The following is a 57,671-nucleotide window of genomic DNA, read 5'->3' as shown; positions in this document are numbered from 1 at the left end:
GTCGCCGGTGGCATCCCGGTCATCAAGGCAATCCGTGAAGGCCTGTCGGCCAACCGTATCAACTGGGTAGCCGGCATCATCAACGGCACCGGCAATTTCATCCTCACCGAAATGCGCGAAAAAGGCCGCACCTTCCCGGACGTGTTGGCCGAAGCCCAGGCGCTGGGCTATGCCGAAGCCGATCCGACGTTCGACGTCGAAGGCATCGATGCCGCACACAAGCTGACCATTCTGGCGTCCATCGCATTCGGTATCCCGCTGCAATTCGACAAGGCCTACACCGAAGGCATTACTAAACTCACAACGGCCGACGTGAACTACGCCGAAGCGCTGGGCTATCGCATCAAGCATCTGGGCGTTGCGCGCAGCACCGCTCAGGGCATCGAGTTGCGGGTTCATCCGACCCTGATCCCCGCCGATCGTCTGATCGCCAACGTCAACGGCGTGATGAACGCAGTCATGGTCAATGGCGACGCATCAGGTTCGACCCTGTTCTACGGTGCCGGTGCAGGCATGGAGCCAACCGCTTCCTCGGTCGTGGCCGATCTGGTGGACGTAGTGCGTGCCATGACCTCCGATCCGGAGAACCGCGTACCGCATCTGGCCTTCCAGCCCGATTCGCTGTCGGCTCATCCGATCCTGCCCATCGAAGCCTGCGAAAGCGCCTACTATCTGCGCATCCAGGCCAAGGATCACCCGGGCGTGCTGGCACAGGTGGCGAGTATCCTGTCAGAACGTGGCATCAACATCGAATCGATCATGCAGAAGGAAGTCGAAGAGCATGACGGTCTGGTGCCGATGATCCTGCTGACGCATCGCGTGATCGAGCAGCGTATCAATGACGCCATCGAAGCGCTTGAAGCCTTGCAGGACGTGGTCGGTCCCGTGGTTCGTATCCGTGTTGAACACCTGAATTAACTCAAGCTGCGAGGCCGCGACGACAGGTTGCGGGTTCGACGCTCAAACCAAAGGTTTGATTCCATGCGCTATATCAGTACTCGCGGCCAAGCGCCTGCGCTGAATTTCGAAGATGTGCTGCTGGCTGGTCTGGCCACCGATGGCGGCCTGTATGTGCCGGAAAATCTGCCGCGCTTCACTCAGGAAGAGATCGCTTCCTGGGCCGGCCTGCCGTACCACGAACTGGCTTTCCGGGTAATGCGCCCGTTCGTGACCGGCAGCATTCCGGATGCCGACTTCAAGCAGATTCTGGAAGAAACCTACGGCGTCTTCGCTCACAGTGCCATTGCGCCGCTGCGCCAATTGAACGGCAACGAATGGGTGCTTGAGCTGTTCCATGGCCCGACACTGGCGTTCAAGGATTTTGCGCTGCAACTGCTGGGACGTCTGCTGGACTATGTGTTGGCCAAACGTGGCGAACGAGTGGTCATCATCGGCGCTACGTCGGGCGATACCGGCTCGGCGGCCATTGAGGGCTGCCGCCGTTGTGACAATGTCGATATCTTCATCCTGCACCCGAACAATCGTGTGTCGGACGTACAGCGTCGTCAGATGACCACCATTTTTGGCGACAACATCCATAACATCGCCGTGGAAGGCAACTTCGACGACTGCCAGGAAATGGTCAAGGCCAGCTTCGCCGATCAGAGTTTCCTGAAAGGCACGCGTCTGGTTGCGGTCAACTCGATCAACTGGGCGCGGATCATGGCCCAGATCGTCTATTACTTCCATGCCTCGCTGCAGCTTGGCGGACCGGCGCGTTCGGTGTCGTTCTCGGTGCCGACCGGCAACTTCGGCGACATTTTCGCCGGTTACCTGGCGCGCAACATGGGCTTGCCGATCAATCAGTTGATCGTGGCCACCAACCGCAACGACATCCTGCACCGCTTCATGAGCGGCAATCAGTACGTCAAGGAAACCCTGCACGCTACGCTGTCGCCATCGATGGACATTATGGTGTCGTCGAATTTCGAGCGCCTGCTGTTCGACATGCACGGTCGCAATGGGTCGGCGATTGCCGAGCTGATGAGCAACTTCCGGCACGGTGGCGGCGTCAGCGTCGATGAAGAGCGCTGGACCGAAGTACGCAAACTGTTCGACTCGCTGGCGGTCAGTGACGAGCAGACCTGCGAAACCATTGCCGACGTGTTCGCCAAAACCGGTGAATTGCTTGATCCGCACACCGCCATCGGTGTCAGGGCCGCACGCGAATGCCGTCGCAGCCTGGACACACCAATGGTGATTCTCGGCACGGCCCATCCGGTCAAGTTCCCGGAAGCCGTTGAAAAGGCTGGTGTAGGAAAAGCGCTAGAGCTCCCTGCACATATGTCTGATCTTTTCGAGCGTGACGAGCGTTGCACCGTTCTGCCAAATGACCTGAAAGCCATACAGGCGTTCGTCAGTCAGCATGGCAATCGCGGAAAACCGCTCTGACCGAATCGTTGTGTAACAACTTTAGGCCCGCTCTTCAGCGGGCCTTCTCGTTTCTACATGCCAAACTTCGGAGGTCTTCAGTCCATACAGATGAGTCAGTCGTTGTGAAGCAAGCAAGTACGCAAGGTTATGTCAGGGTGACAGGCAACAGGGTGGAGGATCGCGTGCTACGCGCGGTGATATTCCTGCTGATTCTTGTCTGTGCCCGGGGGGCAGGCGCTGCACAGAGTCTGCCGTTCACGCTGACGGCCCCTTTTTTGAATTCCCCGGATCTGCCGCTGAACACGGCAGATCGCCAGTGGCTCGACCAGCGCAAGGTCATTCGGGTCGGTATCGCCATCGCCGATTACGAGCCCATCGATATCACCAGCGACCGCAATCGTTACCAGGGCATCAGCGCCGACTACCTTGGCCTGGTTGGTGATCAACTGAACGTATCGATGCAGGTCACCGGCTTTGCCCAGCGTGAGGAAGCCATTGAGGCGCTGCGCAAAGGCACTATCGATGTGCTTACCAGCGCCAACGGCTTCGAGCGTGGCGTCGCAGGCCTGGCATTTTCCACCGAGTACATGCCGGATCGTTCGGTGGTGGTCGGCCGGGGCAACGATGCCAGCCCTTCGTTGAGCCTGGCTGACCGAAAAGTCGTACTGCTGGACGGTTACGCCGACTCCGCTGTCGTGCACCGCACGTATCCGGACAGCGAGATTATCATTGCCCCCAATCTGTACAGTGCGCTTGAGGCCTTGAGTCAGGGAGAAGCGGACGTCTTCATCGGTAATGAGGTCATTGCCCGTTCCTACATCGCCTTGCGACCGTACCTGGGTTTGCAGATCAAATTTGAAAGCGCGTTACCACCGGTGGGGTTCGCGTTCGCGGTGCGTGAACAGGAGCAACGCCTGCTGGGCCTCATTGATCGTGCGCTGGCCGGTATCGACCCGGCTGTGCGCCGCGAAGTCACCGGGCGCTGGACCGTAGGGCTGGGAGCCGATCTGGCGGGCCAGAGAATCAGCCTCACCGGTGCCGAGCGCCGCTGGATAATGAAACACCCCAGCGTGACAGTATCCACCACGCAGCATCCGCCCTATATCTACAAGGACCGGAACGGTCACTGGGTGGGACTCAATGCCGATGTGCTGGCGCGCATATCGCGCATGACCGGTCTGCAGTTCATCCACCGTGAAGTGCCTTCCACGCAACAGAGTATCGAATCGCTTCGTGCGGGGCTGGCGGACATGAACACCACGCTTGCAGAAAATCCCGAGCGTCGTCGGTTTCTGGACTTCACCTATTCGTTCGGCGGCAATAGCTGGGTATTTGTCGTGCGTTCCGACAGTTCTTCCAACGTGTCGCTTTCCAGTCTGGAAGGGCATGTTCTTGCCTTGCCCGCCCGTCATGCGCTCGAAGACCAGATCAGGCGCGAGTACCCTTCGATCCAGTTGAAGCTCACCAGTACCTATGATCAGGCCCGGGCGATGGTCGAGAGCGGGGTGGCCGATGCGACCATTCAGAACGAGGCGGGGGCCTATCTTTTTCCGTCAGGGCACTTGAAAGTCGCCCGCAGTGTTGACGGCAAATGGTCGCCGGACCGCTTCTCGGTGGTCAAGTCACAACCCGAGTTGCTCGGCATCCTGAACAAGGCGCTTGAAGAATTTCCCGTCGCTGAGTTGCGTTCCATCCGGGTGAAATGGCTCGGCTCCACACTGCCTCAGCCCTCGCTCTGGAGCCGCATACCGCACTGGGTGTTCTGGGTGGTGATTCTGGCGCTGTTGACCGGTCTGGTGTCACTGGTGTGGAGCAGCAGGTTGCAGGTGCAGATTCGCCAGCGGTTGAAAGTAGAGCGCCAGCTGAGTGATCAGTTGGCGTTCAAGCGCGCATTGCTCGATGGCATTCCCAATCCTATCTATGTGCGTGACCTGAAAGGACGGCTGATTTCCTGCAATCGCAGTTACGAGGACAGCTTCGGCATCAGCTTCGAGCAGATGAATGGCCGCAGGCTGACGGACGTCGACCTGATTCCCCGCACGGTGGCCGAGCAGATGCACGCCGATTACGTACGGCTGCTGGAGGATCACCAGCCGATCTTCGCGGACCGCACGATGGAGCTTCACGGCAAGCGTATGCACGCCTGGCAATGGACCGTACCGTTCTTTGGTGCCGATGGTCAGTTACAAGGCCTGCTTGGCGGCTGGATCGACATCACCGAGCGCAAGCGTCTGGAACAGCAGCTAGAGGATGCGTTGCGTCAGGCCGATCAGGCGAGCGAGGCGAAGAGTGCCTTTCTGGCCGCCATGAGCCATGAGATCCGTACGCCGATGGGGGCAATCATCGGTCTGCTGGAGCTTGAGTGTGAGCAGGCGTTGCGTCTCGGGCAGGCGCCGTCTGAGGCGTTGAAAGTGGCGCACCGCTCGGCGCAGGAGTTGGTGGTGCTGGTCAGCGACAGCCTGGATCTGGCCCGCATCGAGGCAGGCAGCCTGCAACTGTCGCTGGCGGTAACGTCGTTGCAGACACTGCTCGAAGGCGTCGTCCAGCTGTTTTCCGCGCAGGCGGGGAGTAAAGGTCTGGAGCTGCGTCTGGAGCTTGCCGAGGATGTCAAAGGCGATTACTGGCTGGATCCGTTGAGGCTGCGGCAGGTCCTGCACAACGTGGTGGGCAACGCATTGAAGTTCACCCGACAAGGCTCGGTAGTGCTCACCGTGCAGGCGCTCGACGATCAGTCTATCGATGAAGCCGATTCTGCGGTGCCAGTGCGAATCTGCGTTCAGGACACCGGAGTCGGCATAGAACCTGAGCGTCAGCAGCAGGTCTTCCAGCCCTTCACGCAGGCCAGCGACGACACGGCCGCAAGATACGGCGGCACGGGACTGGGGCTGAGTATTTCCCGGCAACTGGTCGAGCTGATGAAAGGCGAAATCAGCCTGCACAGTGAACCGCGGAGCGGCACGCGGATCACCATTGACGTGCCGCTGGCCCGTGTCGAACATGTCATTACACCGGAGCACGATGGCGCCGAACCGCCAGTCGATCAGCGCAGCCTGCACGTGCTGGTGGTCGATGATCTGTCCGCCAACCGAATGGTGCTCACCCGGCAACTGGAATTCCTCGGTCATCAGGTCGTACCTGTCGATGGCGGCGAAAGCGCCTTGCAGGTATGGCGTGACGGCGCATTCGATGCCGTGATTACCGACTGCAACATGCCTGGCATCAGCGGCTATGCGCTGACAGAGGCCATCCGGCGCATTGAGGCCCAGGAGTTGCGTCAGCGGTGTCCGGTGATCGGTTGCACGGCCAGCGTCCTCAGTGATGAAGGGCCACGTTGTGAGCAGTCGGGGATGGACGGTCTGTTGATCAAGCCTTTGTCGCTGGAGCGCCTGTCCCACGAACTGTCGAGACTGGTGCGCGAGCCGACGTTCGATATCCGCACGCTGCAGCGCATGACCCAGGCCAACGAACCGCAGATGCAGCGGTTGCTGGCCGAACTGTGGAAGAACCTTTTACACGAGCGCTCTGCTCTGGCCATGGCGGTTCGGTCGCAGGACTGGCCGACCCTGACTGCGTCGCTGCACCGTCTCAAGGGCGCTGCCAGTCTGATTGATGCCTTGCCACTGGCCCGGGCCTGTATGGCGCTGGAAGACAGCGCCCGCCGTGAAGCCGAATCGGATGCGCGTGAGCGCTGGCCAGCACTGGAAATGGCCATTGGCAGTCTGCGCATGGACATCGAAGTGCACCTGGTGGAACTGCCTGAACTGTCGCCCCAGCCTGGTTGACCGGATTGTGCAAGCAGCCGGATCCCGTCACGCGTTTTAGGACTTGTCCTATGGGGCGTGTCTCGATAAGGCTCTACAGTCATCGCTCTCTGGCCCGATGGCCTTCACCCGGTAGACATGACTGTGCGTTCACTCAAGGTTCTGGTTCTCGAAGATCATCCCTTTCAACTGATGGCGCTGCACCAGATGCTCAACGCCAATCAGGTTTTCGATGTGCGAACGGCCGAAAGCGTCGAGGCGGCCCGGGAGTCGCTGGACAGTCGTGGCGCGGTCGATATCGCCATCTGTGACCTGCAAATGGAAGGGCCTGACGGATTGGAACTGATCCGTTACCTTGCATCGAAGAAGATGGCGAATGCGTTGATCATTCTCAGCAGTTCGACAACATGCGTCCTGGAAGGTGTGGCGCGTCTGGCCGCTGCTCAAGGTCTGGAAGTGCTGGGCTGTCTGCCCAAGCCGGCCTCGGCTGCGGCGTTGTGCGAGCTGTTCGACGCCTATGAACCGCGGGCCGTACAGATCGAGGAAACGTCCTTCGAGCGGCGGATTCCAGATGCGCTGAGCGCCGACGATTTGCTGGGCGACGCGTCGGACCCTGTCGGTTGCGCCGCGCAGTGGATCGCTCATTTCCAGCCCAAAGTCAGCCTTGACGGTACGGTGCTGGGTGCCGAAGCGCTGGTGCGCTGGGAGCACCCGAAGTACGGTCTGCTGGCGCCAGGCCGTTTCATGGACATCATCGAAGCTGAAGGATTGATCGAGCCGCTGACCTGGCGGGTGCTGGATCAGGCGCTGGCGTTCTCGGCGCAGACCGCGCATCGACGAGGACAGGCACTGCCCGTGTCGGTGAATATTGCGCCGCAGATTCTTCAGCAGGCAGATTTTGCCGAGCGGATTGCCCAGGCCCTCGCGCGTCATGAATTGCCCGCCAGCGTGCTGACCCTGGAGATTCTCGAGCAGGATGCGGATCGGCCTCAGCATTGGCAACTGGAAGGCCTGCTGCGTCTGTGCATGCAGGGCTGCAAATTGTCGATCGACGATTTCGGTATGGGCGCTTCGAACATCGATCGGCTATTGGAGCTGCCCTTCAGCGAACTGAAGATCCCTGCCGAATTCGTGCGCGGGATGGGGGAAGACCCTCGCAAATCTGCCGTGGTCGCCGGTGCGATGGTCATGGCGCAACGATTGGCGATGTCTGTGGTGGTGGAAGGCGTCGAGACGCTGGACGATTTTCACAGCCTGCTGATGCTGGGCGCTCCTTCGATTCAGGGCTACTTCATTGCCCGTCCGATGGCCGCAGTGGATCTTCACCAATGGCTGGCCGAACGCAGCGCGAACCCGTCAACGTCCCCGACGACGTCCAGCGACCAGCCGCTTACGACAACCCATGCTCCTGCAGATAGATAAACAGCGCGGCATCGTTCGCCAGGCCCAGCTTGCGCATGGCGCTGACTTTCTGCGCACTGACCGTCTGCTTGCTGCGGTTGAGTTGCGTGGCGATCCGGCCCACGGCATGGCCTGCCGAAATCAATCGCAACACCTCCAGTTCTCTGGGCGATAACTGCTCCAGCGGCAGCGGCGTTTGCGGTCCCTGTTGCTGAGCGTCCTGCAGAACCCGGCGCACCGAATCGGCAAGGAAGATTCGCTTGCGACGCACACTGTCGATTGCAGCGGGCAGCTCACCGGCCACGCTGGCTTTGCTCAACAGGCCCTGAATATTGAGATCCAGCATGGACTGAAACAACCCGGCGTTGTTCAAGGTGGTCACCACCACCACCGGCAGCGTCGCAAAGTCCTGTCGGATGCGGCGCAGCAGGCGCAATCCGTCATTCTGCCGCTCGGCGGGCATCATGAAATCCGTGACCAGCACATCACAGTCGTGGCTGTGCAGCGCCATCAAAAGCTCGTCGGGAGTGCTGGCCTGCGCCACCACCTGCGCGGCATTGTCTTGTTCCAGCACCACGCGCAGGCCGATCAGAAAGATGGGGTGATCATCAGCCACGATGATGCGCAAGGGTTGATCGGTGGACGCGCTCAAGGCATGGCTCCGTCGAAAGATGGCTAATGGTATTTCATCTGAGGCGGCTGTTTACCAAAGGTGCAGGTGGGGCAGGGGATTTGTAGGATTTTGAGCTTATTTCTGCTGAAAATTCCTACAAGGTTGCTGATGATTCATGCAGCGTTGCCGCGAATACTCGTAATCGGTGGAGCCAGCCGATCGCTTGCGCCGGGTTTTTTCCTTGTCACATTCCACAGGCATGCTCGAATTCAGAGAGCGTCGCAACAACTCGATGGCAGGAAAGAACTTTCTGCCGTCACCGACGGTCATTGATTAGCACCTTTGCATTCAAACTGTTGAGTGGTGATCTATATGGAAAATATCAGCTTACTGCTAAGCGAAGCGCTGGCTCCTTACAAGGCCTGCATTGGCCCGGCTGGCGCGCGCGGCGAACGTCTGGTGACGTTGAACGATGCAACCGGTGCCTGCGTCATCGAACGCGTATTCACAGCCGATCAGTTGAGCGACAAGCGTCAGCTCAGAGATGTGGTCGATGGGCTCCACCGGGATCTGATGGTCGCTGAAGGCAGGATCGAGCCTTGCGTCATTGCTGCAATGCGCAACGCTGCCATGGGCCGCACGTTGGCGGGCGCTCCAGCCTTCGCCTGATGACCTTGTTTGTTTGATCGTCATGTCTACCCCGGGCAGTCCGCGCTGTTCGGGGGTTGTTGCACAGTCACTCAGTCCTTTTCGAAAATGGCCTTCACGTCGCTCAAGTAGCCAGCGCGCTGCTCCGGGTCCAGCCACTGCGCATAAAGCGCCATCAGATTGCTTTCCCGTAACGTGCGCATCTCTCTGTTGATCAATTGCATGGCTTGCCTGCCCTGAGGCGTATTGCTGCAGCCGATGTGGGCCAGCTGATACGTCGGGTTGTCGAGAATGGGGATAAACCTCAGTTCTTGTGGATCGATGCCTTGCTGCAGCGCCTGATAACGCGCCTCGAACCAGAATCCCAGCAACCCTTGCAGGCGACCTGCGCGGGCCATCTGTAACAGGCTGCCGACCGCATCGCTGCCGTAATGCAGGGTGAGTGTCTGTTGCTGGCTTTCCTGCAGGGTCCTGTCGATCACTCCACCGTAGCTGCGCTCCGCCACGACGCCGAGTTTGACGGTCTTGCTGTCCACCAACGCATCGAGATCGATCTTCCCGCCCGAGACGAAGGGCTCGAATTTCGCCATGTCCTCCCTGCGTACCACCAGACCACTGCTGAACAGCACGAAAGCCGGAATCGAGAACACAATGGTTCTGGCTCGTTCCGGTGTCCATAGCATGGTCGGATCGCAGCTCAGCGCGGCGCCCTCGTTGAGCATCTGCATGGCTCTGGCCCGGTTGACGCGCATCAATACATGATCGTATTCGGGCATCCTGGCCGTCAGGAGCGGCATGAGTTGATCGATAGCGCCCTGACCCTGCATCGTCCCGGAGAAGATCGTCGAGGGCGGCAAGTCGCGCATCAGCCAGGTGAGGGTTTCCCGGGCCTGACTCAGGCACGGCATGGCAAAGCACAGCAACGCCAGTAACAGGCGATTCATTGCGCGATACGAGGCACGAAAAGTCATTCGTCTGTCCTATCCTCGAAAAATGTCGTAGGCCACATGTGGCGAAAGGCAGACTTTTGAGTCGCGCCACGATGTTGGCGTCACATCGTGCGGTGGTACAGCGTCTAAGAGGCTATCGGATTTTCCGCATCCGGCAAGCTTGTGCGCGCCGTCACAAGCGGCCGCGATGACTCATCCGCGAGTCGATTCGTTCGCGACCCCTCGCATCGGTTAGACTTGCCGTCTTTCCTCCAGACTCTAGAAGCCCGTTCATGGCCCAGCCGTCCACGACTTACAAATTCGAACTGAACCTGACCGATCTTGATCGGGGCGTTTACGAAAGCGTCAAGCAGACCATTGCCCGTCACCCCTCCGAAACCGAAGAGCGCATGACCGTGCGCCTGCTGGCCTATGCCTTCTGGTACAACGAACAGCTCTCCTTCGGTCGTGGCCTGTCTGATGTGGACGAGCCCGCGCTGTGGGAAAAAAGCCTGGATGACCGGGTGCTGCACTGGATCGAAGTGGGCCAGCCCGACGCCGACCGTCTGACCTGGTGTTCGCGTCGTACCGAGCGTACCAGTCTGCTGGCCTACGGCAGTCTGCGCGTCTGGGAAGGCAAAGTGGTGCCCGCGATCAAGAACCTGAAGAACGTCAACATCGCTGCTGTCCCGCAGGAGGTTCTGGAAGTGCTGGCCAAGGATATGCCACGGGTCATCAAGTGGGACGTGATGATCAGCGAAGGCACCATATTCGTCACCGATGACCGTGGCCAGCATGAAGTCCAGTTGCAATGGCTGGCCGGCGAGCGCGGCTGACGGCCGTTTCTGTCCGGACCGCATCATCATTACCGATACCTCACAGAGAATCAGCTGACCCGCATGCGCATTGAACCTCGTCCGTTGCCCGACACCCTGCCTTTTCTGGGCGATCTCCCGCCACTGCTGACCCGCCTTTACGCAGCGAGGGGCGTGGCGAATGAAATCGAACTGGACAAGAAACTGGCGCGGCTGATCCCGTTTCAGCAGCTCAAGGGCATCGACGCGGCCGTGGATCTGCTGGAGACAGCCCTGCGCCAGCGCCAGCGCATGCTGATTGTCGGAGACTTCGATGCTGACGGCGCAACCGCAACCACCGTTGGCGTGCTGGGACTGCGCCTGCTGGGTGCCGAACACGTCGATTATCTGGTGCCGAACCGTTTCGAGTATGGCTATGGCTTGACGCCGGAAATCGTTGAGGTGGCGTTACAGCGTCAACCGCACTTGCTGATCACTGTGGACAATGGCATTTCCAGCGTCGAAGGGGTACAGACGGCCAAGGCGGCAGGGTTGCAGGTGCTGGTCACCGATCACCACTTGCCGGGCCATGAATTGCCCGCGGCAGACGCGATCGTCAACCCGAACCAGCCCGGTTGCACCTTTCCCAGCAAGTCGCTGGCGGGCGTCGGGGTGATTTTCTATGTGCTGATGGCGTTGTGTGTCCGCTTGCGTAATACCGGCTGGTTCGAGAGCAAGGGTTTCGCCGAGCCCAAGCTGGCCGAGCTGCTGGACCTGGTTGCCTTGGGCAGCGTGGCGGACGTGGTGCCGCTGGATGCCAACAATCGCATTCTGGTGCATCAGGGTCTGATGCGGATTCGTGCCGGTCGTGCGCGTCCGGGATTGCGCGCGATTCTGGAAGTGGCCCGCCGCGAGCCATCGCGCATTACCTCCACTGACCTGGGCTTCATTATCGGCCCGCGCCTGAACGCGGCTGGCCGTCTGGATGACATGAGCCTGGGCATCGAATGCCTGCTCTGCGATGACCCGACCCAGGCGCGGGAAAAGGCCGTGCAGCTGGACGAACTGAACCAGGACCGTAAGTCCATCGAGCAGGGCATGCAGCGCGAAGCACTGGCTCAGCTCAAGGATTTGCCGGTGGAGTCCATGCCGTTCGGTCTGTGCCTGTTCGATCCGGACTGGCACCAGGGCGTGATCGGCATCCTGGCGTCACGCATGAAAGAGCGCTACCACCGCCCGACCATCGCCTTCGCCAGCGCCGGAGAGGGCGTGCTCAAGGGCTCGGCCCGCTCGGTGCCGGGGTTCCACATTCGAGATGCGCTGGACGCGGTGGCGGCGGCTCATCCGCAACTGATCAGCAAATTTGGCGGCCATGCCATGGCGGCGGGGCTGTCGTTGCCTGAAGAAAACTTCCCGGCTTTCGCCGAGGCGTTCGATGGGGAAGTACGCCGCCAGCTCGATGAGCAGGACCTGACCGGCCGCCTGTTGTCGGACGGCTCGCTGGCGGTCGAGGAGTTTCATCTGGAACTGGCGCGCGCATTGCGCAATGCAGGCCCCTGGGGGCAGCATTTCCCGGAGCCGTTGTTTCACGGCGTGTTTCAACTGGTGGAGCAGCGCGTCGTGGGCGAGCGACATCTGAAGATGGTGCTCAAGACCGAATGCGGTAGCGTCAAGCTCGACGGTATTGCGTTCGGCGTGGACCGTGATATCTGGCCCAACCCTAATATCCGTTGGGTCGAGCTGGCCTACAAACTCGATCTCAACGAATTTCGGGGCAATGAAACCGTCCAGTTGATGGTCGTGCACATCGCGCCTCGCTGAGAATCAGCAGGAACCCCTCAAGCGTTCGGGTTGTCGACTAGGCTCTGTCCAGTAAAACCGCTCACCAAAACGAGCCTGGATACCCGAATTTTCTTTATGAGAGGTCGCCATGAGCCTGCTGCTTGAGCCCTATACCCTGCGCCAGTTGACCCTGCGCAATCGCATCGCTGTATCGCCCATGTGCCAGTATTCCAGTGTCGATGGTCTGGCCAATGACTGGCATCTGGTTCACCTGGGAAGTCGCGCAGTGGGCGGCGCGGGTCTGGTGATCACCGAAGCCATGGCGGTGACCGCGGACGGCCGAATCACTCCCGAAGACCTCGGGCTGTGGAATGACGAGCAGATCGAGCCTTTGCAGCGTATTACCCGGTTTATCACCGCGCAGGGTGCCGTCGCAGGTGTTCAGTTGGCGCATGCCGGCCGCAAGGCGAGCACCTGGCGGCCTTGGCTGGGCAAGCACGGCAGCATCCCGGCCAGTGAAGGCGGCTGGACACCAGTCGGCCCGTCGGCAATTGCCTTCGATCCGCAGCACACCGCTCCTGTCCAACTGAGCGAAACCCAGATTCAGGAACTGATCAAGGCGTTCGTCGACGCCGCACGACGTTCGCTCACCGCAGGCTTCAAAGTGGTCGAAATCCATGCGGCGCACGGCTACCTGCTGCATCAGTTTCTGTCACCGCTGAGCAACCAGCGCACCGATCAGTATGGTGGCTCGTTTGAAAACCGCATTCGTCTGACCCTGCAAGTGACCGAAGCGGTGCGCACCATCTGGCCTGAAGAACTGCCGCTGTTCGTGCGCGTTTCGGCGACCGACTGGGTGGAAGATGGCTGGAACCCTGACGAGACCGTGGAACTGGCGCGTCGTCTCAAGGTTTTGGGCGCCGACCTTATCGATGTGTCATCGGGCGGTACTGCCGCCAACGCAGAGATTCCGGTCGGTCCGGGCTACCAGACGCGGTTCGCTGAACGTGTGCGCAAGGAATCCGGAATTGCCACCGGCACGGTCGGCATGATCACCGAACCGGCGCAGGCCGAACACATCCTGCGTACCGGCCAGGCCGACATCATTCTGCTGGCGCGTGAGTTGTTGCGCGATCCGTACTGGCCTCTGCATGCCGACGACGATCTGGGCGGACGACTGGCCACCTGGCCCGCGCAATACCAGCGCGCCACCCATCGTGACCAGCCGATTCACGAGTCTGATCTGCGCGATTGAGGAGCGTTGTCGTGACTGCCTTCGGCTGCGCTTGCGCGCGAAGGCAGTCACTCAAAACAGACGTTCGTTGGCGCTGTCCAGCAACTCGGTGACCCGCCCGGTCAGGGCGGCGATGGAGAACGGCTTGGGCAACACGTACATGCCTGGCTCCAGGCTGTCGTGGGCCAGAACAGCGTTTTCAGCGTATCCGGTCACGAACAGGATCTTCAGATCAGGCCGCACCGCGCGAGCCGCATCCGCTACTTGCCGCCCATTCATCCCGCCTGGCAGTCCGACGTCGGTTATCAACAGGTCGATGGCCGCCTTGGACTGCAGGATGATCAACGCCGCAGCGCCCTGATCAGCCTGCAGCACGACATAGCCCAGTTCTTCGAGCACTTCGGCAATCAGTAAACGTACCGCCGGTTCGTCGTCCACGACCAGAACGGTCTCGCCGCCAGCGTTTTGAGTGGGCACCTGAACTGCACTGATGTCGAGTTCAGGCGGCTCGGCCAGGCCTTCGAATATCGGCAACAGAATACTGAGTCTCGCGCCGCGTCCCACTTCCGAGGAGATATTCACGCCACCGCCGGATTGTCGCGCAAAGCCATAGATCATCGACAGTCCCAGGCCGGTGCCCATGCCGATCGGCTTGGTCGTGAAGAAGGGATCGAATGCCCGCTCCATGACGTCCTTATCCATGCCGGTGCCGGTGTCGCTGACAGTGAGTTCCACGTAGCGGCCTGCCGGCAGTTCATGCGCCGCTGCCGTGACGGTATCCAGAGAGCGATTGGCAGTCTGGATGACCAGTTGACCGCCGTCAGGCATGGCGTCCTTGGCGTTGATGCACAGATTGAGCAGCGAATTTTCCAGTTGATGCGAATCGACCATGGTCAACCACAGGCCTGGCGTCGCACGCACCTGCATATCAATGGACGGGCCGACGGTACGCCGGATCAGTTCGTCCATGCCTGCCACCAACTGATCGACGTCGGTGGCCTTGGGGGCCAGGGTCTGGCGCCGTGAGAATGCAAGCAGACGGTGAGTCAGCGATGCGGCTCGCCGGGAGCCTTCCAGCGCAGCCCCAATGTAGCGGTCCAGTTCTGCAAAGCGGCCTTGTCTGACCCGCGATTGCAGCAGCTCCATGTTGCCGGTGACGCCCATCAGCAGGTTATTGAAGTCATGAGCCAGGCCGCCGGTGAGTTGCCCGACTGCTTCCATTTTCTGCGATTGGCGTAGCGCTTCTTCGGTGATGCGCAAGGCCTCGATGCGCTGTTTCTCATGGTTAAGGTGTTTGCCCAGCGCAAAGATCACGCCATTGCCGGGCGCGGCAGTCCAGCCGAACCAGTGATAGCTTCCATCGACATGCCGGTAGCGGTTCTCGAACAGGGGCAGCACATGGTTGATAGTGTGCTGCAGCGCATTCTCGGTATTGGCCACGTCGTCTGGATGGAGCAGGTTCATGATCGAGGTGCCGACCAATTCTCGCTCGTCCCGACCCAGAATGTGGGTCCAGGCAGGATTGACCCTCAGGAAAATGCCATTGAAGTCGAGTATCGCCAGCGGATCAGGCGATATCTTCCATAACGTATCCAGCTCCAGAGTGCGCTGCTCGAGCTTGGCCGATTGTTGCCGCTCCAGCTCGATCAGTTCTTCGATCAGATCCAGCCGCTTGCGCTCGCTGGCTTGCAGCGCGCTTTGATCGAGCACGTGCTGCGTGGTCTCGTTGGTGACACAGAATATGCCGACGGTGACCCCGTTTTCATCGACCACCGGGGAGAATGAGAACGACCACCAGGTCTGCTCGACTTCACCGTACCGGGCCATGGTCAGTGGCATGTCCTGCCAGCGGCCTGCCTGTCCGCGCAACGCCTGTTCGACCAGCGGCAGCACCTGATCCCAGACGTCGGCCCACAGTTCCGGCATCAGAGCGCCTATCGCCCGTTCCTTGCGCGGCCCGAGAATCGGAGCGTAGGCGTCGTTGTGGAAGAAGATCAGTTCCGGCCCCCACAGCAGGTACATGGATTCGGGACTGTTCAGGACCAGATTGAGCGTGGTCTTCAACGAGGTCGGCCAGTCGAGGAGTGGACCCAATGGGGTCTGGCTCCAGTCCTTGCTTCTGATGATATGGGCCGCGTCGCTGTTGCCTGCGGGGAAGCTGACGAGTGATGTCACTGAAGGCAAGCTCCCGATGGTCTGCCACAGGTTATTGAACGGGTCATAAAAAACTGAAAGGGTATTCGATCTGAATGGATGGATGGGATTGTCCTCTTTTTCGAGGCGTATATGAATGCATCGGTTCAATCGATAGGCGTTGCAGTCTGTTCCGCGCTTGCAAAACCGGCCTAAGCCTGCCCAGCGGTTCTGCAATGAGCAGCAACATCTGGAAGCACACCGGTGATCAGGGGCATGCGACTTATGTCCCGTGCGTGGGTCAATGATTCATCCGACAAACCTGTGGAGGTTACTGTGAATACGCGTGGCTTACTCGATCAGTTGCTCAAGTCTGGCCAGAACATGTTGCAGGACAAGGTCAACGGCAAGTCCGGCAAACAATCTTCGGGCAGTGATTCACTGATGAATGGTCTGGGCAGCCTGCTTGGCGGCAACAAGGGCGGCAGTCAGGGCGGTCTGGGTGGTTTGCTTTCCGGCGCTGGCGGCGGTGCATTGGCTGCGGGTGCCATGAGCCTGCTCAAAGGCAAGCGTTCACGCGGCTTGGGGGGCAAGGCTTTGACCTATGGCGGTCTGGCGGCACTCGGCGTTATTGCCTACAAGGCTTATAACAACTGGCAGGCCAGCCAGGGCATGACCGGCCAACGAGAACCGCAGACCATCGACCGTCTGCCCGAGTCTGAGGCCGAGCTACACAGTCAGGCGATTCTGCGAGCACTGGTCGCCGCCGCCAAGGCCGACGGCCATGTCGATGATCGCGAGCGTGAACTCATCGAGGGCGAGTTCAACAAGCTGAGCGCTGACCAGACCTTGCAAAGCTGGCTGCATACCGAACTGAACAAGCCGCTGGACCCGGCCGAAGTGGCACGGGCTGCAACCAGTCCTGAGATGGCGGCGGAGATGTACATCGCCAGTGTGATGCTGGTCGATCAGGAGCACTTCATGGAGCGCGCCTATCTCGATGAACTGGCGCGCCAGCTGAAACTGGAGCCGGGTCTCAAGGCCGAACTGGAAACCCAGGTTCGGGATGCCCAGTAAGCGTTGAGCCCGACTCTGGTCGTCTGACGCCGCGAAGGCGTCAGGCGACCGTTCGTTCAGGCCTGTTGCAGGCTTTCCAGGTTGGTCAGCTCCTTGATCAACCGTTGTTCGTCATCCTTGCTCTGTGACTCGAACTCGCGCATACGGCCTTCGTATTCGGGATGGTCGAGGCTGATATCCCGCACCTCGAATTCGTCGGTAAGTTTTGTCATGTTGCTGCGATAGGTGCGTTCCAGTGCCTGGAACCGGTCGGCGTAGGCTTCACGCAGGTAGGCTACCCAATACTCCTGCTGCGCGGCAAATTTCAGTAAAGGTTCGCCCTGTTCTCCGGTCTGAACGCGATTGAGGGCCATGTCGAACTCGCCAGGACGGATGGCTGCATGGGCTTCGAAAAGCATGCCCGCTGGCGGGACGGGCAAGTCCAGCGCGTTGGCCCAGTGCGTGCGGTAAGCCAGTCGAACCTCGGCTTCGTCACGTCCGCCGGCCTGTTCGCGGGCCGCCGCATCCAGTTCGGACAGGCGATAAAGCCGGGTGGTCAGGCGGTACAGCGTCGCGCCGCGTTGTTCAGGCACCACGTCCTGCAGAGACTGGCGAGTGAAGGCCAGCACTTCCATCTGATTGAACTCCAGAATGACACCATCCGGACACGTGTCGTTGCCGCGGAACAGCCTCAGCGGTTCTTCCGCGATGCCGTTGAGGGTCATCAGCAATTGAGGATCGTCACCCGCTGCGCTCAGGACCTGCCAGACGCGCTGCCGAAGCTGTGGACGCGTTACCGTGTTGCGATAGTCGGCGGTATGGCGCAACGAACCTATAAGGTCCAGCAGATTGCGAGCCTGGCCGGTTTCTTCCACCTGCTGCCACACCTTGCGCCGCTCTGCCGATTGTGGATCGTCCTCGACCAGCCATGTGTCGACGCGTGAAGGCGTCGGGCTGGAAGGGCTGCTTTCCTCGCCGGACGAGTCCGAGTCGTAGGGCGAATCCGAATCGTGACCTTCCATTTCATCGAGTTCGCGCAGCTCCGGCGTCAGGTCCATGTCGAAGGTGAACGAGCGACCGTAGCGTTCCGATTGGCGGGCGCGACGCATGCTGTCGTCCGACAGCGGATTGTCCAGCAGGCTGATTTCCGTGTGGGCGTTTCTGCTATTGGGGTTGGCAAGGATGTTGTCCGGAATCTCGGTGATCTGGTTACCTTCCAGTAGCAGCGTCGTTAACGGCGCTGGAATCATTTCATCGATCCACCGCGGCCATGCGTTCAGTCCCACGCTGTTGAGCGACAGCCAGTGCAGCGCCGTGTTGTTGAGGCTGGTCAGACTGTCGATGGTCCCGATTCTGTTGTGATCCAGTTCCAGGCGCTCAAGCTTCGGAAGGCGGCTGAAGAATTCGATGTGCTGCTGATCGATGATCAGCCCTTGGTCACTCAGGTTCAACGCGCTCAGCGAGCGAAGGTTGAGCAACGCCTGAGGCAGTTCGGCGAGGGGCGTTACATGGCCTCTCATTTCCAGAACCTTGAGTTCGGTGAAACGCTGCAACAACTGGTCGAGCTCCTGGGCTGTGCCGGTCACCCGGCTCAGGTGCAGATAGCGAACCTGACGCCGGAAGAAGTCCGGCAGTTGCGGGGGGATGTCGGCCAGCGCAATGTCGCTGAGGCGCAGAGGCGTATGGATTTGTCCGAGGCTGAACGTCCTCCAGTGATCGATGATGACGTTACCGATACTGCGTCGGGCCTCGACGGTTTGATCACTCGGACGTGTCTGCGAGCCTGAGGTCTGGGTCCACTGATCGAGGGCCTCCATCAGGTCGGCCCCTTGCTGGATCTGCATGTTCAGCGCTGCCTGCAGGGCGGGCGGTATGTCCAGATTAAACCGGAAGGAGCGATAGGGTGCGGTTTCATTGATGCGCGCGCGGATGGCCACATAACGCGAAAGGCTGTTGCCACGCAGGTCGATCAGCGTCTGATGCGTGGGGTTGCGCGGATTTTCAAGAATCTGGTCCGGTATGTCGGTCAGGTCGTTGTGGGCGACCGACAGTTCGCGAACATTGTCGGGAATCAGCTCGGTCAGCCAGGCAGGCCAGCGATGCAGGCCAAGGCGTTCCAGCACCAGCCGGTCCAGGCGCAGCCAGCTCAGGTTCATGGGCGGTATCACACTGGTCTGGTTACCACTCAGGTCCAGAACTCTTAGCTCGGTCAGGTCCCGGAGCGCCCCCAATTGCAGCTGGTCCAGAAGCACACCTTGATTGATCAGCCCCAACTCGGCCAACTGCGGCAAAGCGCTTGCGACCTGTCTGGGCAGGTCGAAGAATTCCGACCACATCGACGCCGCGCCGGGTGCCGGGTCGCTGGACAGGATCAGCGAGCGGGTCCGTGGAAAGCGCCGCAGAAAGCTTCCCAACTCGATGCTGTTGGCCGCCTGGCGCGGGAGGTTCATCACTGGGCCGATCGAAGTGGGCATGCGCGGTTCGACGGAGATGTTTTCCAGGCGCAGGGCATGGACACGTGAGTAGACGAAGTCCGGTAGTCGGGCAGGGAAGTCCATCAGGGAAACCGATTGCAGGCGCAGCGGTAGGCGGGTGCGGCCTATCTCCGGAAGGCTGTTCAATCGCCAGTGATCCAGGATGGCCTCATGGATTCGCACCCGGCTGTCGATGTGTGCCTGGTTCATCGGTGGAAGCGACACGACCTCGTCGCTCCAGGCGTCGAGGCTGGCACGCAAGGTTTGCTGCTCGTCCAGCAGCGCGTTGAGCCGGTGGTCGATGATGCGGTTATCCCAGCCGATAGCACGCAGTTGGCCAAGGATGTCCTCGGGAAACGCATCGTCGAATTCCAGCAGCCTGAGCTTGTCCAGCAGGCTGTCGTCGGTCATATGCCAGTCGGTGTTGCCTCTTCCGCTCAGCGGGTAACCCAGGCGGCCATCGGCCAGGCGCATGGGCGATTTCGAGCCCGGTTTGAGCGGCTGCATGTTCAGTAGCGGGGCCAGCGTCTTGCGTGGCAGCGGCCGCTGCCCGACTATCGCGGCCAGTTCCTGACCCTGGTCAGTGCGAGGAAAACCCAGCTCTGCGCGCTGTGCGTCCGGGAGGGCATGCAGCAGCGCGGTGTACAGGTCGTCCAGACCATGGAGATGGCCATCATCGCTGTCGCGGGCTTCGTAACGGTTGCCTTCCTTGACCAGAATCTTGCGGATCGGCGCGTCCTCGTTGCCGATACGATCAACCAGAGGGCCGCCGAAGAACCCGTCGTGCACCTCGATCCCGACCTGCGGCGACCAGCCAGGCAGCGCCTCGATACTGTGCAGGATCAGGCAGTCCGAATCGGCACTGGCTACCGATTTCAGATACAGCCCTTCATAGGCTCGCGCCAGTCTGATCTGGCGTTGATAGACCCGGGCTTCTTCGGCGATGCGCAGTGGCACGCGTCCGCTCTCGCTCATCTGGCTCAGCTCGGCGGGCGATGCGTGGCGGATCAGTTCGTCCGTCACCGGAGAAGGCAGGTTGGGGAATGCCTGCCCGACTGCTTGTGCGCCTTGCGCGGCAGACCCTTCCAGGCGGTTTTTCAACGACTGATAACGGGCGTCGAACCAGCGATTTCTGATCGCGCTCCCGCGCCCGGCCAGCCTTGCCCTGAGTGTCTTCAAGCGTGATGACAGGCTGATCTGGCCTGCGCCGAACTCTTCGTTCATCAGCGTCCTGATTTCGGCGGCGCTCAGTTGCTCCAGGACCTGCTGCAGGACGTCCGGCTGGTCCATGCGGACCCTGACAGAAGTGACGGCGTCGGCCGGGGTCAGCGCCGGGAATGCGTTGGCGACAGTGTCATCGGCGTTCAGCAATTGCAGCGTACGGTCGGCTGGCCATCCGGGATCCTGGCTCAGCAGTTCAAGCTGCATCGACGGGTCTGCGTCGGGATCGTTGGCGTGCATCCGTTCGATGAACCCGTCGATCTCCTGATCGAGCCGGAAACGACGTGCGGTGTCTTCAAGCAGGGCTGGCGGACGCTGGGCATTGGCCAGTGCGCGGCGCATGACCGACTCTGTCGTGCCGCTGGTGCGCACGATGCGTTCGGCGGCCAGGTCAGCGTACACATCGCGGGTATATCCCAACTTGCGAAACAGCGTCAGACCTTCCATTTGCAACGGCCGGTCCAGTTCATGCAGCCAGGCGCCCGCTCCGTTATGACGCAGTTGCGGCTGGTAACTGTCCGGGCGAGCGGGATGCTCCATGACATACCCGTTATCGGCTGGTCCGCGCAGTACCGAATAAGTCCGTCCTTCAAGTGCCAGCCACTGCTTGCCCTGATAGTGGTACAAGCCCAGCGCGTCGGGTTTGAGGTTTTTCGGCAGGACGATATCGTGGGCGAAGGGTGACAAGTCTGGCTTCCACAGGCGCGTCGTGCCATCGGACAGCCCGATCGGCTCGAGCGCGTTGACGAATTCTGGAACCTGTACTGCCGCAATGCCGGGGCCGCTGGTCGATGCCGCGCCCAGTGCCGCCAGCAGGGCGACGTTCTCGACCACATCGAACAGGTAAGCGATGGCCTGCTGCCTGTCGTCATGAGCCCAGCTTTCGACGCCTTCGTATACTTCGTGGATTAACTGGGCCGCAGTGACGGCAAGCATGATCTCGCCCAGGCCGGGTACCACAAAGGCTGCGATGTTCAGCACTTCAAGCGTTTTCTCCTCGAAGTATTTCAACCGGTCGGCAGCCGTTTTCTGATCGAGCGAGGCGGTAGGCACGCCATGAAACAGCGCGTCGTCCAGAAGCGCCACCTGTTTGCGTTCAAGGACCGTCTGCGCCAATCGGCCGGTCATCGGGCTTTCGTGCAGATCCAGGCGGGCGTTGCGGTCCTCTTCCTGTTCCAGCCACTGCCTTTCGAATACACCACCTTTTTTGACCGTCGGGTTGAGGCGCTCGAACAGTTTGCTCATCACCCGGTTGCGGTGGCGCGCAGGAATGAAGCGCTTGAAGAACTGTTGATAGCCGCTGACGAACATCCTGTCACGCAGCGAGTTTTGGAAGGCGGCCGCCGACTCGTATTCCTTTAGAGGTGCAATCGGATCGTCGGGTATGTACACCACGACCTTTTCCACCTGACTGGCCGTGTCGCGGTTCTTGCCCATGGTGAAGATCCCGGTCAGCTCGACATCCCAGAGCTTGAGCACAGTGCAGCTTACGGGGACGTCGTCGATCATGACCTGCCGGTTGCCCGCCAGCAGCTCCAGCATTGCGTCATAGGCCGGTTTGCCAATCAGACCTTTGAGGTAGGCAATGCGCAATTGCAGCTCGATGGACGAGGTTTCCACACGCATGAAGGCCTTGGGATTGTCCTGGACCGGGACATGGGGGCGGTCCGGTGGCTGCAGTATCGAGCGCAGCAGCGCTTGATACTGGCCGCCCAGATCCAGCTTGCGACACAAGTCTGCGAAATCACCGGGGGCAATATCCAGTTCCGTCCCTGTGATGTAGGGCCCTTTGATCTGGCAGGACGAAAAGATCCGGGCTTTGGTCCCGGCATCCTTGTCCATTGCGTCCGTTTTCGTTTCCCACTCTTCGAAGTTTTGCAGCGCAGCCGTGAGCAACGGCCGGGTGGCCGCTTTCAGCGCCATGTTGGCCTGCACCAGTGGATCTTTCGACGCTGCCATGAACGACTGATCGACCACCGCCCGGCTGGCATGGAACAGATGGGTGTTCATGACATCGAGGTCCATGCCGAAGCGGCTTTTGAGTGCGGCCGTCAGCAAGGGTTGCGCAAAAGTCTCGATCGGAACGAGGCGTTCCAGCAGCGGGCGGATCTGTCTTTCGTTGTCGCGATGTCGGGCGTAAGCCTTTTGCAGCTCGCTCACCAGAGCGGGCTGAGTGCTGCGTGCTTGTGTCAGCCACGAGGGTGGATTATCTGCGGCTTTGCGTACGGCCGCGTGGGTAACGGGCTTGGCCTGGAGCAGCCATTCGGGGGTGCGGTCTTTGATCAATTGCGGGTGACGGTGGATCGGAGGGGTATCCGGGGAGGGTTGATCGAGCATTTGAAGGCCTTGTCGTTATTGAAGATACGACAAAGCTTACGGACGCGTTTCAACACGGCTGCTGTAACTATTTATAGGCCTGTTTCATTCACGGATTTACAGCAACTTGCACCCTTGAGTTACTTGCTCTGCGGCCGATAACTGTTTGATGGAATCTTTGTAACGCCTGTTGCGACCGCTGTTTACCTTGAGGTAATGGTGCGTTCCGCAGGGACCGCAGGAGGCCTTTCGAGGGGCTTTGATTTCATTTTCGCATTACCCGCGAATACACGAACGGCTGGGCTATACTCACGCCGCTTGGGCCGTCCGTCGGTCCGCTTCATGAACACGGCCGGACGCCGTTGTTGAACTCTTGAGGGCTGACTGTGAAGAACTGGACCTTGCGCCAACGAATTCTGGCGAGCTTTGCCGTCATCATCGCAATCATGCTGTTGATGGTCGTTGTGTCTTACTCCCGCCTGTTGTCAATCGAGTCCAGCGAAGAACAGGTGCGCCTCGACGCCTTGCCGGGTGTTTACTACAGCACGCTGGTGCGCAGTGCCTGGGGCGAGAGTTACATCCGCACGCTGGAACTGATTGGCGAAGGTCAGGGGCGTCCTCTGACCAAGCAGGAAAAGGATCAGTTTCAGGGCTTCGACGACGCCTTGCAGACGCAGGTGGACGGTTACAAGAAATCCATTTTCGACGATGTCGACCGGGCCAGCTTCGCGGTCTTCGAAAAGCGTCGCGAAACGTATTCGCGACTGCTCGCCGAGGTGCACGCCAAGTATGAGCGTGGCGACTACGCCGCCGCGCGTGCCGAATTCTACGGCGAGGTCAATCCGGTCTGGACCGACGGTCGCAAGCAGCTCAACGAACTGATCGTGGCCAACAAGCAACTGGCCGATCGCGCCACGGACAACATCGTCAATGCGGTACTGGGTGCCAAGATCAGCATGGTCTTCTCCCTGCTGATCGCGGTCATGGCTGCCGCCGCCTGCGGCTTGTTGCTGATGCGTTCGATCATCTCGCCGATGCAGCTCATCGTGCGGATTCTGGAAACCATGCGTACTGGCGACCTGAGTTCGCGTCTGAATCTGGCGCGCAAGGACGAATTCAACGTGGTCGAAACCGGTTTCAACGACATGATGACAGAGCTGACCGCGCTGGTGTCTCAGGCGCAGCGCTCCTCGGTGCAGGTCACCACGTCGGTCACTGAAATCGCCGCCACCTCGCGTCAGCAACAGGCGACGGCCACTGAAACCGCTGCGACGACCACTGAAATCGGCGCGACTTCACGGGAAATCGCCGCCACGTCACGCGACTTGGTACGCACCATGACCGAAGTCACTTCGGCTGCCGATCAGGCCTCGATTCTGGCCGGTTCCGGCCAACAGGGTCTGGCACGCATGGAAGACACCATGCATCAGGTCATGGGCGCTGCCAATCTGGTCAACGCCAAGCTGGCGATCCTCAACGAGAAGGCCGGCAACATCAATCAAGTGGTGGTGACCATCGTCAAGGTCGCCGACCAGACCAACCTGCTGTCGCTCAACGCGGCCATTGAAGCCGAGAAGGCCGGTGAGTACGGCCGCGGTTTTGCCGTGGTCGCCACCGAAGTTCGCCGTCTGGCCGATCAGACCGCCGTGGCCACTTACGATATCGAGCAGATGGTGCGGGAAATCCAGTCGGCCGTGTCGGCCGGTGTCATGGGCATGGACAAGTTTTCTGAAGAAGTGCGCCGCGGCATGTACGAAGTTACGCAGGTCGGCGAGCAGTTGTCGCAGATCATTCATCAGGTCCAGGCCCTCGCTCCACGGGTGCTCATGGTCAACGAGGGCATGCAGGCACAGGCCACGGGCGCCGAACAGATCAATCAGGCGCTGGTCCAGTTGGCCGATGCCAGCAGCCAGACCGTCGAATCATTGCGTCAAGCCAGCTTCGCTATCGACGAGTTGAGTCAGGTGGCGGTCGGGCTGCGCAGTGGCGTTTCGCGATTCAAGGTCTGAGTCGCGCCGATGATGGATCAATCACCCAGGCGCAACGTGACGTTGCCAGCTTCGAACAAACTGTTCCTGCTGTTTTGCATCGGTGAGGATCGCTATGCGCTGGAGGCGACCGAGATCGCCGAGATCCTGCCGCGTGTGAAGCTCAAGGCGATTGCCCGCGCACCGCACTGGGTGGCAGGGATCTTTGCCCATCGTGGGGAAATCGTACCGGTGATCGACATCAGTGCGTTGAACGCCGGTCAGCCCGCCAAAGCGCGCACCAGCACGCGGATGGTGCTGGTGCACTATCGCCATGACGACAACCACCCGGCGCAACTGCTCGGTCTGATTCTCGAACAGGCCACCGAAACCCTGCGTTGCCCGGCGTCACAGTTCAAAGAGTACGGCCTGGACAATCGTCTGGCGCCGTATCTGGGGCCGGTCCGGGAAGATGAGCAAGGGCTGCTGCAATGGATTCACGTTCAGGAACTGCTGAGCGAGCCGGTCCGTGAACTGCTTTACCCGGTGCCGCCGATTGATCTGGAATCGCTCGAGGATGCGTCATGAGTGACGATTCGCGTTTTTTCAGCTTCCTCAAGGAGCGCATCGGACTGGATGTGACCTCGGTCGGTGAAGCGATCATCGAGCGTGCACTGCGTCAGCGTGCGGCCTCGGCCGGGTGCGCTGACAGCGATGCCTACTGGAGCTTGCTGGTGACATCACCGCAGGAACAACAGGCGCTGATCGAGGCGGTCATCGTTCCGGAAACCTGGTTCTTTCGTTATCCGGAATCCTTCGTCACATTGGGCAAGCTCGCTCGCGAGCGTCTCTCAGCCCTTGATGGTGCACGACCGCTGCGCATTCTCAGTCTGCCCTGTTCGACAGGCGAAGAGCCTTATTCCATCGCCATGGCACTGATCGATGCGGGCTTGTTGACCCGGCAGTTCAAAGTCGACGCCATCGACATCAGCCCTATCTCGATTGCGCGTGCGAAACAGGGCGTCTACGGCAAGAATTCGTTTCGTGGCGCCGACCTGAGTTTTCGCGACCGGTTTTTCAACGCCGTTGGCGAGGGTTTCGAGATCGCCGATCAGGTGCGCGATTGCATCGACTTTCAGTCGGGCAACCTGCTCGATCCGAGACTGGCGAGCCAAATGGCGTACGACATCGTGTTTTGCCGCAATCTGGTGATCTACTTCGACCGGCCGACGCAACAGCATGTGTTCAAAGTCCTCAAGCAACTGACCCGCGAAGATGGCGTGCTGTTCATCGGCCCGGCCGAGGGCAGCCTGTTGTCTGCGGTGGGCATGCGTTCTTTGGGAATTCCCCAGTCATTCGTCTTTCGTCACGCATCCCTTGGCGAGACGGCCGCACGTACAGTGTCCGTGCCCACGCCGGTCAGCATTCCGGCACCGCGCCCGTCACCCGAGCCGCCTACGCGCGCGCCCGCTCCCAAACCTGTGTCGCGAAACTCGACAGCGTTTGCTCCCGGTACCAAACCGGCGGGCAGCACCGGCAACAAAGAGAGTGTGGCGCTGCTGAGCTCGATTGCCAGCCTGGCCAATGAAGGCAAGAGCGTGGAGGCGCGTGCGACCTGTGAGCGCTACTTGCAGCAGCACGAACCGATTGCTCAGGTATTCTACTGGCTGGGACTGCTCAGCGAAGTGGAAGGCCGGGCGGCCGAAGCGCAGGGCTTCTATCGCAAGGCGTTGTACCTGGAACCGCAGCACGCCGAGTCGCTGGCGCAACTGGCCGCGTTACTCGCCGCCCGGGGTGACAGTGCCGGCGCCCGTCGATTGCAGGACCGCGCTGTGCGTGGCGCGAATAAACAAGGAAACAGCTGATGACGGGCCCGTCCGGTTTTTCAGACCTTACCCATGACCAGGCCCGGGACATCGACGATTGCTGGAACCGCATCGGCATTCACGGTGACCGTTCGTGCCCGTTGCTGGAAGACCACATTCATTGCCGCAACTGCTCAGTGTATTCGGCAGCCGCCACGCGCCTGCTCGATCGGTATTCGCTGGCTCAGGAGCAGCACGAGCATTTTCAGGGCTCAGTCCTGCAGCGCGATATCAAGACTCGCTCGATCATGGTCTTTCGCCTGGGCGAGGAGTGGCTGGGGCTGGCGTCACGTTGCCTGTCTGAAGTGGCGCCGAACCAGACCATCCATTCGTTGCCGCACCAGCGTTCGCGTGCGTTGCTGGGGGTCGCCAATGTGCGTGGCGCGCTGGTGGCCTGCATTTCGCTGGTCGAACTGCTGGGACTGGAGAGCAACCCGGTCATCGCCTCGTCTGCGCGCACGGTGCCGCGCATGTTGATTCTGGCTGCTGAAGGCGGTCCGGTAGTGGTGCCGGTCGATGAGGTCGAAGGCATTCACGCCATCGACGAGCGCGAACTGGAAGCGGCATCGGCGTCCGGTACGCATGCCAATGCCCGTTTCACCCGGGGTGTGCTGCAGTGGAAGGACCGTAGCCTGCGTTGGCTCGATGAAGAACAGCTGTTGTCGGCGGTGTATCGGAGCCTTACATGACGCCAGATCAAATGCGCGACGCCTCGCTGTTCGAACTGTTCACCCTGGAAGCCGATGCGCAGACGCAGGTGTTGAGCGCAGGCCTGCTGGCGCTGGAACGCAATCCGACCCAGGCCGATCAGCTGGAAGCCTGCATGCGCGCCGCTCACTCGCTCAAGGGCGCGGCGAAAATCGTCGGCGTCGAGTTCGGTGTCAGCGTCGCCCATGTGATGGAAGACTGTCTGGTCAGCGCACAGGAAGGGCGGCTGCTGCTCCAGCCGGAGCACATTGATGCCCTGTTATCGGGTACCGACCTGTTGATGCGCATCGCTACACCGGGCGGTAACAGCGTCGGCCAGCCCGATGTCGATGCCTATGTCGAAAGGGTGAATACGCTGCTGGCCTCGGGCGCCGGGGCGGCGCGCACGGTCGGCGTGCCGATGCCGGACCCGCTGCTGGCCAGTGCTTTGAAACAACTTGAATCCGCAGCAGCCCCGGAGCCGGTTAGTCAGACGCCTGCCGATCCGTTGGCAGCGGACCTGCGTCTGGAAGCGCCGACCGCTTCGCCTGCCAAAGCCGAGCCTGATGCCCCGGCCGTTCCGTTCAAGGAGCGCCGGGTGAGCGAAGGCGGCGAGCGGGTATTGCGGGTCACGGCCGAACGACTCAACGGTCTGCTCGACATGTCGAGCAAGTCGCTGGTCGAAACCCAGCGTCTCAAGCCTTTGCTGGCGGGCATGCAACGACTCAAGCGCTTGCAGAGCAGCAGCGACCGTGCGCTGGAAGTGCTGGGCGCCAGCTTTGGTGAAGACGGTCTGAACGCCGACGCACAGAAAGCCCTGGAAGATGCCCGCAGTCTCTTGTCCCAGGCGCAGCAAATGCTGGCTCAGCAAACCGCCGAGCTGGACGAATTCGGTTGGCAGTCCGGGCAGCGGGCCCAGTTGCTGTACGACACCGCGCTGGCCTGTCGCATGCGCCCGTTTGCCGATGTACTGGTCGGTCAGGCGCGCATGGTCCGCGACCTGGGGCGCGAACTGGGTAAACAAGTGCGGTTGCAGATCGAAGGCGAGAAAACTCAGGTCGACCGTGACGTACTGGAGAAACTCGAGGCTCCTCTGACACACCTGCTGCGCAATGCGGTGGACCATGGCATCGAGTCGCCTGAAAAACGGGTTGCCAGCGGCAAGGAGCCGGAAGGGCTGATCCGTCTGCAGGCCTCGCATCAGGCCGGGCTGCTGGTCGTCGAATTGAGTGATGACGGTGGCGGCGTGGACCTGGAGCGGCTGCGCCAGAGTATCGTGCAGCGCAACCTGTCGCCAGCCGATACCGCGGCTCAACTGAGTGAAGAGGAACTGCTGAGCTTCCTGTTCCTGCCCGGTTTCAGCATGCGCGACAAGGTCACTCAGGTCTCCGGCCGTGGTGTCGGGCTCGATGCCGTGCAGCACATGGTTCGCCAGATGCACGGCAGCGTCGAGTTGCAGCAATGGGCGGGCGAGGGCAGTCGCTTCAGGATCGAGCTGCCGTTGACCCTGTCGGTCGTGCGCAGTCTGGTGGTCGAGGTGGGTGGCGAGGCCTATGCGTTTCCTCTGGCTCACATCGAACGCATGCGCGATCTGCAGCCGGATGACATCGTGCAGCTCGAAGGGCGCCAGCATTTCTGGGACGAAGAGCGCCATGTCGGTCTTGTATCGGCCAGCCAGTTGTTGCATCGTCCTTCGTCGCAGGATGCCAGTGAGGCGCTCAAGGTCGTGGTGATCCGCGAGCGCGATTCGGTGTATGGCGTCGCGGTCGAGAAATTCATCGGTGAGCGCACGCTGGTGGTGATGCCGCTGGATGCTCGGCTGGGCAAGGTTCAGGATGTCTCGGCCGGTGCTTTGCTGGATGACGGCTCGGTGGTGCTGATCATCGACGTTGAAGACATGCTGCGCTCGGTCGAGAAGTTGCTCAATACCGGACGGCTGGAGCGTATCGATCGTCGTAACCGGCCGGTCGACAGCGTATCGCGCAAGCGTGTGCTGGTGGTCGATGATTCGCTGACGGTGCGCGAGCTGGAGCGCAAATTGCTGGTGAGCCGCGGCTACGAAGTCGCGGTTGCCGTGGATGGCATGGACGGCTGGAACGCGCTGCGCGCCGAGGATTTCGACCTGCTCATCACCGATATCGACATGCCGCGCATGGATGGCATCGAACTGGTGACATTGCTGCGTCGCGATATCCGGCTGCAATCGCTGCCGGTCATGGTGGTTTCCTACAAGGATCGTGAAGAAGATCGTCGCCGCGGCCTGGACGCTGGCGCCGATTATTATCTGGCCAAGGCCAGTTTTCATGACGACGCCTTGCTCGATGCCGTCGTCGAATTGATCGGGGATGCCCAGGCATGAAGATTGCCATTGTCAATGACATGCCCATGGCCATCGAGGCGTTGCGACGCGCGTTGGCCTTTGAACCGCTGCATCAGGTGATATGGGTGGCGTCCAACGGCGCTGAAGCTGTGCGCCTGTGCGCCGAGCGCACGCCGGACCTGATTCTCATGGACCTGATCATGCCGGAAATGGACGGGGTCGAAGCCACGCGCCAGATCATGGCCAAAACCCCGTGCGCGATCGTCATTGTTACCGTGGACCGTGAGCAGAACGCACGCCGCGTCTTCGAGGCCATGGGCCACGGCGCGCTGGATGTGGTGGACACGCCGGCCATCGGCGGGAGCAATCCGAAAGAGGCGGCAGCCCCGTTGCTGCGCAAGATCCTCAACATCGAATGGCTCATCGGCCAGCGCAATACTCACAAAAACACCGCTGCGTTGCCCGTGCGTGAGTCCGTCCGGCGTGACAGGCTGATCGCGATCGGCTCGTCTGCGGGCGGCCCTGCGGCGCTCGAGATTCTGTTCAAAGGACTGCCCACCCACCTTCCAGCAGCTATCGTGGTAGTACAGCACGTGGATCAGGTGTTCGCCGCCGGCATGGCCGACTGGCTGGGGTCGGTTTCCGGCCTGCCGGTGCAACTGGCCCGTGAGGGTGAAACGCCGCAGCAGGGCAAGATCCTGCTGGCGGGCACCAACCACCATATCCGCTTGCTCAAGAGCGGCACGCTGGCTTATACGGCTGACCCGGTGAATGAAATCTACCGGCCCTCTATCGATGTCTTTTTCGAAAGTGTGGCCCGTTATTGGAGTGGAGACGCTGTGGGCGTGTTATTGACAGGTATGGGGCGCGACGGTGCGCAGGGGCTCAAGTTGCTGCGCGAGCGCGGTTTTCTGACCATCGCGCAGGATCAGGCCAGCTCTGCGGTATACGGCATGCCCAAAGCCGCGGCGGCCATCGACGCCGCCGTCGAGATCCGGCCGCTGACTTCTATCGCACCGCGTCTGGTAGAGGTGTTCGCACAATGATTGTCCAGATGGGCTCATCGCAGTTCGGTGATCAGGAGAAATTTCATGCATGATGTGCAGATGGACGACATCAAAACCCCGGATGAAAACTCTGCGATGGTGCTGCTGGTCGACGATCAGGCGATGATCGGCGAAGCGGTACGACGTGGCCTTTCCAGTGAGAGCTCGATCGACTTTCACTTCTGCGCCGATCCGCATCAGGCGATCGCTCAAGCGGTGCAGATCAAGCCGACCGTGATCCTGCAGGATCTGGTGATGCCGGGTCTGGACGGTCTGACGCTGGTGCGTGAATACCGCAGCAATCCGTTGACCCGCGATATCCCGATCATCGTGCTCTCCACCAAGGAGGACCCGCTGATCAAGAGCGCTGCCTTCGCCGCCGGTGCCAACGATTATCTGGTCAAGCTGCCGGACAACATCGAGCTGGTCGCGCGAATTCTTTATCACTCACGCTCCTACCTGACCCTGCTGCAGCGCGACGAAGCCTATCGGGCCTTGCGCGTGAGCCAGCAGCAATTGCTCGACACCAACCTGGTGCTGCAACGACTGATGAACTCCGATGGCCTGACCGGGCTGTCGAACCGTCGTCATTTCGACGAGTACCTCGAGCTGGAATGGCGTCGTGCGACCCGTGACCAGACCCAGTTGTCGCTGCTGATGATCGATGTGGACTACTTCAAGGCCTACAACGACAGCTTCGGTCATCTGGAAGGCGACGAGGCATTGCGGCAGGTGGCCAAAGCGATTCGCAACGGCTGCAGCAGGCCGTCCGATCTGCCGGCCCGGTATGGCGGCGAAGAGTTCGCGATGGTACTGCCCAATACCTCGCCGGGCGGCGCACGGCTGATTGCCGAAAAACTGCGCCAGAGCGTGGTCGGCATGAATATCCCGCACATCGCGCCGACCGAAGGCTCGCACCTGACGGTCAGTATCGGCGTGGCCACGGCGGGTCCGCAGGTCGGCCTGCACAGTCGGCAACTGATTCTCGATGCTGACAAAGGCCTGTATGTCGCCAAACACAACGGCCGCAATCAGGTCGCGGTCGGCTGAATCGTGACCGGATCGGCGCGCAACGGTGCGTGCGCGCTACGTCTTGCCAAACAGGCTGCACAAGGCCCGCTCGACGGGCTGCCTTCCCGGCGCTGCCTGGGGTATACTCGTCGGCTTTGAAAATTTCGCCTGCGAGTGCTGCCCACCATGGAAATCAACCCGATCCTAAACAGCATCAAGGATTTGTCCGAGCGCTCCGAAACCATTCGGGGGTATCTTTGACTACGATCACAAACATGATCGTCTGACCGAAGTCAACCGCGAGCTCGAAGATCCAAACGTCTGGAACAACCCCGAATACGCACAGAACCTGGGCCGCGAGCGTGCCTTGCTGGCGCAGATCGTCGACACGCTGGACGAAATGACGTCCGGTCTGGCCGATGCCAAGGACCTGCTGCTGATGTCGGCCGAAGAAGAAGACCAGGCGGCCGTCGATGACGTGGCCGCCGAAGTCGAGCGTCTTCGCGAATCGCTGGAAAAACTGGAGTTCCGCCGCATGTTCAGCGGCGACATGGACCCCAACAACGCCTACCTGGACATCCAGGCCGGTTCCGGCGGCACCGAAGCGCAGGACTGGGCCAACATCCTGCTGCGCATGTACTTGCGCTGGGCCGACAAGCGCGGCTTCGACGCGACCATCATGGAGCTGTCCGCTGGCGAAGTCGCCGGTATCAAAGGCGCGACCGTGCACATCAAGGGCGAATACGCCTTTGGCTGGCTGCGCACCGAGATCGGCGTGCACCGCCTGGTCCGCAAGAGCCCGTTCGACTCCGGCAACCGTCGCCACACCTCGTTCTCGGCGGTATTCGTGTCGCCCGAGATCGATGACAACATCGAAATCGACATCAATCCGTCGGACCTGCGGATCGATACCTATCGTTCCTCCGGCGCCGGTGGTCAGCACGTCAACACCACCGACTCGGCGGTCCGTATCACCCACGTGCCGACCAATACCGTGGTCAGCTGCCAGAACGAACGTTCTCAGCATGCGAACAAGGACACCGCCATGAAAATGCTGCGGGCCCGTTTGTATGAGCAGGAAGTGCAAAAGCGCAATGCGGCGTCCCAGGCACTGGAGGACACCAAGTCCGACATCGGCTGGGGTCACCAGATTCGCTCGTACGTGCTGGATGCCTCGCGCATCAAGGACCTGCGCACCAACATCGAACGCAGCGACTGCGACAAGGTGCTCGATGGCGACCTCGATGACTACCTGATCGCCAGCCTCAAGCAAGGGCTGTAATGCACGCCTCGCGGGACCAGCGCCTCGTGCGTGGTCCTGCGCAAGCGTCCGGGAAGGCTATCCGCCTCACCCGCGAACCCGGATAAGCCCGGGCAACGAACCTGTGATGGAATATCAAAAGACATGAGCGACCAACAACTCGACCCGCAAGCCCTGCAACAGGAAGAAAACACCCTGATCGCCCTGCGCAAGGAAAAGCTTGCCGCCGGCCGCGCCAAGGGTCAGGCCTTCCCGAACGACTTCCGCCGCGACAGCTACTGCAATGACCTGCAGAAACAGTACGTCGACAAGAGCAAGGAAGATCTGGCGGCGGCAGCGATTCCGGTCAAGGTCGCCGGTCGCATCATGCTCAACCGTGGCTCGTTCATGGTGATCCAGGACATGACCGGTCGCATCCAGGTCTATGTCAACCGCAAGACTCTGCCGGAAGACACGCTGGCCGAGGTGAAAACCTGGGACCTGGGCGACATCATTGCTGCCGAAGGCACCCTGGCCCGTTCCGGGAAGGGCGATCTGTACGTTGAAATGACGTCCGTGCGTCTGCTGACCAAGTCGTTGCGTCCGCTGCCGGACAAGCACCACGGCCTGACTGACACCGAGCAGCGCTATCGCCAGCGTTACGTTGACCTGATCGTCAATGAAGACGTGCGTGAAACCTTCCGTGTGCGCTCGCAGGTCATCGCCCATATCCGCAGCTTCCTGATGAAGCGCGACTTCCTGGAAGTCGAAACCCCGATGCTGCAGACCATTCCGGGCGGAGCGGCGGCCAAGCCGTTCGAAACGCACCACAACGCACTGGACATGGAAATGTTCCTGCGTATCGCGCCTGAGCTGTACCTCAAGCGGCTGGTGGTCGGCGGTTTTGAAAAGGTCTTCGAGATCAACCGCAACTTCCGTAACGAAGGCGTCTCGACCCGGCACAACCCCGAGTTCACCATGCTCGAGTTCTACCAGGCCTACGCTGACTACGAAGACAATATGGACCTGACCGAGGAGCTGTTCCGCGAACTGGCGCAACTGGTCCTGGGCACCACCGACGTCCCATATGGCGACAAGGTGTTCCATTTCGGTGAGCCGTTCGTGCGCCTGTCGGTGTTCGACTCGATCCTCAAGTACAACCCCGAGCTGACTGCCGATGATCTGCAGGACATCGACAAGGCACGTGCCATCGCCAAGAAGGCCGGTGCAAAGGTGCTGGGTTTCGAAGGTCTGGGCAAATTGCAGGTGATGATTTTCGAAGAGCTGGTCGAGCACAAGCTGGAGCAGCCGCATTTCATTACCCAGTACCCGTTTGAAGTCTCGCCGCTGGCGCGTCGCAATAACGACAACCCGAGCGTGACCGACCGTTTCGAGCTGTTCATCGGTGGCCGTGAAATCGCCAACGCCTATTCGGAGCTCAACGACGCTGAAGATCAGGCCGAGCGCTTCCAGGCGCAGGTGGCCGACAAGGATGCTGGTGACGACGAAGCCATGCATTACGACGCCGATTTCGTGCGTGCGCTGGAGTACGGCATGCCGCCAACGGCTGGCGAGGGAATCGGGATCGACCGTCTGGTGATGTTGCTCACCAACTCGCCGTCGATCCGGGACGTGATCCTGTTCCCGCACATGCGCCCGCAAGCGTAGTGAAAAAAAATAAAAGCCGCCTCGAATGGGCGGCTTTTTTTTGGGTCTTTTTCAGGACGTTTTTTTAAGGAAAGAGTTGTGACGATTGCCAGAGAAGGGGCTGCCGGGGTAGCGAGCGCGGTGGCCAAGAGTGTCAGGTATCAGGGCCGCAAGGCGAGTCGAGAGGGCAGTGAACAGCGCAGGCAGGTGATTCTCGATGCCGCCATGCGCATTGTGGTGCGTGATGGTGTGCGTGCGGTGCGCCACCGGGCCGTGGCGGCCGAGGCGGGTGTACCGCTGTCGGCGACGACCTATTATTTCAAGGACATCGACGACCTGCTGACCGATGCCTTCGCTCAGTACGTGCAGCGCAGCGCGGATTATCTGGCCAAGTTGTGGCAGAACACCGAAGTCATTCTGCGCGACATGATGTCCCGCAGTTCCGGCAGCCCCAGCGATCGGTTCCGCCTGGCCGACGATATCGCGAAGATGGTCATGGAGTATATCCGCCACCAGTTGCTGACTCGTCGCGAATACCTGATTGCCGAGCACGCCTTCTACCACGAGGCGCTGATCAACCCGCGCCTGACCCCGCTGGTCATGGCTCATCAGGAAATCCTCTTGCAGGGCAGTTGCCAGTTTTTTCAGGTGATCGGCTCGCTGCAGCCTTATCAGGACGCTCAAGTGTTGACGGGGCTTATCCGGCGGATGGAATATCAGGGTCTGCTCCATGGCCCGCTGCGTCAGGCCGACGAAGAAATTCTGTGTATGCTTACCCGTCAGATGCGTCTGGTGCTGGGAACACCTCAACCGGTTCGGGAGTGAAAACACGTCGGTTCAGGAGCGTCCCGTTAAGCGGCTGTCGGGTATCCGGACGGTCCCGCCAGTTCTGATGTTTTTTCAAAGGTTGCGCGTTACCGGCGCGCCGCCAAGTAGCAGGGCAATTGCCCACCAGCCAAGGAGTACCGGGTGGACGAGTACCAGCAGACTATTCGTGCTTTATCGGATCGGATCGTGGCCGCGCAGACACCGATTCGCGTGCTGGATGCGGTGAAATGGGACGACACCGTTCGCCGGGATTTCCTGGTAGCCAAGGGCAAGGCCTTGCCTGCCGTGGACCGCGCGTATTACGAAAATCGCCCGCTGGGCTTCGATTCCGGCGCATTGAAGCTGGAATTTCAGAACATCGAGCGCGACATCACGCGTCAGTTGGGTCAGTTCAACCCGGTCGGACAGATCATGCGCCGCATGTGCAGGGAGTACCGCATGGTAGTCCGCATGCTCGAAGCGCGTGGTACGCCGGACTTTGGCTTGATCTCCCAGGAATTGTACGGCGCCGCTTCCGACGCCTTTCATGCGGGTGACCCGACGCTGGCCGATCTGGGCCTGATGCTCTCCGATTACCTGAACAACATCGCCGGGCGCGGTGATCTTAAGGACGAACCGAAGATTCTGACCGCCAAGGACGCGGTGGGGCTGTTGCAATCGCGTCTGAACCGGGTGTTCGGCGAGGCCGAGGAAACCATTCGGGTGTTCGAATCCGACGGTATCGTGGCCGACGCGGCAGCGGGTGCGGACTACATCAAGATCCGCAGTGATGCGATGTTCAACGAACGTGACGTGCGGGCGCTGGAAGTCCACGAAGGGCTGGTGCATGTCGGCACGACCCTCAACGGCCAGAACCAGCCAATCTGCACCTTCCTCTCCAAAGGTCCGCCCTCGTCGACCGTGACCCAGGAAGGGCTGGCGATTCTCATGGAAGTGATTGCGTTCGCGTCCTACCCCAGCCGCCTGCGCAAATTGACCAACCGTACTCGCGCCATTCACATGGCCGAAGAGGGCGCGGATTTCCTGCAGGTGTTCGAGTTCTATCGCGAACAGGGCTTTGGCATGCCGGAAAGCTATGGCAATGCCAGCCGCGTGTTTCGCGGTTCGGTGCCCAATGGCTTGCCCTTCACCAAGGACTTGTCTTATCTGAAGGGCTTCATCATGGTCTACAACTACATCCAGCTTGCGGTGCGCAAAGGCAAGCTTGAACAGGTGCCGCTGCTGTTCTGCGGCAAGACCACGCTGGAAGACATGCGCACTCTGCGCCAGTTGGTCGATGAAGGGCTGGTGGTTCCGCCCAAATACCTGCCTGAACAATTTCGCGACATGAATGCGCTCTCGGCCTGGATGTGCTTCTCCAACTTCCTCAACCATCTGAGCCTGGATCGCATCGAGGCGGATTACTCGAATATCCTTTAACCGCCAGCGGGAGCGCAGTCTTTTCAAGCAGGCTCGCTCCCCGATGTTGCGCGTCGGTGCCTTATCCAACCAAAGGAACACTCATTTGAAACTGATCGGCATCCTTGCCCTGGTCCTCAGTCTTGCCGGCTGCAGTTCGATGCTTTTCTACCCAGAGCCCGGCGTGCCATTCACCCCGGACAAGGCGCGGCTGAAATACAGCGATGTGAACCTCACTGCTGCCGACGGCACGCGCCTGCATGGCTGGTGGCTGCCGGCAAAAGAGGGTGTGCCGGTCAAGGGCACGGTGCTGCATCTGCATGGCAATGGCGGCAACCTGTCCTGGCATCTGGGTGGAAGCTGGTGGTTGCCCGAGCAGGGTTATCAGGTGCTGTTGCTCGATTACCGAGGCTACGGCCAGTCGCAAGGCGACCCCAGTCTGCCCGCGATCTATCAGGACGTTCAGGCGGCCTTCGACTGGTTGAACGCCGCGCCGCAGGTACAGGATAAGCCGCTGGTGGTGCTGGGTCAGAGCATTGGCGGGGCGCTGGCGGTGCACTACCTGTCGCAGCATCCGCAGGAGCGGTCGCGGATCAAGGCACTGATTCTGGATGGCACGCCGGCCAGTTATCGCGGCGCTGCGCGTTACACACTGGGCACCTCATGGCTTACGTGGCCGTTGAAGACGCCGCTGTCGTGGTTTATCCCCGACGCCGACAGCGCGATCAACGGGATACCGCAACTGGCCGGAACGCCGATGCTGATTTTCCACAGCATGGACGACACGTTGATTCCGGTTGCCAATGGCATCGAACTGTACAAAGCCGCGCCGCCTCCGCGCGTCCTGCAACTGACCCGAGGCGGGCATGTGCAGACATTTGCCGACCCGCTGTGGCGCCAGGTCATGCTGCGCTATCTGGAAGACCCGCAGCACTTCAACGGCCTGCGCCGTCTGGCCGAAGTGCCCAACTATCCGCCGCCGTCCACGCCGTCCACGCCGTCCGCGCAAGACGAGGCACCGAAGTGAGTGAGGCGCGCAACGCCACGGGCATGATTCTGACCGGCGTCGCCAGCATCATCGGCACCGTAGGCTGCCTCTGGTATTACGGCTACCTGCATTTCGCCCGGCCTGAAGACGCCTTGCTGCTGGGCGAATTCACGATGCTCAAGACCGTGCCGGGCGAGGACTACAGGATTGCCGCGACGCCGGCCGCCGAGGTCGCGCAGTGTGTCGACGGGGTTCTGGTGCTGTTCGACACCTCGCGCACGGGGCTGTCCGGTGTGCTGGTCGATCAGCGTAAACAGGCAGTGCGCTGCATCGTTCCACAGGCACCGCAGCACACAGCACATTGAGCCTTGAATCGGTAACAAAACGCCAGGCATGAAAAAGCCCCGCCTGCATGCACAGGCGGGGCTTCGGGGTTGCCGTCAGTCGATTACTTCATCGAAGAACGTGGAGCAACCGGCTGGTTGTCGTTGGAAATGGTCACTTCCACACGACGGTTCATGGCACGGCCCGAGTTGCTGGTGTTGTCAGCAACCGGGTATTCCTTGCCATAACCCATGGCCACGATGCGAGTCGGGTCCACACCCATACGGGTCAGCGCCATGCGCACGGAGTTGGCGCGACGCTCGGACAGCGACTGGTTGTAGGCAGCCGAACCGGTGCTATCGGTGTAGCCTTCCACGATCACTTTACGATCCGGGTTTTCCTGCAGGAAAGCCGCCAGCTTACCGATGTCGCCTTGAGCGCCCGGCTTCAGTTCTGCCTTGTTGTAGTCAAACAGTACGTCGCCGAAAGTGACCAGTGTGCCGCGTTCGGTCTGCTTGGCGTTCAGGCTGTTTTTCAGCTGAGCGATCTGCGCGTCACGCGCTTCCAGACGGGCCTTGGCGCGGTCGGCAGACGCATTCTGCAGAGCAGCTTCGGAGTTGCGCAGGTTGATGGTCTGCTTGGCCAGTTCAACGCGCTGGTTGGTCAGGTAAGACAGTTGGTCGACTTTCTTGGCGTCTTCATCGTCACGGAACGCTTTTTCTGCCTTGGCCAGCCATTCGCTGGCGTCCTTGGTTTCCAGCGCGGCTACCTTGGTGGCGTCCGGGTTGGTCTGCAGAGCGGTAAAGTTGGTACGCGCCTGCTCAAGGTTAGGATTAGGCTTGGTGGCACAGGCAGCCAGTGCAACGCTCATAGCCAGCAGGGCAGGGATCATCAATTGTTTACGCATAATTAGGGTCGTCCTTTAATCGATTACGAATGCATGAAAACCAAAGGTTGATGGCGGTGCTCACTGCACCTGGCGCATGCCTTCGTCACGTAGTTCGTTGACGCCCTGACGAGCATCCTGCACAGCCTTGGCAGCCTTGGCGGCCTGAGACTTACGCTCTGCTACGCGAGCGTCCCACTCGGCCTGTTCAGCCAGCTTGCGTGCTTCGTCGTATTTGTGATCCTGCATAGCGAGATCGGCTTCTTTCAATTTGTCTTGAGCCGACTTCATTTCCACCGCTGCGAACTCGGTCCCGCCAGCGCTGACAGCGCTGTTGACGGCCGACTGAGACACCGCGTACTGCTCGGACGGCGGATTACCCGCACAACCGGCGAGGATGAAAGTGCTACCCAGCGCCAGCGCAGCGAGTTTCAGCCCGCGCAGGCCTTTGAACTTGGTTTTGGCAGTAGGGGTGTTCATGGTGATCAACTCCATTGTCTGACTCCGAACGTGGTTATCCATGACAGTTTTTATTCAGGCCGGGCATCGGGTTACTCAGCCACCTGATGCTCTTCGGCTTTCCTGTAATGGTTAATGGCTCGGACCTGCGGGGTTTTTGAATAGTTCAGATAAATATTCGCTGAACGGTGAGCAACCTTGCGCAGGGTCAATAAAGGGCTGTCCCGGTAACGGGACGCCTCAGCCCCGGCCCTTCTGGCGGACAGGCCTGATTGATGTCGCCGTTTTACAGCTCAATCGGTTAATCGGCAGAAGCGTCTTCCTTCTCGGACAACTCGTGCAGGTAGCGTCGTGACAGGGCGAGAAAGCGCGGCGTGGCGCCGACGTCTTCATACAGCGGATCACCTTCCTCGTCGGTCGCCACCACATGCTGTCCCTTCACGTAGGGGAAACTGGCTTCCAGCTCTTCCAGTGCCGCGCCGATGAGTTCGCCGAGCAGTTCTTCGGGGTGATGTTTGGGGTACATCTCGCACAGAGCCGACAGCCGTGCGGCGGATTCGATATCCAGATGAATCGCGTAGCGGGTCTTGGTCAGGCGTCCTTTGGCATTACGTTCCCAGTGCTGGGCAAGCTCGCGGATTTTCATGGTGACCTCTTGGTGGCTCGCTTATGGCGAGTTTGTCCGATGATTGAGTCGTTGTGTGGCTCATGCATGAGATTAGCCGGTCTGGCGCAAGTGGCGACCGGTGAAAAATTCATGCGCAAGGATTTGTCGCTGGACACTCTTTTGATGCACTGTTGGCAACGCGGATCTGAATTCAGGTATTCAACTCGGGTAAGCGATCACGCATAGAGCCCAAATAAAAACCGGGAGAGGGAACGATGGCCGATATCGATGCGCGACTGCGCGAAGACGTTCACCTGCTGGGTGAGTTGCTGGGCAACACGATTCGTGAGCAGCGAGGTGCTGATTTTCTCGACAAAATCGAGCGTATTCGCAAGAGCGCCAAGGCGGGCCGACGCGGTTCGGCGGCAGGTGCCGAGGCCCTCAGTTCGAGTGTCGACAGCCTTGAAGACGACGAATTGCTGCCCGTGGCGCGCGCCTTCAATCAGTTTCTCAATCTGGCGAACATCGCCGAGCAATACCAGCTGATGCATCGCCGTGACGACTCGCAGCCACAACCTTTCGAATCCCGGGTATTGCCCGAATTGCTGGAGCGCCTGAAAGCCGAAGGTCATGCGCCCGATGCGCTGGCGCGGCAACTGGGCAAACTGGACATCGAGCTGGTGCTCACTGCGCACCCGACAGAAGTCGCCCGGCGGACACTGATCCAGAAGTACGACGCCATCGCCGCGCAATTGGCGGCCCTGGACCACCGGGATCTGAACAGTCTCGAGCGCGAACAGATCACCTCGCGCCTGCAGCGTTTGATCGCCGAAGCCTGGCACACCGAAGAAATCCGCAGAATCCGGCCGACGCCGGTGGATGAAGCCAAGTGGGGCTTCGCGGTCATTGAGCACTCGCTGTGGCACGCCATCCCCAACTACCTGCGCAAGGCCGACCAGGCGTTGCAGGTCGCGACCGGTCTGCATTTGCCACTGGAAGCCGCGCCGATCCGGTTCGCTTCGTGGATGGGCGGCGACCGGGACGGCAACCCGAATGTCACCGCTGCCGTCACCCGCGAAGTGCTGCTACTGGCGCGCTGGATGGCTGCCGATCTCTATCTGCGCGACGTGGACAGTCTGGCTGCCGACCTGTCTATGCAGCAGGCCAGCGAGGCGCTGCGTGCCAGCGTCGGTGACAGCGCCGAACCTTACCGCACCGAGCTCAAGCGTCTTCGCGAGCGTCTGCGCGCCACGCGCAATTGGGCCAATGCCTCGCTGACCGTCACTCAGCCCGCACCTGAAGGCGTGTTGCATGACAATCGCGAACTGCTGGAGCCGCTGATGCTGTGCTTCCAGTCGTTGCATGAATGCGGTATGGGCGTGATTGCCGATGGTCCGCTGCTCGACTGCTTGCGTCGCGCCGTGACCTTTGGACTGTTTCTGGTGCGGCTGGATGTACGTCAGGATTCCAGCCGGCATTGCGCGGCCATGACCGAAATCACCGATTACTTGGGGCTCGGCCGCTACGAAGAGTGGGGCGAGCAGACCCGGATCGAGTTTCTGTTGCGCGAACTGAACAATCGTCGTCCGCTGCTGCCCGGTTATTTCAAACCGGCCGCGGACACCGCGGAAGTATTGGCCACCTGCCGTGAAGTGGCGGCGGCGCCAGCGGCGTCACTGGGGTCCTACGTGATTTCAATGGCCGGTGCCGCCTCCGATGTGCTGGCCGTGCAACTGCTGCTTAAAGAGGCAGGGTTGCAAAGGCCGATGCGTGTGGTGCCGTTGTTCGAGACGCTGGCCGACCTGGACAATGCCGGACCGGTCATCGAAACGCTGCTGGGGTTGCCGGGTTATCGTTCGCGCCTTCAAGGGCCTCAGGAAGTGATGATCGGCTATTCCGATTCGGCCAAGGACGCCGGTACTACGGCTGCGGCCTGGGCGCAGTACCGGGCACAGGAAAAGCTGGTGCAGATCTGCCGCGATCAACAGGTTGAACTGCTGCTGTTTCACGGCCGTGGCGGTACGGTCGGTCGCGGCGGTGGCCCGGCGCATGCGGCGATTCTGTCCCAGCCGCCGGGGTCGGTGGCGGGGCGTTTCCGCACGACGGAACAAGGCGAGATGATCCGCTTCAAGTTCGGTCTGCCGGATATTGCCGAACAGAACCTCAATCTGTACCTGGCGGCCGTGCTTGAAGCGACATTGCTACCGCCGCCACTGCCCGAACCGGCCTGGCGCACGATGATGGACCAGTTGGCCAGCGATGGGGTCAGTGCTTACCGCGCCGTGGTGAGGGAGCATCCCGAGTTCGTCGAGTATTTCCGTCAGGCCACACCCGAGCAGGAACTCGGCCGCCTGCCATTGGGCAGCCGTCCTGCCAAGCGCCGTGAGGGCGGCGTGGAAAGTCTGCGGGCCATTCCGTGGATCTTCGCCTGGACCCAGACGCGCCTGATGCTCCCTGCATGGCTGGGTTGGGAAGCCGCGTTAACCAAGGCGCTGGAACGTGGGGAAGGGGAGGTGCTGGCGCAGATGCGCGAGCGCTGGCCGTTCTTCAGGACCCGCATCGACATGCTGGAAATGGTCCTGGCCAAGGCTGACACCGACATCGCCCGACTCTACGACGAACGTCTGGTGAGCACCGGGCTGCAACATTTGGGTGCACATTTACGCGACCTATTGTCGCAGGCCTGCGACGTGGTTCTGGGCCTTACCGGGCAGACGCAACTGCTCGCGCACAGCCCGGAAACGCTCGAATTCATCAGCCTGCGCAACACTTACCTTGATCCTCTGCACCTGCTCCAGGCGGAACTGCTGTCGCGCTCGCGTCACCGTGAAGCGCAACTGGACAGCCCTCTGGAACTGGCATTGCTGGTGTCTGTGGCGGGGATTGCTGCCGGGCTGCGCAATACCGGCTGACGGCTTTGCCTGAGTGGCTGGCGGTCCGTTTGACGCCGGTCACGGCAGGTGCGGCATTTAAAGGCTAACCTGCCGAAGGTGTTACAGCAGGTCACAGCGCTGCCCGAGCGAGGCGCACATGCCAGCGCGCCCGCGGTTACTGCGACTTTCGGCGGCTTGTGCGGCTCGGGTCTGCTGTGTATCTTGATCAGCCTTTTGGCCTATTGGCCTGATTTATTTTTTAGATTGGCCCCTGAGGCGAATCCGATGATTTCCATATAAAAAATTTGAGGAGCATGACGATGCGCGTGATTCTGCTGGGAGCTCCCGGGGCCGGTAAAGGTACTCAGGCAAAATTCATCACTGAAAAGTTCGGCATCCCGCAAATTTCGACAGGCGACATGCTGCGCGCAGCGGTCAAGGCCGGTACTGAATTGGGCCTGAAGGCCAAGAGCGTCATGGATTCGGGTGGTCTGGTTTCCGATGACCTGATCATCGGCCTGATCAAGGACCGTCTGGCTGAGCCGGATTGCCAGAATGGCGTGCTGTTCGACGGCTTCCCGCGGACCATTCCGCAGGCCGAAGCGCTGTTGAAGGCGGGTCTGGAGATCGATCACGTTCTGGAAATCGCTGTCGATGATGAGGAAATCGTCCAGCGCATGTCCGGCCGTCGCGTTCATCCGGCTTCCGGGCGTACTTACCACCTGCAGTACAACCCGCCGAAGGTCGAAGGCAAGGACGACGTGACTGGCGAAGACCTGGTGCAGCGCCCGGACGACGTGGCAGAGACCGTACGCCATCGCCTTTCGGTCTACCACGAGCAGACCAAGCCGCTGGTTGAGTTCTACAGCAAACTCAGCGCCCAGAATGGCAAGCCCAAGTGCAGCCACATTCCAGGCGTCGGTTCTGTCGAAGCGATCACCGCCAAGGTGCTTGCCGCGCTGACCTGAGTCGATACAGCCTGTTCGACAATGGCCCGCTTGCGGGCCATTTGTCATTTATACTGCGCCACTTTTCCATGAAGACGGATACACCGATGACCACCTTGCTGGCCCTGGACACCGCCACTGAAGCCTGCTCGGTCGCTTTGCTGCATGACGGCAAGGTGCTGAGCCATTATGAGGTGATTCCGCGCCTGCACGCTCAACGCCTGCTGCCGATGATCAAGGACTTGCTGGCCGAGGCCGGGATCGCCATGTCGGCGCTGGACGCCATTGCCTTCGGTCGTGGTCCGGGGGCGTTCACGGGTGTGCGCATCGCCATCGGTGTGGTGCAGGGCCTGGCATTTGCGCTGGAACGTCCGGTACTGCCGGTCTCCAACCTGGCGGTTCTGGCCCAGCGCGCCTGGCGTGGGCAGGGCGTTTCGCAAGTGGCGGCCGCCATCGACGCCCGGATGGATGAAGTCTACTGGGGCTGCTACCGCGAGACGGCGGGTGAAATGCGTCTGGTGGGTCAAGAAGCGGTGATGGCGCCGGAACTTGCCACGTTGCCAACCGAGGCTTCGGGCGCATGGTTTGGCGCGGGGACGGGCTGGGGTTACGCCGAACGCATACCGGTCACGCTCTCAGGGTATGACGCAAGCCTGTTGCCACATGCCCAGGACTTGCTGACCCTCGCCACATTTGCCTGGCATCGTGGCGAAGCGGTGCGGGCCGACGATGCGCAGCCGGTGTACCTGCGCGACAAGGTCGCGACGCCCAAGGCGCGTTAATCGCGCGCGCTGTAATGGTCACGTTTGTGACGATTGCAAGCGAAGTATCAAGTTGCCATCTACCGTTCATCGTTTTATTGCGCAGTCAAGCTCGGCGGCTCAAACAATTTGCAATATGTGTGGTCTAGTTATCGTTAAGGAATTTGCCAGTATCCGGACTGTAACGTTAAATTGCCACTACAGAAGCCGAGTAACTATTGATGCGCATTGACGGACCATCACCACGCTCATACCCCATCAAGCGAAAGCCGCAGAAGCAGCCTTCGATCGTTGAGGGTTCTTTCGAAGAAGTCACCACCGACGAACTTCCGCCCGTGCCTGCGCGTGCGTCGCGTCGCGAAGCTGACGAAGGTCCGATTGGCAGTACCGGCAATGTACCTGCCCGTCCTCAAGACATCATCTTTCCTCGCTCCATGAGTTTCCGGGTTGCCAACGCGCTGGCCAGTTACCTGACCACCGCCAGCTTTGTGGATTGGGACCTTGAAGTATCGGGGCTCGATCTTCACGTCTGATCGTGTCCAGCCTGCCCTATTACCTCGGTTGCCCGTCCTGGAGCGAAAACGCCTGGCGTGATTCGCTGTATCCCGAAGAAGCTCGCCCGACTGACTTTCTGAGCCTGTACGCGCAGGTGTTCAACGTCGTTGAGGGCAACACCACTTTTTATGCCCGTCCCGCAGCGGCCACCGTGCAGCGCTGGGCCGAGGCGATGCCTGAAGATTTTCGCTTCACCGCCAAATTTCCCCGTGACATCAGCCACGACGGCGATCTGCGTGCGCAGGTAACGGCCGCTGAAACCTTCATTCAACTGATGGCTCCGCTGGGGAAGCGCGTTGCGCCATTCTGGTTGCAACTGTCTGCCAGTTTCACGCCGCAACGTCTGGCTGAGCTGGTGGGGTTCATCGATGCCTTGAACGTGCCGCTGGCCGTGGAAGTTCGCAACATGGCGTTTTTCATGAAGGGCGATGAAGAGCGCATGCTCAATCGGCTGCTGCTGGATCGCGGCATCGAGCGTATCTGTCTGGATTCGCGTGCGCTGTTCAGTTGCGTCTCCACTGACCCCGCCGTGCTGCACGCGCAGTCCAAGAAACCCAAAGTGCCCGCGCGCCCGGCAGCCTTGACCCAATACCCTCAAGTGCGTTTCATCGGGCGGCCGGAGCTGGAGGCCAATGATCCGTTTCTGGTGCAGTGGGTGGAAAAGGTGGCGATCTGGATTGAAGAGGGACGCGTGCCTTACGTCTTCCTGCACACGCCCGACAACCTCAAGGCACCTGATCTGGCGCGCCGCTTTCACGAGCAACTGATGCTGCGCTTGCCGGGGCTGCCCTCACTGCCTGAGCCTGACCGTGGGCCACAAGTGGAGCAGTTGGGCTTGCTCTGAGGTCGATAGGTGTGGGTTTATTGAGACCTGCCACCTGGAGAGCCTGCACATGGACTCGCAACACCTTCTCAAAGCACAGACATTCAAGGCCTTGCACGAGCGCGACGGGGCCTTCGTGATTCCCAATCCGTGGGACGCCGGCTCGGCCAAACTGTTGGCATCGTTGGGTTTCGAGGCACTGGCGACCACCAGTGCCGGTCTGGCCTTCACGGTGGGCCGTGCCGACGCCGAAGGCGCGCTGAGCCGTGACGAAACGCTCGCCAATGCAGCGGCTATCGTGACTGCAACACCCTTACCGGTTGCTGCGGATCTGGAAAACTGCTTTGCCGACAGCCCAGAGGGCTGCGCCGAGACGCTGCTCAAGGCGGCCGCGACCGGTATCGTCGGTGGCTCGATCGAAGATGCCAGCGGCCAGGCCGACAGCCCGATTTACGACTTCGACCTGGCCGTGGAGCGCGTGCGGGCGTCTGTCGCCGCGGTGCGCAGCCTGCCGTTTCCTTTCATGCTGACTGCGCGGGCGGAAAACCTGTTGCACGGTCGAATGGACTTCGCCGATACGCTGCGCAGGCTCGAGGCCTACGCCGAGGCGGGCGCGGACGTGCTGTATGCGCCGGGCCTGCGTACGCGTGAAGAAATCCTCGCGGTGGTGCGTGCGGTTTCGCCACGGCCGGTCAATGTGTTGATGGGGCTGGGCGGTGTCACACTTTCGGTTGCGGATCTGAGCCTGTGTGGCGTCAAGCGCATCAGCGTCGGATCCTCGCTGGCCCGGGCGGCACTGGGCGGGCTTTATCGCGCTGCCGAGGAAATTCGCAACTACGGTACGTTCAATTACGCCGGACAAGCCCTGCCATTCGATCAACTGAACGATCTGTTCAAGGGCTGAGCATGCGCGTGTTCCTGTTGCTGCTGGTGGTGTGCGCGGCCGGCGTTCTGGCGGTCTGGAGAGGCTGGATCGATGTGCCCGCCGAATGGAATCCGTGGGCACCTCTGGACGTACGTGCCGAACCGAACCTGCTGACGTCTCTCAAGCTGGCGCGCCTGCGCGAAGACCCTGCATTGTGTGATCAGGTCTTGAGCAATTCGGGCCTGCGCTTCAGTCGACAAGCCGATAGCCCGGCTTCGGCGCGATGTCCGCTGGAAAATACCCTGCGTGTACAGGGCGGAGAGGTTGCGTTGAGCAGCAGTTTTCTCGCCAGTTGCCCGCTGGCGGTGGCTTACGTGTTGTTCGATATCCATACGCTGCAGCCTGCGGCCCAAGCCGTTTTTGGTCAGCGGGTCGCACGGATCGATCACTTGGGCAGCTTTGCCTGTCGCAACATCTACAACCGCGCCAACAGCCGACTCAGTCAGCATGCGACCGCCAATGCGCTGGACATCGCCGGTTTTCGCCTGGCCGATGGCCGCCGCATCAATGTGCTCAAGGACTGGAATGAAGACGCAGAGAAAGGGCGTTTTCTGAAGCTGGTTCGGGACGGCGCCTGCAAGAATTTCAGCACTGTGCTCGGGCCGGAGTACAACGCGGCGCACCGTGATCACTTTCATGTAGATATGGGACGGTGGCAGGTGTGCCGCTGATCAGGCTGCCATGCGTAGATTTTGCAGGATCAGAGGGCGAGCCCAGACGTTTTCGTAGTCGAATTGGCGCTGCTGGGTGGCGATGGTCTTCTCGTCGAGAGGCAGGGCAGGCTTGTCAGCCAGATCCCATTCGAGTTCGGCGATCGGCAAGTGTAACGGGCGGGTCTGTGGGGCCGGGCCTGGAGTCACGTCGCCGTGGGCATTCAGCACAACCGGACGTACCCAGTTGCTTTCGAATTCCAGATGACGCTGCTGTTCGATCATTTCAGCGATGCTGAACGGTTCGGCAGGCGGTGGCAGCAAATCGAGTTCGAATTCGGCAATCGGCAGGAACAGCGGCTCTGGCGGCTTGACCTCGGTGTCGGCCACCGGGCAGGCGCGTTGCTCGACAATCTTGCTCAGGGTCTTGGCGCCCGCAACGGGTTCGCCGGTCTGGACATCCACTTCCACACTGGCGGGATGCACCGGGACCGGGGTGCTGTCAGCGACCTGATCGGCGATCGCTCGTGCAAACGCATCCGACCACAACTGCGTGACACCACCCAAGGTGCGGCTGTTGCGAACGCTAAAGTCGCCTGAGTGCGACAAATAGCCGATGGATGTTTGAACAATGTCTGACATAGCGATCAGTACTGGCCTTGGGTCTGGCAAAATGCCGGATACTTTGGTTATCGGCAGATTTTGCCGATCATTAACAATTTTTGAGTGTGTACGCGTAATGAGTGAACAGCAGGCAGGCAGTCGTATCCGGGTCGAGGCCCTGACCGCGAACGGGCAGGATCAGGCGGCGCACTGGGCGCAGCGTCTGGGCTTGCCGTTGCAGGACGCACAGGCCGACTTTGCCCTGCAAGTGACCGACGATGGCCTGCAACTGCAGCAGTTGGGTGACGATGCACCGGGGGCAGTACGTGTCGATTTCGTCGAAGGTGCGGTCGCTCATCGACGGTTGTTCGGCGGTGGCACCGGACAGATGATCGCCAAGGCCGTGGGTATTCAGCCAGGCGTGCGTCCGGATGTGCTGGATGCCACAGCGGGTCTGGGCAAAGACGCCTTCGTTCTGGCCAGCCTCGGTTGCCGGATGAGCCTCATCGAGCGCCAGCCGATCATCGCGGCGTTGCTGGAAGACGGGCTGATGCGCGGGCGTGACGATCGCGACGTGGGTTCGATCATTGGGCAGATGCGCTTGCTGACCGGCAATTCGATCCAGCTGATCCGCGACTGGGAAGGCGAACCGCCGCAGGTCATCTACCTCGATCCGATGTTCCCGCACCGGGAAAAGACCGCGCTGGTCAAAAAAGAGATGCGGCTGTTCCGTCCTCTAGTGGGTGATGACATGGACGCTCCGGCCTTGCTGGAAGCCGCGCTGGCACTGGCCACCCATCGCGTGGTGGTCAAGCGCCCGCGCAAGGCACCCAGCATCGAAGGCCCCAAGCCCGGCTACGCGCTGGACGGTAAATCCAGTCGCTACGACATCTACCCCAAGAAAGCGCTCAAGCCCAAAGCCGCCGAATGAGCCGGATCAGTGCTCGGGGCGATAGGCGCGCATGAACAGCGCCACGACCTCGCGCACATGCTGCTCGGCGGTGGGTTCGTCCAGCGGTGCACCGCAGCCGACCATGAGCCGGAAGTTGTGAATGCCTTTGACCATATTCAGAAAGTGCTCGGCCGCCCGCAACGGGCTGTCGATGCGCAGGCTGCCGGCCGCGTCGATCTCGATCAGGACGCGCTCCATTTCGCTGATGAGCTTTTGCGGTCCGGCTTCGAAAAAGATCATCGATAACTGCGGATCCTGCACGCCAAGCGTCACCATCAAGCGATGCAGTTCAAGGGATTCCGGGCTGTTGACCAGGCATTGAAAAGCGCGGGCGATGTTCAACAGCGCGGTTTCCACCGTTGCACCTTCTGCCAGATGAAACAGCACCGCAGGCATCTGCTCTTCGCATCGCGCCACCACCGCCGCTGAAAAAAGCGCTTCTTTGTCAGTGAAGTGGCTGTAGACCGTGAGTTTCGAGACGCCGGCTTCGCTGGCAATCGCATCCATGCTGGTGTTCGCGTAGCCATTGCTGACGAACAGATTCTTCGCGGACTCAAGGATGGCTTTGCGCTTCTCGAGGTCCTTGGGACGGCCGGGGCCGGTATTCGATGAGGTGTCAGGCATAGGTTTGAATAATGTACTGGTGAGTTTGATAATTTTTAATATACTCGCCAGTACAATTATTCCAAGCTTGTTTTGATGAAGGTTTACATCATGTTCCGCGATGTCATGCCGCTTGTCGTGCCGCTGTGTCTGATCTCGTTGTTGAGCGCCTGCGGCCAGGAAACCACGGCCCCGGAGTTCGTTCGTCCCGCGATGGTGGTGCAACCATTGCCGTCCTCTCAAACGATGGACAGCTACCCCGGCGAGGTGCGCGCCCGGTTCGAGCCCGAACTGGCGTTCCGTATTGCCGGCAAGGTCAGCAAGCGACTGGTGGAAGAGGGGCAGCGCGTCAAGGCCAATCAACCCCTCGCGGAACTGGATGCCGAGGACGTGCGCCTGCAACTGGACGCGACTCGTGCGCAGGTCGCTGCCGCGCAGGCCAACCTGCAACTGGTGCGTTCCGAGCGTGATCGCTACAAGACCCTGCTGGATCGGCAGATGGTCAGCCGCTCGCAGTACGACAATGCCGAAAACCTCTATCGTGCAGGCGAAGCCCGGCTCAAGCAGATCAAGGCCGAGCTGACGGTGGCCGACAATCAGACGAGCTATACCGTGCTGCGTGCGTCTCAGGATGGCGTGATCGCCAAGCGGTCAGTCGAAGTCGGCCAGGTGGTGTCCGCCGGTCAGACGGTTTTTACGCTGGCGGCCGACGGTGAGCGAGAAGTGCTGATCAGCCTGCCGGAACAGAATTTTTCCCGCTTCAAGGTCGGTCAGCCAGTGTCGGTCGAGCTGTGGACGCTGCGCGATCAGCGTTTCCCCGGCCGCATTCGCGAGTTGTCGCCGTCAGCCGATCCTCGTTCGCGGACCTTCGCGGCGCGGGTAGCGTTTGCCAGCGGTCAGGTCCCGGCGGAGCTGGGTCAGAGTGCGCGGGTGTTCATTGCGGCCGGGCACGCTGTGCCATTGGCCGTGCCGCTCTCGGCTGTCACTGCGGAAGGCGGGGCGACCTATGTCTGGCGTGTCAGCCCTGATAGCACGGTTTCGCGGGTGCCGGTTCAGGTCGGCCCATATGGGCAGGAGTCGGTGCCTGTGCTGCAGGGCGTGAAAGAAACCGACTGGATCGTCGCCGCAGGCGGGCATGTGCTGCGTGAGGGCGAACGGATCCGGCCGGTGGATCGCAGCAATCGAGCCGTGAAACTGGCTGCCAGGGAGTAGGCCCCGATGCATTTCAATCTTTCCGAATGGGCGCTGCGTCACCGCCAGGTCGTGCTGTATCTGATGATCGTGCTGGCCATCGTCGGCGCGTTGTCCTACACCAAGCTGGGGCAAAGCGAAGATCCGCCATTCACCTTCAAGGCCATGGTGATTCGCACCCTGTGGCCGGGGGCCAGCGCCGAGGAAGTGGCGCGTCAGGTGACCGATCGCCTCGAGAAGAAGCTGATGGAAACCGGCGAGTACGAGCGCATTGCGTCGTTCTCGCGGCCGGGCGAGTCGACAGTCACCTTCGTGGCCCGAGATTCGATCTTTTCCGCTTACCTGCCCGAGCTGTGGTATCAGATTCGCAAGAAGGTCAGCGACATCCGCCAGACGCTGCCGCCCGACATTCAAGGGCCGTTCTTCAACGACGAGTTTGGCACCACGTTTGGCAACATTTATGCGCTCACCGGCCAGGGTTTCGACTACGCGGTGCTCAAGGATTATGCCGACCGCATCCAGATTCAGCTGCAACGGGTCAAGGACGTGGGCAAGGTCGAACTGATCGGGCTGCAGGACGAGAAAATCTGGATCGAGCTGTCCAACGTCAAGCTCGCCACACTGGGCTTGCCGTTGCAGCAGGTTCAGCAGGCACTTCAGGCGCAGAACGCCGTGTCCTCGGCCAGCTTCTTCGAGACCTCAAGTGAACGGATTCAGCTTCGGGTCAGCGGGCGTTTCCAGACGGTGGACGAAATCCGCAGCTTCCCGATTCGGGTCGGTGACCGTACTTTGCGGATCGGTGATCTGGCCGAAGTGCACCGCGGCTTCAACGACCCGCCCGCACCTCGCATGCGTTTTATGGATGAAGATGCCATCGGTCTGGCGGTCGCGATGAAAGACGGCGGCGATATCCTGATCCTGGGGCGTGCGCTGGAAACCGAGTTTGCCCGCCTGCAGAAGAACCTGCCCGTCGGCATGCAACTGCGCAAAGTGTCCGATCAGCCTGCAGCGGTGAAAACCGGTGTCGGCGAGTTTGTCCAGGTGCTGGCCGAAGCGCTGGTCATCGTCTTGCTGGTGAGTTTTTTCTCATTGGGTGTGCGCACCGGCATGGTGGTCGCGCTGGCCATTCCGCTGGTATTGGCGATGACCTTTGCGACGATGTATTACCTGGGCATCGGCCTGCACAAGATCTCGCTCGGCGCGCTGGTGCTGGCCTTGGGTTTGCTGGTGGACGACGCAATCATCGCCGTGGAAATGATGGCGATCAAGATGGAGCAGGGCTACGACCGGCTCAAGGCGGCAAGTTTTGCCTGGACCAGCACGGCGTTCCCGATGCTCACCGGTACGCTGATCACGGCCGCCGGTTTCCTGCCGATTGCCACGGCGCAGTCCAGTACCGGCGAATACACCCGCTCAATCTTTCAAGTGGTGACCATCGCGTTGATAGCGTCGTGGATCGCCGCAGTGATGTTCGTGCCCTACCTGGGCGACCGTCTGTTGCCGGACCTTGCCAAACGGCATGCTGCCAGATACGGCACCCACGCCCCCGATCCTTATGCAACGCCTTTTTACCAGCGTGTGCGCGGGCTGGTGGGCTGGTGCGTGCGACGCCGCAAGACGGTGATCGTCGCCACCGTCGCGTTGTTTGCAGTGTCCGTGATGATGTTCAGGTTCGTGCCGCAGCAGTTCTTCCCGGCTTCCGGACGACTGGAGCTGATGATCGACCTGAAACTGGCGGAGGGCGCGTCGCTGGTCAACACGGCCGAGCAGGTCAAGCGTCTGGAGCAGATGCTCAAGGATCATCAAGGCATCGACAATTACGTTGCCTATGTCGGCACCGGTTCGCCACGCTTCTACCTGCCGCTGGATCAGCAACTGCCCGCACCCAGCTTTGCCCAGTTCGTGGTGCTCACCCGCAGCATCGAAGACCGCGAAGCGCTGCGCAGATGGTTGATCACCCACTTGAACGAGCAGTTTCCGACGTTGCGCTCAAGGGTGACACGTCTGGAGAACGGCCCGCCGGTTGGCTATCCGGTGCAGTTTCGCGTCACCGGCGAGCACATCGAAGTGGTCAGAGCGCTGGCGCGCAAGGTCCAGGACAAGGTGCGCGAAAACCCTCATGTGTCCAACGTCCATCTGGACTGGGAGGAACCGAGCAAAGTCGTGCACCTGAACATCGATCAGGACCGCGCCCGGGCATTGGGGGTGACCACGGCCGATCTGTCGGCGTTCCTGCGCAACTCGCTTACCGGCTCTAGCGTCAGTCAGTACCGCGAAGACGACGAATTGGTGGACATCATGGTGCGCGGCACCCGCAATGAGCGCGAGCAACTGGATGCTCTGTCCAGCCTGGCCGTGCCGACGCAAAACGGCGCCAGCGTGGCGCTGTCGCAAGTGGCGACGCTGGACTACGGGTTCGAAGAGGGCGTGATCTGGCACCGCAATCGGTTGCCAAGTGTCACGGTGCGCGCCGATATTTACGGCAAGGACCAACCCGCCACGCTGGTCAAACAGATCATGCCGACCCTGGACCCGGTGCGGGCCGAGTTGCCTGACGGTTATCTGCTGGAGGTCGGCGGTACGGTGGAGGATTCGGCGCGTGGGCAGAACTCGGTGAACGCCGGCGTGCCCTTGTTCATTGTCGTCGTGCTGACCTTGCTGATGATCCAGTTGCGCAGCTTCTCGCGGATGCTCATGGTGTTCGTGACCGCGCCTCTGGGATTGATCGGCGTGACGCTGTTCCTGCTGATCTTCAACCAGCCATTCGGCTTCGTGGCGATGCTCGGCACCATCGCGTTGTCCGGGATGATCATGCGCAACTCGGTGATTCTGGTGGATCAGATCGAACAGGATATCGCCGCCGGGCTTGACCGCTGGCATGCGATCATCGAAGCCACCGTCCGCCGTTTCCGGCCCATTGTCCTCACTGCGCTGGCTGCCGTTCTGGCCATGATCCCGTTGTCACGCAGCCTGTTTTTCGGCCCGATGGCGGTGGCAATCATGGGCGGCCTGATCGTCGCCACCGCGCTGACGCTGCTGTTTTTGCCCGCCCTGTATGCGGCGTGGTTCAGGGTGAAAAAGGTCGAGGGTGTGCAGGGTCGTGCGCTGTAAGGACGCGCGGTGATTTATGTAGGGTGCCTGGCTCATTGAGTTCGCAATCGATGCCGCCCGGGACGCAGTGCGTCCCGGGCGGCATGCCCCTCGCGGAGCGATGGGCGCGATCATCAACGGTAAGCATCGCCGAACTTACAACGCACCAAATACCTTCTTCGCCAGCCCCGTTGCTGCGGCGGCGGGATTGGCGCGGATGCTTTCTTCCTGTTTCGCGATCATCTCGAACAGCCCGTTGAGCGCCTGCTCGGTCACATAACTCTCGATATTGGCGCTCTTGGTATCGAGCATGCCCAGTGAAGAGGCCTTACCCGCGAAGGCATTATATTTCTGTGCCAGACCGACCTGATCGGTGGCCTTCTTGACGATAGGCAGGAATTTCGCGCGAATCTGTTCGCGGCTGCTGCTGTTCAGGTATTGAGTCGCCGAATCCTTGCCCCCGCTGAGGATCGCTTTGGCATCGGTCACGCTCATTTTCTTCACCGCATCCACCAGCAATGCCTGAGCTTGTGGCACTGCGGCTTCGGCGGCCTGGTTCATGCTGGTTTCGAGTTGGTCAACCTGGGTGCCCATGCCAAGCATTTTCATTTTCTTGGCAACCTGGCCCAGTTTGCCGGGCAGTTCGATACGCACTTCTTCGTTCTTGCTGAAGCCGCCCGGAACGCCCAGTTGCTTGACCGCAACCTGCGCGCCCTGAGTCAGAGCATCCTTGAGACCGCCAGTGGCGTCCGATTGCGACAGATCGCCCAGCGACAACGCGAAGACGTTGGCCGACAGCAGAAGACCTGCGCACAGGCCGGCAAAGGTAAACGAAAAACGAGGCATGACAGCGTCCTTGTAAAAAGTGATTCCGACCCTGTGCTCAGGTCAGTAATGGTGCGACACGAAGTCAAGCGTATCAGGAAGTCGGAGCGGGTGTATGACGCCGTCGGGCGCGACCGGGCGAGCAGTTGAAGCCGGGCGAAGATGAGGCCGTCGGGGCGCAACAGACAGCGGCGCGTCAGAACGTGCCGCTGAACGGTAATGCATCGTCTGAGCTGATCAGCGTTCGACCTGAATGACCTTGATCTTCAAGCCGCTCTGGTCTTCTCCGGTCAAGACGACCGGATGAACAGTGTCGTCGGCCCAGATCAGGCGGCCGTCATGTTCGATACGCGCCGATAATGCGTAGGTATGCCCCGGCACTGGATACCGGTCGGCGACGTAGCCCAGCTCGAAGGGCAGCGGAACCTGACGGGTTATTTCGGTCTTGCTGACAGCCACGACGTCGGCGAAGGCGTCGGCAAGGCTGATGTCATTCAATGTGACAGTCAGCGTGCAGCCTTTCGGCAAAGTGATGCGTGGCAGGTAATAAACGTCGCCCTGAAGGCGTACGAGGGGTTCGCTGGACATTTTCAATTTCCTTATTGAGTGAGCACCCGTCATGGGTGCAGGCCAAACCCTAGCAGACCCCGACGGGCAGCAATCACCCTGTCCAGTTATTCCCGTCAGCTTGCAGAAAAAGCCTACGCTGCTCCCTCGTTGCCTCCGACATTTTGTTCTTCTTCGTTGCTGTGCAGCGCCACCTGCCGGATCGACAGCCTGATCTCGGCAGGCAGTACGCGTTTGGCTGCGCCCTCGGCCAGTTCTCCCAACAGTGGGTGATAGCTCAGTTTGCCGGCGCTGTCCTTACGCAGCACGCCCAGGTCGAGCAGGGTCTGAATGAAATGACGGAACAGGCTTTTGTCGAAGAACTCCGGCGCATTGAGCCCGTGCAGAATCGACAGACGCTGAGCCATGACCGTACACAAGTCCTCCAGCTCTTCAGGGGTAAGGGCTTTCTGGCCGTTGTTGAGCAACAGGGCAATGGCCATGTAGAAACGCTGCAGCGTCTGGGCAATGGCACGCGACAGCAAGGTCAGCAGGACGAACTCGCGAGAACTTGGCTCCGGACGGATGTACGTGTCGTCTTTGCGGCGCAACAGACCTTGCTCGACAAAGGCGGTGAGCCATTGATCGACGACCTCGTCCAGCTCACTGAGCGGCCAGCGAATGAACAGCTCCGATTGCAGGTACGGATACAGCGCATGCGTGTAGCGCAGTATCAGTTCGCGGCTCATGCGTGAGGAGCTTTGAAAGAAACTGGCCAGCAACGACGGCAACGCAAAGATATGCAGCACATTGTTGCGGTAGTAGGTCATCAGGACCGCATTCTGCTCGTTCAGGTAGAGAATTTTGCCGAGCGCATCTTTCTGTTCGGCGAGCAGGTCCATGCCTTTGACGTGTTCGATCAGCGCGCGGCCGTCGCCTTCCGGCAGCGTGGTGTGCGGGGAGTACGGTACGGCGCGCAGCAGCGTCAGATACAGGTCCAGGACGCGCTCCATGGCCTGATCGTCCAGCGCCAGTCGATGGGTCGACAGCAGGGCGACCGCCACCAGATTCATCGGGTTGACGGCGGCGGCTTCGTTCAAGTGCTGCGCCACACGCTCACCCAGTCGATGGGTGGTGTCGCTCAGCCAGTCCGGCTTGAATTGCGGGGCCAGTTCCTGTTCGCGCCAGTCCGGCTGCTCCGAGTCCAGAAATTCGGCCAGTTTGATCGGCTCGCCGAAGTTCACCGACACCTGGCCAAAGCGCTGCTTGAGGGCACCTATGACTTTGAAGATGTCGAAGATCGACTCTTTCTTCTTGGTTGCGCCGCGCAGTTCGCCCAGATACGTGCGGCCTTCCAGCACGCGCTCGTAACCGATGTAGACCGGGATGAACACAATCGGCATGCGCGAGTTGCGCAAAAAGCTGCGCATGGTGATCGCCAGCATGCCGGTCTTGGGCTGCAGCATGCGCCCGGTGCGTGAGCGGCCGCCTTCGACGAAATACTCGACCGGGAATCCTTTGGTGAACAGGGTGTGCAGGTACTCGTTGAACACCGCGCTGTACAACGGATTGCCCTTGAACGTGCGGCGCATGAAAAACGCGCCGCCGCGTCGCAGCAGGCTGCCGATCACCGGCATGTTCAGGTTGATGCCCGCAGCGATGTGCGGCGGAGTCAGACCGTTGCGAAACAGCAGGTAGGACAGCAGCAGGTAGTCGATATGACTGCGGTGGCACGGCACATAGATGACTTCATGGCCCGGCGCGACAGTCTGCACGCCCTCGATGTGGCTGACCTTGATGCCGTCGTAGATCTTGTTCCAGAACCAGCTCAGCACCACTTCCAGAAAACGGATGGCCGAATAGGTGTAGTCCGACGCGATTTCATTGCCGTACCGCAATGCCAGTTCGCGGGCCTTTTCTTCGGAAATCTTTTCGCGTTGGGATTCTTCGAGAATGGCCTGTGTGACCAAGGGCTCATCCAGCAGGCCCTTGACCAGATTGCGCCGGTGCGACACGTCCGGACCGATCACCGCGCTCTTCAGGTTACGGAAATGCACGCGCAGTAGACGTTGGGTCATGCGCAGTGTCAGTTCGTAGCCCTTGTTCTCGTCGACCAGTTCGCGCATGTGGATGGGCGCGGAAAACTGCACGCGCGTCTTGCGCCCCAGAATCAGGATGCTGACCAGACGACGCAGACGACCGGTCACGGCCCAGCTGTCGGCAAACAGCAGTTTCCAGGCGCTGGACTCGCGATCAGGCGACTGCCCCCAGAACACGCTGACCGGAATGATCTGCGCATCTTCGGTCGGGTTCTGGCTG

44 protein-coding genes (1 of these 44 running past the window's edge) are annotated in these 57,671 nt (G+C 60.6%); 32 read left to right on the top strand and 12 right to left on the bottom strand.

Annotation, left to right across the window (positions count from 1 at the left end; translation table 11 throughout):
• The 4 genes from BZK31_RS19060 to BZK31_RS19045 all read left to right on the top strand — a co-directional run.
• Positions 1-918: the 3' portion of a homoserine dehydrogenase gene (locus BZK31_RS19060; protein WP_083184491.1), read on the top strand. 387 nt of this gene lie to the left of the window's left edge; 918 of the gene's 1,305 nt are visible here — the last part of the coding sequence; its start codon lies off the left edge, out of view; it ends in the stop codon at positions 916-918.
• Positions 919-981: 63 nt separating this feature from the next.
• Complete coding sequence (gene thrC / locus BZK31_RS19055) at positions 982-2,391, top strand: threonine synthase (RefSeq protein WP_083184490.1); 1,410 nt, start codon at positions 982-984, stop codon at positions 2,389-2,391.
• 164 nt (positions 2,392-2,555) lie between these two features.
• Positions 2,556-6,155 carry an ATP-binding protein gene (locus BZK31_RS19050; RefSeq protein ID WP_244182703.1) on the top strand — a complete coding sequence of 1,200 codons (3,600 nt, stop codon included), beginning with the start codon at positions 2,556-2,558 and terminating at the stop codon, positions 6,153-6,155.
• Between the two features lie 123 nt (positions 6,156-6,278).
• Entirely contained in the window at positions 6,279-7,556 is a 1,278-nt protein-coding gene (locus BZK31_RS19045) for an EAL domain-containing response regulator (RefSeq protein WP_462933232.1), read from the top strand.
• Here the strand turns inward: BZK31_RS19045 and BZK31_RS19040 are convergent.
• Complete coding sequence (locus tag BZK31_RS19040) at positions 7,525-8,187, bottom strand: response regulator (protein WP_083184487.1); 663 nt, start codon at positions 8,185-8,187, stop codon at positions 7,525-7,527. The genes BZK31_RS19045 and BZK31_RS19040 overlap by 32 nt on opposite strands.
• 333 nt (positions 8,188-8,520) lie before the next feature.
• Between BZK31_RS19040 and BZK31_RS19030 the strand changes: the two genes are divergently transcribed.
• On the top strand, positions 8,521-8,817 hold the full coding sequence (locus BZK31_RS19030; RefSeq protein WP_083184485.1) for a DUF3509 domain-containing protein: 297 nt from the start codon (positions 8,521-8,523) through the stop codon (positions 8,815-8,817).
• 71 nt (positions 8,818-8,888) lie between these two features.
• Here the strand turns inward: BZK31_RS19030 and BZK31_RS19025 are convergent, their stop codons facing one another.
• A complete protein-coding gene (locus BZK31_RS19025; RefSeq protein ID WP_083184484.1) occupies positions 8,889-9,767 on the bottom strand; it encodes a TIGR02285 family protein in 879 nt (292 codons plus the stop codon).
• A gap of 251 nt (positions 9,768-10,018) precedes the next feature.
• Here BZK31_RS19025 and BZK31_RS19020 point away from each other — a divergent pair, with 251 nt between their 5' ends.
• The 3 genes from BZK31_RS19020 to BZK31_RS19010 all read left to right on the top strand — a co-directional run bounded on the left by BZK31_RS19020 (position 10,019) and on the right by BZK31_RS19010 (position 13,556).
• The gene (locus BZK31_RS19020; RefSeq protein ID WP_083184483.1) at positions 10,019-10,561 is read left to right on the top strand and encodes a YaeQ family protein; all 543 of its coding nucleotides are present in this window, start codon (positions 10,019-10,021) and stop codon (positions 10,559-10,561) included.
• A 63-nt stretch (positions 10,562-10,624) separates the two neighbouring features.
• A complete protein-coding gene (gene recJ, locus BZK31_RS19015) occupies positions 10,625-12,340 on the top strand; it encodes a single-stranded-DNA-specific exonuclease RecJ (protein ID WP_083184482.1) in 1,716 nt (571 codons plus the stop codon).
• 109 nt (positions 12,341-12,449) lie between these two features.
• Positions 12,450-13,556 (top strand): NADH:flavin oxidoreductase/NADH oxidase, encoded by a 1,107-nt coding sequence (locus BZK31_RS19010; RefSeq protein WP_083184481.1) that lies wholly within the window; start codon positions 12,450-12,452, stop codon positions 13,554-13,556.
• A 51-nt stretch (positions 13,557-13,607) separates the two neighbouring features.
• On the opposite strand, the gene BZK31_RS19005 is transcribed toward BZK31_RS19010, so the two are convergent.
• A complete protein-coding gene (locus tag BZK31_RS19005) occupies positions 13,608-15,710 on the bottom strand; it encodes a hybrid sensor histidine kinase/response regulator (protein WP_083184480.1) in 2,103 nt (700 codons plus the stop codon).
• Between the two features lie 294 nt (positions 15,711-16,004).
• Between BZK31_RS19005 and BZK31_RS19000 the strand changes: the two genes are divergently transcribed.
• Positions 16,005-16,745, top strand: coding sequence for a tellurite resistance TerB family protein (locus tag BZK31_RS19000; protein ID WP_083184506.1), 741 nt, complete (start codon positions 16,005-16,007; stop codon positions 16,743-16,745).
• A gap of 56 nt (positions 16,746-16,801) precedes the next feature.
• On the opposite strand, the gene BZK31_RS18995 is transcribed toward BZK31_RS19000, so the two are convergent.
• The gene (locus BZK31_RS18995) at positions 16,802-22,756 is read right to left on the bottom strand and encodes an NEL-type E3 ubiquitin ligase domain-containing protein (protein WP_083184479.1); all 5,955 of its coding nucleotides are present in this window, start codon (positions 22,754-22,756) and stop codon (positions 16,802-16,804) included.
• Between the two features lie 365 nt (positions 22,757-23,121).
• On the opposite strand from BZK31_RS18995, the gene BZK31_RS18990 reads away from it, so the two are divergent.
• The 13 genes from BZK31_RS18990 (at position 23,122) to BZK31_RS18930 (ending at position 38,097) form a co-directional block, all read left to right on the top strand.
• Positions 23,122-24,744 (top strand): methyl-accepting chemotaxis protein, encoded by a 1,623-nt coding sequence (locus tag BZK31_RS18990; protein ID WP_083184478.1) that lies wholly within the window; start codon positions 23,122-23,124, stop codon positions 24,742-24,744.
• Between the two features lie 9 nt (positions 24,745-24,753).
• Positions 24,754-25,290 carry a chemotaxis protein CheW gene (locus BZK31_RS18985; RefSeq protein ID WP_083184477.1) on the top strand — a complete coding sequence of 179 codons (537 nt, stop codon included), beginning with the start codon at positions 24,754-24,756 and terminating at the stop codon, positions 25,288-25,290.
• Positions 25,287-26,567 (top strand): CheR family methyltransferase, encoded by a 1,281-nt coding sequence (locus BZK31_RS18980; protein WP_083184476.1) that lies wholly within the window; start codon positions 25,287-25,289, stop codon positions 26,565-26,567. Before BZK31_RS18985 ends, BZK31_RS18980 begins: the two co-directional genes overlap by 4 nt.
• Complete coding sequence (locus tag BZK31_RS18975; protein WP_083184475.1) at positions 26,567-27,256, top strand: chemotaxis protein CheW; 690 nt, start codon at positions 26,567-26,569, stop codon at positions 27,254-27,256. The genes BZK31_RS18980 and BZK31_RS18975 overlap by 1 nt, the downstream gene beginning before the upstream one ends.
• Positions 27,253-29,613 carry a hybrid sensor histidine kinase/response regulator gene (locus BZK31_RS18970; RefSeq protein WP_083184474.1) on the top strand — a complete coding sequence of 787 codons (2,361 nt, stop codon included), beginning with the start codon at positions 27,253-27,255 and terminating at the stop codon, positions 29,611-29,613. The genes BZK31_RS18975 and BZK31_RS18970 overlap by 4 nt, the downstream gene beginning before the upstream one ends.
• Positions 29,610-30,620: a chemotaxis response regulator protein-glutamate methylesterase gene (cheB, locus tag BZK31_RS18965; RefSeq protein ID WP_083184473.1), complete on the top strand. Its 1,011-nt coding sequence runs from the start codon at positions 29,610-29,612 to the stop codon at positions 30,618-30,620. The genes BZK31_RS18970 and cheB overlap by 4 nt, the downstream gene beginning before the upstream one ends.
• Before the next feature lie 45 nt (positions 30,621-30,665).
• Complete coding sequence (locus BZK31_RS18960) at positions 30,666-31,670, top strand: response regulator (protein WP_083184472.1); 1,005 nt, start codon at positions 30,666-30,668, stop codon at positions 31,668-31,670.
• A 147-nt stretch (positions 31,671-31,817) separates the two neighbouring features.
• A protein-coding gene (gene prfB, locus BZK31_RS18955; RefSeq protein ID WP_102136516.1) for a peptide chain release factor 2 occupies positions 31,818-32,913 on the top strand; the annotation gives its coding sequence in 2 pieces (ribosomal slippage) (positions 31,818-31,889 and positions 31,891-32,913; 1,095 coding nt in all).
• 123 nt (positions 32,914-33,036) lie between these two features.
• Positions 33,037-34,539 carry a lysine--tRNA ligase gene (gene lysS / locus BZK31_RS18950; protein ID WP_083184470.1) on the top strand — a complete coding sequence of 501 codons (1,503 nt, stop codon included), beginning with the start codon at positions 33,037-33,039 and terminating at the stop codon, positions 34,537-34,539.
• A gap of 78 nt (positions 34,540-34,617) precedes the next feature.
• On the top strand, positions 34,618-35,343 hold the full coding sequence (locus BZK31_RS18945) for a TetR/AcrR family transcriptional regulator (RefSeq protein ID WP_083184469.1): 726 nt from the start codon (positions 34,618-34,620) through the stop codon (positions 35,341-35,343).
• Between the two features lie 144 nt (positions 35,344-35,487).
• On the top strand, positions 35,488-36,765 hold the full coding sequence (locus BZK31_RS18940) for a flavohemoglobin expression-modulating QEGLA motif protein (protein ID WP_083184468.1): 1,278 nt from the start codon (positions 35,488-35,490) through the stop codon (positions 36,763-36,765).
• An 85-nt stretch (positions 36,766-36,850) separates the two neighbouring features.
• Entirely contained in the window at positions 36,851-37,771 is a 921-nt protein-coding gene (locus BZK31_RS18935) for an alpha/beta hydrolase (protein WP_083184467.1), read from the top strand.
• Positions 37,768-38,097 carry a PA3694 family proteiin gene (locus BZK31_RS18930; protein ID WP_083184466.1) on the top strand — a complete coding sequence of 110 codons (330 nt, stop codon included), beginning with the start codon at positions 37,768-37,770 and terminating at the stop codon, positions 38,095-38,097. Before BZK31_RS18935 ends, BZK31_RS18930 begins: the two co-directional genes overlap by 4 nt.
• 83 nt (positions 38,098-38,180) lie before the next feature.
• Here the strand turns inward: BZK31_RS18930 and lptF are convergent, their stop codons facing one another.
• From lptF to BZK31_RS18915, 3 genes are all read right to left on the bottom strand, one after another.
• Positions 38,181-38,963, bottom strand: coding sequence for a lipotoxin F family OmpA-related lipoprotein LptF (gene lptF, locus BZK31_RS18925; RefSeq protein ID WP_083184465.1), 783 nt, complete (start codon positions 38,961-38,963; stop codon positions 38,181-38,183).
• A 60-nt stretch (positions 38,964-39,023) separates the two neighbouring features.
• Positions 39,024-39,437 carry a DUF4398 domain-containing protein gene (locus tag BZK31_RS18920; RefSeq protein ID WP_083184464.1) on the bottom strand — a complete coding sequence of 138 codons (414 nt, stop codon included), beginning with the start codon at positions 39,435-39,437 and terminating at the stop codon, positions 39,024-39,026.
• Between the two features lie 265 nt (positions 39,438-39,702).
• On the bottom strand, positions 39,703-40,047 hold the full coding sequence (locus tag BZK31_RS18915) for a pilin assembly protein (protein ID WP_083184463.1): 345 nt from the start codon (positions 40,045-40,047) through the stop codon (positions 39,703-39,705).
• A 236-nt stretch (positions 40,048-40,283) separates the two neighbouring features.
• On the opposite strand from BZK31_RS18915, the gene ppc reads away from it, so the two are divergent.
• The 7 genes from ppc (at position 40,284) to BZK31_RS18875 (ending at position 47,563) form a co-directional block, all read left to right on the top strand.
• A complete protein-coding gene (gene ppc, locus BZK31_RS18910) occupies positions 40,284-42,920 on the top strand; it encodes a phosphoenolpyruvate carboxylase (RefSeq protein ID WP_083184462.1) in 2,637 nt (878 codons plus the stop codon).
• Between the two features lie 281 nt (positions 42,921-43,201).
• Positions 43,202-43,849, top strand: a complete 648-nt coding sequence (adk, locus tag BZK31_RS18900) for an adenylate kinase (protein ID WP_083184460.1) — start codon at positions 43,202-43,204, stop codon at positions 43,847-43,849.
• 86 nt (positions 43,850-43,935) lie between these two features.
• Positions 43,936-44,610, top strand: coding sequence for a tRNA (adenosine(37)-N6)-threonylcarbamoyltransferase complex dimerization subunit type 1 TsaB (gene tsaB, locus BZK31_RS18895; RefSeq protein ID WP_083184459.1), 675 nt, complete (start codon positions 43,936-43,938; stop codon positions 44,608-44,610).
• 200 nt (positions 44,611-44,810) lie between these two features.
• A complete protein-coding gene (locus BZK31_RS18890; protein WP_083184458.1) occupies positions 44,811-45,122 on the top strand; it encodes a hypothetical protein in 312 nt (103 codons plus the stop codon).
• A 2-nt stretch (positions 45,123-45,124) separates the two neighbouring features.
• Positions 45,125-45,988, top strand: a complete 864-nt coding sequence (locus BZK31_RS18885) for a DUF72 domain-containing protein (RefSeq protein WP_167378045.1) — start codon at positions 45,125-45,127, stop codon at positions 45,986-45,988.
• 49 nt (positions 45,989-46,037) lie between these two features.
• Entirely contained in the window at positions 46,038-46,871 is an 834-nt protein-coding gene (locus tag BZK31_RS18880; RefSeq protein ID WP_083184456.1) for an isocitrate lyase/PEP mutase family protein, read from the top strand.
• Between the two features lie 2 nt (positions 46,872-46,873).
• Complete coding sequence (locus BZK31_RS18875; RefSeq protein WP_083184455.1) at positions 46,874-47,563, top strand: extensin-like domain-containing protein; 690 nt, start codon at positions 46,874-46,876, stop codon at positions 47,561-47,563.
• On the opposite strand, the gene BZK31_RS18870 is transcribed toward BZK31_RS18875, so the two are convergent.
• Complete coding sequence (locus BZK31_RS18870) at positions 47,564-48,184, bottom strand: energy transducer TonB (RefSeq protein ID WP_083184454.1); 621 nt, start codon at positions 48,182-48,184, stop codon at positions 47,564-47,566.
• 97 nt (positions 48,185-48,281) lie between these two features.
• On the opposite strand from BZK31_RS18870, the gene BZK31_RS18865 reads away from it, so the two are divergent.
• A complete protein-coding gene (locus BZK31_RS18865; protein ID WP_083184453.1) occupies positions 48,282-49,076 on the top strand; it encodes a class I SAM-dependent methyltransferase in 795 nt (264 codons plus the stop codon).
• A 6-nt stretch (positions 49,077-49,082) separates the two neighbouring features.
• Here the strand turns inward: BZK31_RS18865 and BZK31_RS18860 are convergent, their stop codons facing one another.
• Positions 49,083-49,721, bottom strand: a complete 639-nt coding sequence (locus BZK31_RS18860) for a TetR/AcrR family transcriptional regulator (protein ID WP_083184452.1) — start codon at positions 49,719-49,721, stop codon at positions 49,083-49,085.
• Between the two features lie 90 nt (positions 49,722-49,811).
• Here BZK31_RS18860 and BZK31_RS18855 point away from each other — a divergent pair, with 90 nt between their 5' ends.
• Positions 49,812-50,912 (top strand): efflux RND transporter periplasmic adaptor subunit, encoded by a 1,101-nt coding sequence (locus BZK31_RS18855; RefSeq protein ID WP_083184505.1) that lies wholly within the window; start codon positions 49,812-49,814, stop codon positions 50,910-50,912.
• Positions 50,913-50,918: 6 nt separating this feature from the next.
• Entirely contained in the window at positions 50,919-54,002 is a 3,084-nt protein-coding gene (locus BZK31_RS18850; RefSeq protein ID WP_083184451.1) for an efflux RND transporter permease subunit, read from the top strand.
• A 135-nt stretch (positions 54,003-54,137) separates the two neighbouring features.
• On the opposite strand, the gene BZK31_RS18845 is transcribed toward BZK31_RS18850, so the two are convergent.
• The 3 genes from BZK31_RS18845 to plsB form a co-directional block, all read right to left on the bottom strand.
• Positions 54,138-54,827, bottom strand: a complete 690-nt coding sequence (locus tag BZK31_RS18845; RefSeq protein ID WP_083184450.1) for a DUF4197 domain-containing protein — start codon at positions 54,825-54,827, stop codon at positions 54,138-54,140.
• A 216-nt stretch (positions 54,828-55,043) separates the two neighbouring features.
• The gene (locus tag BZK31_RS18840) at positions 55,044-55,394 is read right to left on the bottom strand and encodes a YbaY family lipoprotein (protein WP_083184449.1); all 351 of its coding nucleotides are present in this window, start codon (positions 55,392-55,394) and stop codon (positions 55,044-55,046) included.
• Positions 55,395-55,507: 113 nt separating this feature from the next.
• On the bottom strand, positions 55,508-57,671 hold a 2,164-nt coding region (plsB, locus tag BZK31_RS18835), incomplete at its 5' end, for a glycerol-3-phosphate 1-O-acyltransferase PlsB (RefSeq protein WP_087881678.1).

Source organism: Pseudomonas floridensis (assembly GCF_002087235.1).
GTDB classification, from domain to species: domain Bacteria; phylum Pseudomonadota; class Gammaproteobacteria; order Pseudomonadales; family Pseudomonadaceae; genus Aquipseudomonas; species Aquipseudomonas floridensis.
The sequence above is the reverse complement of the archived record's forward strand: the minus strand, read 5'-3'. Positions and strand labels throughout refer to the sequence as shown.

Bases quoted from the DNA above. Each gene is read 5' to 3' on its own strand.
- thrC (WP_083184490.1), top strand. From the start codon at position 982: ATGCGCTATATCAGTACTCGCGGCCAAGCGCCTGCGCTGAATTTCGAA.
- BZK31_RS19030 (WP_083184485.1), top strand. From the start codon at position 8,521: ATGGAAAATATCAGCTTACTGCTAAGCGAAGCGCTGGCTCCTTACAAG.
- BZK31_RS19025 (WP_083184484.1), bottom strand. From the start codon at position 9,767: ATGACTTTTCGTGCCTCGTATCGCGCAATGAATCGCCTGTTACTGGCG.
- BZK31_RS19020 (WP_083184483.1), top strand. From the start codon at position 10,019: ATGGCCCAGCCGTCCACGACTTACAAATTCGAACTGAACCTGACCGAT.
- recJ (WP_083184482.1), top strand. From the start codon at position 10,625: ATGCGCATTGAACCTCGTCCGTTGCCCGACACCCTGCCTTTTCTGGGC.
- BZK31_RS19010 (WP_083184481.1), top strand. From the start codon at position 12,450: ATGAGCCTGCTGCTTGAGCCCTATACCCTGCGCCAGTTGACCCTGCGC.
- BZK31_RS18995 (WP_083184479.1), bottom strand. From the start codon at position 22,756: ATGCTCGATCAACCCTCCCCGGATACCCCTCCGATCCACCGTCACCCG.
- BZK31_RS18985 (WP_083184477.1), top strand. From the start codon at position 24,754: ATGATGGATCAATCACCCAGGCGCAACGTGACGTTGCCAGCTTCGAAC.
- BZK31_RS18980 (WP_083184476.1), top strand. From the start codon at position 25,287: ATGAGTGACGATTCGCGTTTTTTCAGCTTCCTCAAGGAGCGCATCGGA.
- BZK31_RS18975 (WP_083184475.1), top strand. From the start codon at position 26,567: ATGACGGGCCCGTCCGGTTTTTCAGACCTTACCCATGACCAGGCCCGG.
- BZK31_RS18970 (WP_083184474.1), top strand. From the start codon at position 27,253: ATGACGCCAGATCAAATGCGCGACGCCTCGCTGTTCGAACTGTTCACC.
- cheB (WP_083184473.1), top strand. From the start codon at position 29,610: ATGAAGATTGCCATTGTCAATGACATGCCCATGGCCATCGAGGCGTTG.
- BZK31_RS18960 (WP_083184472.1), top strand. From the start codon at position 30,666: ATGCATGATGTGCAGATGGACGACATCAAAACCCCGGATGAAAACTCT.
- lysS (WP_083184470.1), top strand. From the start codon at position 33,037: ATGAGCGACCAACAACTCGACCCGCAAGCCCTGCAACAGGAAGAAAAC.
- lptF (WP_083184465.1), bottom strand. From the start codon at position 38,963: ATGCGTAAACAATTGATGATCCCTGCCCTGCTGGCTATGAGCGTTGCA.
- BZK31_RS18920 (WP_083184464.1), bottom strand. From the start codon at position 39,437: ATGGAGTTGATCACCATGAACACCCCTACTGCCAAAACCAAGTTCAAA.
- BZK31_RS18915 (WP_083184463.1), bottom strand. From the start codon at position 40,047: ATGAAAATCCGCGAGCTTGCCCAGCACTGGGAACGTAATGCCAAAGGA.
- ppc (WP_083184462.1), top strand. From the start codon at position 40,284: ATGGCCGATATCGATGCGCGACTGCGCGAAGACGTTCACCTGCTGGGT.
- adk (WP_083184460.1), top strand. From the start codon at position 43,202: ATGCGCGTGATTCTGCTGGGAGCTCCCGGGGCCGGTAAAGGTACTCAG.
- tsaB (WP_083184459.1), top strand. From the start codon at position 43,936: ATGACCACCTTGCTGGCCCTGGACACCGCCACTGAAGCCTGCTCGGTC.
- BZK31_RS18890 (WP_083184458.1), top strand. From the start codon at position 44,811: ATGCGCATTGACGGACCATCACCACGCTCATACCCCATCAAGCGAAAG.
- BZK31_RS18880 (WP_083184456.1), top strand. From the start codon at position 46,038: ATGGACTCGCAACACCTTCTCAAAGCACAGACATTCAAGGCCTTGCAC.
- BZK31_RS18875 (WP_083184455.1), top strand. From the start codon at position 46,874: ATGCGCGTGTTCCTGTTGCTGCTGGTGGTGTGCGCGGCCGGCGTTCTG.
- BZK31_RS18870 (WP_083184454.1), bottom strand. From the start codon at position 48,184: ATGTCAGACATTGTTCAAACATCCATCGGCTATTTGTCGCACTCAGGC.
- BZK31_RS18865 (WP_083184453.1), top strand. From the start codon at position 48,282: ATGAGTGAACAGCAGGCAGGCAGTCGTATCCGGGTCGAGGCCCTGACC.
- BZK31_RS18860 (WP_083184452.1), bottom strand. From the start codon at position 49,721: ATGCCTGACACCTCATCGAATACCGGCCCCGGCCGTCCCAAGGACCTC.
- BZK31_RS18855 (WP_083184505.1), top strand. From the start codon at position 49,812: ATGTTCCGCGATGTCATGCCGCTTGTCGTGCCGCTGTGTCTGATCTCG.
- BZK31_RS18850 (WP_083184451.1), top strand. From the start codon at position 50,919: ATGCATTTCAATCTTTCCGAATGGGCGCTGCGTCACCGCCAGGTCGTG.
- BZK31_RS18845 (WP_083184450.1), bottom strand. From the start codon at position 54,827: ATGCCTCGTTTTTCGTTTACCTTTGCCGGCCTGTGCGCAGGTCTTCTG.
- BZK31_RS18840 (WP_083184449.1), bottom strand. From the start codon at position 55,394: ATGTCCAGCGAACCCCTCGTACGCCTTCAGGGCGACGTTTATTACCTG.